Below are 57,671 nucleotides of genomic sequence, written 5' to 3' on the forward strand. Positions count from 1 at the left end.
GGCTCGGTGGCTCGGTGGCTCGGTGGCTCGGTGGCTCGGTGGCTCGGTGGCTCGGCGGCTCGGCGGCTCGGCAGCTCGGCAGCTCGGCAGGTCGACGGCTCGGTACCGAGGAAGCGGCGCGCGGCACGACGACCGCCGCCGCGCCGCTCAGATATCCAGCGGATCGACCTCGACGCTCCACCGCAGCACGCCCTTCAGCGCGCGCAGTTCCGGCTGCCATGCGCGCAGCGCGTGCTGCAACGCGGCCCGCGATGCGCTTTCGAGCAGCAGCTGCGCGCGGTGGACGTTCGCGACCTTCACGATCGTCATCGGCACCGCGTCGTACACGGTCACGCGATCGGCACCCGGCAGCCCCGGCAACGCAGCCGCGGCCTGCAGCAGGAACGCGAGCGCCGCGTCGAGCGTGCGCCCCTCGGCGCGCAGCAGCGCCTGGTAGACGAACGGCGGCAGGTGCGCGTCGCGGCGCTCGCCGAGCGTCGAATTCGCGAAGCCGACGTAATCCTGCCGGCCGAGCGCGTGATACAGCGCGTGACGCGGATAACGCGTCTGCACCAGCACCTCGCCCGGCAGCCCCGCGCGCCCCGCGCGGCCGCTCACCTGCATCAGCTGCGCGAACAGCCGCTCGCTCGCGCGGAAGTCGTGCGAGAACAGCGCGGTGTCGGCATTGAGCACGCCGACGAGCGACACGCGCTGGAAGTCGTGCCCCTTCGCGATCATCTGCGTGCCGACCAGGATGTCGACTTCACCGGCGTGCACATCCGAGAACAGCGCCTGCGCACTGCCCTTGCGCCGCGTGCTGTCCGCGTCGATCCGCAGGATCCGTGCGCCCGGCACGGCCTCGGCGAGCGCCTCCTCGATGCGCTGCGTGCCGCGCCCGAGCGGCGCGATGTCGACGTTCCCGCATTCCGGGCACGAACGCGGAATGCGCGCTTCCCAGCCGCAGTGATGGCAGCGCAACGCGTGCTCGGGTTTGTGCAGCACGACATAGGCGCTGCAGCGCGGGCAACCGGCGACCCAGCCACACGCGTCGCACGCAAGCTGCGGTGCGTAGCCGCGCCGGTTCAGGAACACGAGGCTCTGCTCGCCGCGCTCGAGCCGCGCCTTCAGCGCCGCGACGAGCGGCCCCGACAGCCCGCCCATCGACGCGCGCCCGCGCCGCCGCTCCTCTTCGAGATCGATCAGCCGCACGGTCGGCAGCGTCGCGTCGGCCACCGCGCGGCGCGACAGCGTGAGCCGCGTGTAGCGCCCCTGCTCGGCCTGCCACCAGGTCTCGAGCGACGGCGTCGCCGAACCGAGCACGACCGGAATACCGAGATGCTTCGCGCGCCACACCGCGAGATCGCGCGCCGAATAGCGCAGCCCTTCCTGCTGCTTGTACGCGGGCTCGTGCTCCTCGTCGACGACGATCAGCGCGAGCGTCGGCAGCGACGCGAGCACCGCGAGCCGCGTGCCGAGCACGATCCGCGCGCGGCCCGTATGTGCGGCGAGCCAGTTGCGCGCCCGTTCGCCTTCGGCGAGCCCGCTGTGCAGCGTGACGATCGCGTCGTCGGCGAGCGTGCCTGCGAAGCGCGCGCGAAACGCGGCCTCGAACTGCGGCGTCAGGTTGATTTCGGGCACGAGCACGAGCGCCTGCGCGTCGGGCCGCGCATCGAGCAGCGCGGCGAGCGCATGCAGATACACCTCGGTCTTGCCGCTGCCGGTCACGCCATGCAGCAGGAACGGCGCGAAGCCCTGCGCGGCGCGGATCGCGTCGAGCGCCTCGGCCTGCTGGTCGGTGAGCGCCGGCGGCACAGTTCGTCCACCGGTTGTCGACAGGTTATCCACAGCTTTGGGCACAGGCGCGTCGGCCCAGCCGATTTCCTCGATCGCGACCCAGCCGCGCGCCGCCCAGTCGTCGAGGGTGGCCGCCGCCTTCGGGTGCAATGCGCGCGCATCGGGCAGCGTCAGCGAATCGGTGTCGGCGAGTGCCTGCGCGAGCCGCCGCAGCGCGGCCCCGCGCGCGGGCAGTGCGTCGGGGAGCGCCGTGCGGCCGGCTTCGGTCAGCCGGTGACGCACTTCGGGCGCCAGCAGCCGCCCCCAGCGCTCCGCGTCGCGCAGCGCCTGCGGCAACGCCGGCAGCGCGACTTCACCGCGACCGCGCTGGTAGTAGTCGGCCGCGAAGGAGACGAGCGCAAGCCAGTCCGGCGCCAGCGGCGGCAGCTCGGTACAGATCGCGTCGATTGCCCGCAAGCGGGACGGCGGCACGTCGGTGTGAGTCGTCACTTCGCAGACGAGGCCGACGACCTGCCGCTTGCCGAACGGCACCTGCACCAGGGTGCCTGGCTCGGGCGCCGGCTGGACGTCGCAGCGGTAGTCGAACAGGGTGGCGAGCGGATGGTCGAGGGCGACCCGCAGGTAGGTGCCGTCCATCACCGCGCTCCGGCGGCAGCGCACAGCGCACGGACGACTTGCATCCGAGTCCGCATCACGGTGACGGACTTAAAGTAAAACTTCAGATTCGGCGCTAAGTTTTGGATTCGCATTAGGAATCGCCGTATACCCTGACCAGCCTGTGGATAACTTTGTTGAGAACTCCCCATCCAATCGCCGCAAAGCGCGCGGGGCCGTGCTTTCCGCTGTTTCCGGCCGCCGTGTGCCGCGCCCCGCGGAGCCTTATTCCATAAGGCTGCTATTCAAATTACCCAACCATAGCGAGACAATTCGACCGATGCAGGGCTCTACCGCGCTGCAACGTGGAAAATGTGCATAAGTCAAGTCTTGACAAGCGATGGATCGGCAACCGGGGCGGGGTTGCGCCCTGTTTAGCGCCGACAGCGAAACGCCGTCATCCCGCAGTGCAGCATGACAGCGCTTGCGCTCAGCCCGCCGCTCCGCTACGAATCTTGCGGCTGTGCGCGTGCACTTCGTCGACGAGTTCGGCGACGTGGTCGGGCGACGTGAACTGCGAGATGCCGTGGCCGAGGTTGAATACGTGGCCGGGATGATTGCCGTAGCTGTCGAGTACCGCGCGGGCCTGCTCGCGCACCGCGGCCGGCGGCGCAAACAGGATCGTCGGGTCGAGGTTGCCCTGCAGCGCAACGCGCCCCGCGACACGCTCGCGTGCGGCGCCGAGGTTGACCGTCCAGTCGAGCCCGACCGCGTCGACGCCGGTCGCCGCGATTTCCTCGAGCCACAGCCCGCCGCCCTTCGTGAACGTGATCACCGGCACGCGCTCGCCGTCGTGCTCGCGCTTCAGTTGCGCGACCACCCGGCGGATGTAGTCGAGCGAGAAGCGCTGGTATGCGCCGTCCGCCAGCGCGCCGCCCCACGTATCGAAGATCATCACGGCCTGCGCGCCGGCTTCGATCTGCGCGTTCAGGTATGCGGCCACGGCCTGCGCGTTCACGTCGAGGATGCGGTGCATCAGGTCGGGGCGCGAATACGCCATCGACTTCACCGTGCGGAAGTCGTCCGACCCGCCGCCTTCGACCATGTAGCACGCGAGCGTCCACGGGCTGCCCGAGAAGCCGATCAGCGGCACGCGCTGGCGGCCCTGGCCGTCGGTCAGCGCGCGGCGAATCTCGCGCACGGCGCCCGTCACGTAGCCGAGCGTTTCCTCGATGTCGGGCACCGCGAGCTTCGCGACATCGGCCTCGGTGCGCACCGGATGCGCGAACTTCGGCCCTTCGCCGACCTGGAAGTCGAGGCCGAGGCCCATCGCGTCGGGAATCGTCAGGATGTCCGAGAACAGGATCGCGGCGTCGAGCGGGAAGCGCTCGAGCGGCTGCAGCGTCACTTCGGTCGCGTAATCGGGATTCTTCGCAAGGCCGAGGAAGCTGCCGGCGCGCGCGCGCGTCGCGTTGTACTCGGGCAGGTAGCGGCCGGCCTGGCGCATCAGCCAGATCGGCGTGTAGTCGGTCGGCTCGCGCAGAAGCGCACGCAGGAAGGTGTCGTTGAGCAGGGTATGGGCCACGGTAGGAGCGACGATGCGAAGGCAAAGCGGCATTTTACCGGAGCGGGGCCGCACGGCTGCGTATGTCGATGCGATGGCGGCCATATGAAGCGCGCGATGGCTCCGTTATGATCGGACGCTGATATCGAACCGATCCACGGAGGAGACCGATGAAGACATTTGCCACGCGCGCCGCACTCGCCGCCGCCACCCTGCTTTGCTGCGCCGCCGCGCACGCGCAGGGTACGACCGCACCGTCGTCCGCGGCCGCGGCCGGCTCGCGGCTCGACGACGTGCTCGCACGCGGCACGCTGCGCGTGTGCACGACGGGCGACTACAAGCCGTATTCGTACTACCGGAGCGACAGCCGCTTCGAAGGCATCGACATCGACATGGCCGAGTCGCTCGCGAAATCGCTCGGCGTGAAGGCCGACTTCGTGAAGACGAGCTGGTCGAACCTCACCAACGACTTCGTCGCGAAGTGCGATATCGCGGTCGGCGGCGTATCGACGACGCTCGAGCGCCAGAAGCGCGTGTTCTTCACGCAGCCGTACGTGGTCGACGGCAAGACGCCGATCGTGCGCTGCGCGGACGCCGACAAGTACCAGACCGTCGCACAGATCGACCGACCCGAGACACGCGTGATCGTGAACCCGGGCGGCACCAACGAGCGCTTCGCGAAGCAGTTCTTCACGCACGCGAACCTGACCGTCTACCCTGACAACGTGACGATCTTCAAGCAGATCATCGCGGGCAAGGCGGACGTCATGGTGACGGACGCATCCGAGACGCTGCTGCAGCAAAAGCTGAATCCGGGCCTGTGCTCGGTGCATCCGGACAAGCCGTTCCAGTTCGGCGAAAAGGCGTACATGGTGCCGCGCGGCGACGTCGTGTTCCAGCAGTATGTCGACCAGTGGCTGCACCTCGCGCTGTCGACCGGCGAATACCAGGCGATCGCCGACAAGTGGCTGAAGTAAGCACGATCGCGGGCGGCAACGGCGGCCGATAGCAGACACGACCCCGCTATCGCAGCAGGCGAACGGGGCGCGGGCGGCACTATGGCCGTCCGCCGCCCCGTTACACACGGCGCGGGGGCTGAAGACGTAAAACCGCGAAAATTGGCCGAATAGCCGACTACCGCGCGCGCCGATCACGTTTCAAAATCTTTCTGACGAATGAATCGTCATATGCGATATGTGCCGCGCGATGCACATTCGGGCGTGTAAATCGGCCATTCACCGATGCTGATACGCATGAAAAACGCATTATGTGCAACCGCTGAAAACTCTGCGGAAAAGATGGGTAAATATGACCTTTTTCAGGACCCCGAAAACAGCAAAAAATCCCGGAAAGCCTTATCTGGCGGGCGTTACAACCTGAAACACTTTGTTACCGCGAGGGGTGAGCAATTCGCCCACAATGGCCTCAACGGTTTCAACACGGATGCGGTCTCGTGTGCCAAGTGTGAGCGGACGCGAAGCGCTGCGAGCCAGTCGGTCACGTACCGAAGCCCTTCCGAGGGGCATCCCTGTTGGAGTCGTTTCCGGCCCCCCGCCGGATCCGGTTTCATCTTTGGTCTCCTCGCGCTAACCCCGTAGCGTGTGGTTTTTAGCGGGCTAATAAGCCCGCTTTTTTTCGTCCATCGAAAATGCAAGGCCCGCAGGCCGCCGCGTTTTTCCTGCCGCCGGCCAACCGGCCTCTCACGCGGTCTTCTGCACGTCCAGCTTCAGTTCCTCGATCATCCGGTCGCGCATCACGAACTTCTGCACCTTGCCCGTCACCGTCATCGGCAGCTCGTCGACGAAGCGGATGTAGCGCGGAATCTTGTAGTGCGCGATCTGGCCGCTGCAGAACGCGCGCACGTCGTCCTCGGTCATCTGCTCGTCCGCGCGCAGCACGATCCACGCGCACAGCTCCTCGCCGTATTTCGGATCCGGCACGCCGAACACCTGCGCGCTCTGAATCTTCGGATGCCTGAACAGGAATTCCTCGATCTCGCGCGGATACACGTTCTCGCCACCGCGGATCACCATGTCCTTCAGCCGACCGACGATGTTGCAGTAGCCGTCCGCGTCGAGCGTCGCGAGGTCGCCCGTATGCATCCAGCCGTCGACCAGCACCTCGCGCGTCTTCGCGTCGTCGTCCCAATAGCCGAGCATCACCGAATAGCCCTTCGTGCACAGCTCGCCCGTCGCGCCGACCGGCACGATCTCGCCGTTCGGATCGACGATCTTCACCTCCAGGTGCGGCTGGATGCGCCCGACCGTCGTCGTGCGCTTCTCGAGCGGATCGTCGGTCGAGCTCTGGAACGACACGGGGCTCGTCTCCGTCATCCCGTACGCGATCGTGATCTCGCGCAAATGCATCTGCGACACGACGCGCTTCATCGTCTCGATCGGGCACGGCGAGCCGGCCATGATGCCGGTGCGCAGCGTCGACAGGTCGAACTTCGCGAAGTCCGGATGATCGAGTTCCGCGATGAACATCGTCGGCACGCCGTGCAGCGCGGTACAGCGTTCGTCGGCCACGGCCGCGAGCGTCGCGACCGGATCGAATGCCTCGCCGGGGAACACCATCGCCGCGCCCTTCGACACGCACGCGAGCACGGCCAGCACCATCCCGAAGCAGTGATACAACGGCACCGGGATGCAGAGCGAATCCTGTTCGGTGAAGCGCATCGCCGCCGCGATCGAGCGTGCGTTGTTGACGACGTTGCGGTGCGTGAGCGTCGCGCCCTTCGGGCTGCCGGTCGTGCCGCTCGTGAACTGGATGTTGATCGGCTCGGTGGCCACGAGCGTCGCGCCGATCGCGTCGAGCCGAGCGACATCGAGCGTGTCGCGGCCGCGCGCCATCACGTCCGCGAAGCGGAACATGCCGGCTGGCGCCGCCTCGCCCATCGAAACGATCGTTCGCAGGCTCGGCACGCGCGCCGCATGCAGGTCGCCCGGCGTCGCGCTCGCGAGCTCCGGCGCGATGGTCTGCAGCATCTCGACGTACGCGGACGTCTTGAAGCGCTCGGCCGCGATCACGGCCTTGCAGCCGACCTTGTTCAGCGCGTATTCGAGTTCCGCGAGCCGGTAGGCCGGGTTGATGTTGACGAGCACCGCGCCGATCCGCGCGGTCGCGAACTGCGTGAGCAGCCATTCGCTGCGGTTCGGCGACCAGATGCCGACGCAGTCGCCCTTCACGATCCCGAGCGCGGCGAGGCCCGCCGCGAGCACGTCGACCTCGTGTGCGAATTCGCGCCAGGTCCAGCGCACCTGCTGTTCGCGAAATACGACGGCCGGACGATCGGGAAAGCGGCCGGCCGTGTCGAGCAGGAACCGGCTGATCGTCGCTTCGGATAGCGGCACGTCGGTCGCGCCGCGCACGTACGACAGTCCGTTTTCGGGCGCGATCAGCGCCCCCTTGCCAAGGTCTGCTGCCATCGATGTCTCCGTCCGTTTTTGTCTGATCGGCCCGGCGCGCGGCTCGCGCGCTTGCCTGCTCCGCCACGATCGCGGCGGACTGCCTCTGCCCGGATGATGCCGCGCTCTGCTGACGACACTCTGACATCAAATCGCGGCGGGCGGATGAAATAGCACGACCGGACGGTACGATCCGGCCCGCAAAAAAACAGACGAAAACGACGGGCGAAAAAAAAGCAGCCCGAAGGCTGCTTTCTTTCGCGGGATACGCGCGCGCGGCTCAGTGCCGGCTGCGGATCTTCGCCAGACGCTGGATCGCTTCGAGCTGCGCCATCGCGGTCGCGAGCTCGGATTGCGCCTTTGCGAGGTCGAGGTCCGACTTCGCGTTCTGCAGCGTTTCCTCGGCACGCTTGCGCGCTTCCTCGGCTTTCGCCGCGTCGAGGTCCTTGCCGCGGATCGCGGTATCGGCGAGCACCGTCACGGCGCCCGGCTGCACTTCGAGAATGCCGCCTGCGACGAACACGAATTCGTCGTTGCCGCCCTCGACTTCGATGCGCACCGCACCCGGACGAATCCGGGTGATGAGCGGCGTGTGGCCCGGCAGAATGCCCAGCTCACCCGTTTCGCCCGGCAGCGCGACGAATTTCGCCTCGCCCGAGAAGATCTGCTCTTCCGCGCTGACGACGTCTACTTTGATGGTTGCCATATCGACTCCAATCTCATCCACGGGTTGAGCGTATTGCGGCCGGCGCGAGCAGCCGGAACAAAGTCATCGCTGACTGATTGCTCCGGCCGGCACACGCCGGCTTGCGACTCACTCAAGCCGTTACTGGATCTTCTTGGCCTTTTCGAAGGCTTCGTCGATCGTGCCGACCATGTAGAACGCCTGTTCCGGCAGGTGGTCGCACTCGCCGTCGACGATCATCTTGAAGCCACGGATCGTTTCCTTCAGCGGCACGTACTTGCCCGGCGAGCCCGTGAACACTTCAGCGACGTGGAACGGCTGCGACAGGAAACGCTGGATCTTACGCGCACGTGCGACCGACAGCTTGTCTTCCGGCGACAGTTCGTCCATGCCCAGAATCGCGATGATGTCGCGCAGTTCCTTGTAGCGCTGCAGCGTCTGCTGAACGCGACGGGTGATCGAGTAGTGCTCTTCACCGATCACGTTCGGGTCGATCTGGCGCGACGTCGAGTCGAGCGGGTCGACCGCCGGGTAGATACCCAGCGAAGCGATGTCACGCGACAGAACGACGGTTGCGTCCAGGTGGCCGAAGGTGGTTGCCGGCGACGGGTCGGTCAAGTCGTCCGCAGGGACGTACACGGCCTGGACCGACGTAATCGAGCCCTTCTTGGTCGACGTGATGCGCTCTTGCAGCTTGCCCATTTCTTCAGCGAGCGTCGGCTGATAGCCCACTGCCGACGGCATACGGCCGAGCAGTGCCGACACTTCGGTACCGGCCAGCGTGAAACGGTAGATGTTGTCGACGAAGAACAGCACGTCGAGGCCTTCGTCACGGAAGTGCTCGGCCATCGTCAGGCCGGTCAGCGCGACGCGCAGACGGTTGCCCGGCGGCTCGTTCATCTGGCCGTACACCAGCGCGACCTTGTCGAGAACGTTCGAGTCCTTCATTTCGTGGTAGAAGTCGTTCCCTTCACGGGTACGCTCGCCCACGCCCGCGAACACGGAGTAACCGCCGTGTTCCTTCGCGATGTTGTTGATGAGCTCCATCATGTTGACGGTCTTGCCCACGCCAGCACCGCCGAACAGGCCAACCTTGCCGCCCTTCGCGAACGGGCAGATCAGGTCGATGACCTTGATACCCGTTTCGAGCAGTTCGGTCGACGGCGACAGTTCGTCGAACGCCGGAGCCTTCTGGTGGATCGAACGCGTCGTTTCGCTTTCGATCGGGCCGGCTTCGTCGATCGGACGGCCGAGGACGTCCATGATACGACCGAGGGTCGGCTTGCCGACCGGAACCGAAATCGGCTTGCTCGTGTTCTTCACGGTCAGGCCGCGGCGCAGGCCGTCGGATGCACCCAGACAGATGGTACGGACCACGCCGTCGCCCAGCTGCTGCTGGACTTCGAGCGTCAGTTCCGAGCCATCGAGAATGAGCGCGTCGTAGATCTTCGGCATGCTGTCGCGCGGGAATTCCACGTCGATAACGGCGCCGATGCACTGTACGATCTTGCCTTCTACCAAAGCAGCAGTACTCATCGCTTTTCCTTTAAATACCTGATTCTTTACTCGCGCAAGGGCGCAGTTGTCGTCCGTGGCGCGCGCTTAAACAGCGGCTGCGCCGCCGACGATCTCCGACAGTTCTTTCGTAATCGCGGCCTGGCGGCTCTTGTTGTACACGAGCTGCAGTTCGCTGATCACCGTCTTCGCGTTGTCGGACGCGGCCTTCATCGCGACCATCCGCGCCGATTGCTCGGACGCCATGTTCTCCGCGACGGCCTGGTACACCAGTGCCTCGACGTAACGCACGAGCAGTTCGTCGACGACTGCCTGCGCGTCCGGCTCGTAGATGTAGTCCCACGACGTGGCCGGCGTACCGTCATCGGCTTCGAAGTGTTCCGACGACAGCGGCAGCAGCTGCTCGATCACGGCTTCCTGCTTCATCGTGTTGACGAAGCGCGTGTAAGCGATATAGACCGCCGACAGCTTGCCTTCCGAGTACAGATCGAGCTGCGTCTTCACGGCGCCGATCAGCTTGTCCAGATGCGGGGTGTCGCCGAGGTGCACGACCTGCGACATCACCTTCGCGCCGAAGCGGTTCAGGAACCCGAGGCCCTTGCCGCCGATCGCGGTGGCTTCGACCTTCTGGCCCTTCTCTTCCAGCTCCTTGAACTTCTGCACCGTCGCACGCAGCACGTTGGTGTTCAGACCGCCGCAAAGACCCTTGTCCGTCGTGACGAGGATGATGCCGGCCGTCTGCGCGCCGTCGTTTGCCACCATGAACGGGTGGCGGTACTCCGGGTTCGCACGGCTCATGTGCGCGGCGATGGCACGGACCTTGTCTGCATACGGACGAGCGGCGCGCATGCGTTCCTGCGCGCGACGCATCTTCGATGCAGCCACCATCTCCATCGCCTTCGTGATCTTGCGCGTGTTCTGCACGCTCTTGATCTTGCCGCGAATTTCCTTCATTCCAGCCATAGCTTGCTCCTTGACCGAAGCGGCGCGGGCGCATCAGCACCCGCGCGGCCTCAGTGTGTCACTCGCGGATCAATAGGCACCGGACTTCTTGAAGGATTCGATCGCCGAGCGCAGTGCGCCTTCGTCGTCCTTCGAGAGATCCTTGGTGTCTTCGATGCGCTTGATGAGGTCAGCGTGGCTGGTCTTCAGGTTGTCGCGCAGGCCCTTCTCGAACGACAGCACTTGCTTGACGTCGAGATCGTCGAGGTAGCCGTTGTTCGCGGCGTACAGCGACACGGCCAGTTCCCAGACCTGCAGCGGCTGGTACTGCGGCTGCTTCAGCAGTTCCGTCACGCGGCGGCCGCGCTCGAGCTGCTTGCGGGTCGCTTCGTCGAGGTCCGATGCGAACTGCGCGAATGCAGCCAGTTCACGGTACTGCGCGAGGTCGGTACGGATACCGCCCGACAGCTTCTTCACGACCTTCGTCTGAGCGGCGCCACCGACTCGCGACACCGACACGCCGGCGTTGATTGCCGGGCGGATGCCTGCGTTGAACAGGTCGGTTTCCAGGAAGATCTGGCCGTCGGTAATCGAGATCACGTTCGTCGGAACGAACGCGGTCACGTCGCCAGCCTGCGTTTCGATGACCGGCAGTGCCGTCAGCGAGCCGCTCTTGCCCTTCACTTCGCCGTTCGTGAACTTCTCGACGTACTCTTCCGACACGCGAGCAGCACGCTCGAGCAGACGCGAGTGCAGATAGAACACGTCGCCCGGGTATGCTTCACGGCCCGGCGGGCGGCGCAGCAGCAGCGAGATCTGACGGTATGCCCAAGCCTGCTTGGTCAAGTCGTCATAGATGATCAGCGCGTCTTGGCCGCGGTCGCGGAAGTATTCGCCCATCGTGCAGCCGGCGTACGGCGCGAGGTACTGCATCGCTGCCGAATCCGAAGCCGAAGCGGCGACGACGATCGTGTATTCCATCGCGCCCGTTTCTTCGAGCTTGCGAACCACGTTCATGATCGACGAAGCCTTCTGGCCGATCGCGACGTAGATACAGATCAGGTCCTTGCCCTTCTGGTTGATGATCGCGTCGAGCGCCACCGCGGTCTTGCCGCACTGACGGTCGCCGATGATCAGCTCACGCTGGCCACGGCCGATCGGCACCATCGCGTCGATCGACTTGATGCCCGTCTGCACCGGCTGCGACACCGACTTACGCCAGATCACGCCCGGGGCGATCTTTTCGATCGCGTCGGTCAGCTTCGCGTTGACCGGGCCCTTGCCGTCGATCGGGTTGCCGAGCGCATCGACCACGCGGCCGACGAGTTCCGGACCAACCGGGACTTCGAGAATGCGGCCCGTCGTCTTGACGATGTCGCCTTCCGAGATGTGTTCGTATTCGCCGAGAATCACCGCGCCGACCGAGTCGCGCTCGAGGTTCAGCGCGAGGCCGAACGTGTTGCCCGGAAACTCGAGCATTTCGCCCTGCATCACGTCCGACAGGCCGTGGATACGCACGATACCGTCGGTCACGGAGATCACGGTGCCCTGGTTGCGAACGTCTGCGCTCGCTTCAAGGCCCTGGATCCGGCTCTTGATCAGCTCGCTGATCTCAGAGGGATTGAGTTGCATTATTCGCTCCTGATAGTCAATTCTGTTGCGTGCCGGCGTGGCGCTCAGGCGGTCAAGGCAGCCTGCATCGATGCGAGGCGCGCGCGAACCGAGGTGTCGAGCACTTCGTCGCCGACCGTCACGCGCACGCCGCCGATCAGCGACGAATCGACTTCGACCGTCGGCTTCAGCTTGCGCTTGAACTTGCGTTCGAGGCCAGAGACGAGGCTTTCGAGATCCGCGCCGTTCAGCGGGAACGCGCTCACGATCTCGGCGTCGGCTGCACCTTCACGTTCGTTCTTGAGCGCCTCGAACTGCTCGGCAATTTCCGGCAGCAGCGCGATGCGATGATTGTCGACCAGCATCTGCACGAAGTTCTTCGCTTCGGCGCCGGCCGCGACCGGCGACTTCACCGCAGCAAGCAGCAACTCGGCTACTTGCGTGCGCGTCACCTTCGGGCTCGACGCGACCGACAGCACTTCCGGCAGACGCGCAACCTGGGCCAGCTCTTGCACGAGCGTGGACCAGGCGGCGATGTCACCTCCCTCGGCCACGCGGAACAGCGCTTCTGCGTAAGGGCGGGCGATGGTTGCAAGTTCGGCCATGATCAGAGCTCGGCTTTCAGTTGATTCAGCAGTTGGGCGTGGGCCGTTTGATCGACTTCGCGCTTCAGGATCTGCTCGGCGCCCTTCACGGCCAGCGCGGCGACTTCGCCACGCAGCGCTTCGCGCGCCTTCACGATTTGCTGTTCTGCTTCCGCTTTCGCCTGGGCGACGATGCGGGCGGCTTCAGCCTGGGCGTTGGCCTTGATTTCCTCGGCGACCGCCTGGGCACGCTTTTCAGCGTCGGCGATGCGCTGCTGGCCGTCGTTGCGGGCCTGCGCGAGTTCCTGGTCCACGCGCTTGTGCGCTGCGTCGAGTTCCGCCTTGCCCTTCTCCGCGGCTGCGAGGCCGTCGGCGATCTTCTTCGAACGTTCGTCGAGGGCGTTGATCAACGGCGGCCACACGAACTTCATCGTGAACCACGCGAGGACCAGGAACACGACCATTTGCGCAAACAGAGTTGCGTTGAGATTCACGGTGTTTCCTTATCTGCTATTCCGGAAAAATGAAACGGTAAGGCGCTCATCGAGTTGCATTCGATCAGCGCCCCAAGTCTCCGTTCCGCCCTGCGCCGGCTCACGCCGGTCGCATATTTCCGAGGAACCTTAGCCTGCGACGAGCTTCGACAGGAGCGGGTTCGCGAACGCGAACAGCATTGCGACACCAACGCCGATCAGGAATGCAGCGTCGATCAGGCCGGCCAGCAGGAACATCTTCGTTTGCAGCGGGTTGATGAGTTCCGGCTGACGTGCGCAGGCTTCGATGTACTTGCCACCCATCAGCGCGATACCGATACAGGCGCCGATTGCACCCAGGCCGATGATGATGCCGATACCGATGGCGGTCAGACCCTGGATGTTGGCGATGTAAGCTTGCATGATCACTCCTTTGTGAAAAGACTTGGAACTGAGATTTAAAAAACTAAAACGGAAACTCTTTTTTGCACGCCGCGCTTAGTGCTTGTCGTGCGCTTGGCCGAGATACACCAGCGTCAGCATCATGAAGATGAATGCCTGCAACAGAACAATCAGGATGTGGAAGATTGCCCAGACGCTACCCGCGATCACGTGACCAACGAAGCCGAGGAACGTTGCGTCGCCACCGAAGCTCCACATGCTGCCGAGCAGGGCGATCAACAGGAACAACAGCTCACCCGCGTACATGTTGCCGAACAGCCGCATGCCGAGGGAGACGGTCTTCGCGAGATATTCGACGATGTTGAGCGCGAGGTTAGGGATCCACAGCAGCGGGTGGGCACCGAACGGGGCCGACAGCAGCTCATGCACGAAGCCGCCCGCGCCCTTGATCTTGATGCTGTAGTAGATCATCAGGACGAACACGCCGAGCGCGATGCCGAGCGTGCCGTTCAGGTCGGCCGTCGGGACGATGCGATGGTGGGAAATCACGTCCGACAGACCGAGCAGGCCGATCACGCGGCCCGGCAGGTCGACGGGGAGGAAGTCGAGGGAGTTCATCAGCGCGACCCACACGAACACCGTGAGGGCGAGCGGAGCGATGAAGGTGCGGTTGCCGTGGACGATGGCCTTCGATTGATCCTCGACCATTTCGACGAGCATCTCGATCGCGCACTGGAAACGGCCCGGCACGCCCGACGTCGCCTTGCGGGCGGCCAGACGCAGCAGGAGGATCGTCACGATGCCGCACACGATCGACCAGAACAGCGTGTCGAGGTTCCAGACGTGGATGTCGAAAATCGACGTCTGATGCGAGGTGGAGAAATTCTGCAAGTGGTGCGCAATGTACTCGGACGGATCCGGACCGCGCGTGCCTTCGCTAGCTGCCATATCGTTAATGCCACCCAAATTGTCGAAAATCGTTTTGCCCCGTTCCGCAATACGCTATTGCCGTGATTGCGGGAACGGGCCGGTGCGATTCGTTGTCGAAACCGCACGCTGCTTGTTGCTTACCGCCAGGCCAGCGCGATCCAGTACGTCTTCAGCACGACGAGGTAGGTGACGAGGAGTGCCGGCCAGTGCACGCCGGCGTAGCCGTACGCCACTGCGGCGAACATCCCGATCGTCACGCCGAGCTTCAGGGCTTCGCCCATCACCCAGCTCATCACGGTGGCCGAGCCACCTGCCTTCAGTCGTGCCACGAACAACGCGCTTGGCACCCAGCCGATCGCTCCGCCCAGAAACGCGGATTGCGCAGCGGCGCCCGGCGACTTTGAAAACAGCCACCACGCCAGCGTTGCAACCAGGGACAAGACCACCTGCGCGATCACCACCTTGTAGGGGGTCACGCGCGACGGCTTGCTCACGTCCGGACCGAACAACCTCTCGGCTTCCGTCCGCGTGAGCGGAACGATGTTGTTATCTTGCTGCTCGGCATCCCAGTCGTCGTCGGACTCGCGCCGTTCGCCGGCCGCTGAAGCGGTGCGTTGCGCTCGGTGATCATCGTGCCTGTCGTTCGGCGCCTGACCCGCCATCGCAATCTTCCGCAAAATCCTTGAACCCGGCCCCTGCTTTCCGAAAGCTTTCAGGGGTGCCTAGCTAACAAATCCGGGCGATTGTAAGCGATAGTTGCAAGTGATTCAAGGCTTTAGACGCGACAAAAACCTACGTAAAACGACGCCTCATCATGTGAAAAACGCGCGAATCCACGACGTACGATGACAGTTGTAAGGTCGCTTTTTTGCACGGGTATTTCTTGCCCGAAAAAGTCCGGCGACGAGGCAATGACGTGGCATCGACGCCTGGTGCGGGCGACACCGGCGCGACGCGTTTGCAGCAGGAATTCCGCTGTGACGCGATCACGGAAAATGATCGGGCGCAGCGATGCGAAGGAGAGGAAATACTGTGACCACCGCGACGAGCACGATGCGCGAAATAGCTCGAACGCGAGCGCGTCGACGCCTGCAATCAGTTGTTGTGCCGCCACAGTCGATCGACTGTGGATCGCCGCACTTATCAACAGCCCCGGCTTCTCACCCACTGCGAATGCTGTGCCTCACCCCGCCAAGCTTGCAGCGCGCCTGCACCGCAGGCGGCCGCATCGCTTAACCGCGCACGAGCAACCACGCACCCAATGCCGCGCTCACGAGCGCGAACGGGATCGACACGAGGTGAAACGGCAGCCACATGCGCGGCTCCTTCGCGAGACGCACCGCGATCAGGTTCGCGAGCGAACCGATCGCGAAACCGAAACCGCCGACCGATACGCCGAACGCGAGCGCCCGCCAGTCGTGCGTGAATTCCGACAGCAGGATCGCCGCCGGCACGTTGCTGATGCCCTGTGACAGCACCGCGCCTGCCGCGAACACGCGCAGCGGCGAATCGAGGTGAGTCCGCGCGATCGCGTCGTGCACGACGGGCAGCGCGGCCGCGCTGCGCAGCACGACGAACATCAGCACGAAGATCAGCAGCAGCAGCCAGTCGATCTTCAGGACTGCATCACGTCTCGCCACCACCAGCGCGATCACGACGGCAATCAGGCCCGGCACGGGATGGTGCGCATCGGCGAGCAGCACGAACGCACCGAACAGCACCGCCGCGAGCAACGCATGCAGGCGCTGGACGGGGACGGCCTGAACGTCTCCCGACAGATCGAGCGGCTTCGCGCGAAACGCACACGCCGTCAGCACGAGCAGCAGCGCCATCAGCGCCAGCGCGAGCGGCCCGAGCGTGACGACGAAGCGGCCGAACGACACGCCGCTCAATTGCCACAGGAACAGGTTCTGGGGATTGCCGAGCGGTGTCGCGACGGACCCCGCATTGACGGCCAGCGCGACCACGATCACGAGCCGCCGGAAAGGCAGCGGCGTCAGCAGGCGCAGCGACACCATCAGCGGCACGACGACGAACAGCGCGACATCGTTGGTGAGCCACATCGCGAGCGCCGCCGCGAACACGACGAGCAGCATCGCCAGCCCGCGCTCGGAATGCACGTGATGCACGATGCGATGCGCGAGCCACATCAGGCACCCGGACAGCTCGAGCGCCTTGGTCAGCATCAGCAGACCCGCGAGCGTCGCGACGGTCTGCCAGTCGACGAGACCGGCCAATGTGGCAATTGGTTGCGGACGCAACCATTGAAGAATAATCAGTGCAAGCGCCAGTACCGCCAGCACCGGCTCCTGCATCAGCCATCCGAGCCATCGGCGCGGCGCTGCCGCGCCCATGTTCTCCGTCAATCGCACCTCGTTACTCTTCCGTCGCGACGTTGCCGCGAAGGCGCGCGAGAATGCCCTCGAGCGCGTCGAGGTTGCCGAAGTCGATCAGCACCTGCCCTCGCCCGCGGCGGCCGAGCTTGATCTTCACCGTCGACGCGAGCAGGTCGGACAACTCCTCCTCGAGACGGCGCGTGTCGCGGCCGCCGTCATCCTTCGCACGCGCCTTCACCGCCGGCGCTTCCTTCGTCGTGTGCGCGACCAGCTTCTCGGTCTCGCGCACCGACATGCGCTTGTTGACGACCTGATGCGCGAGCGTGATCTGCGTCGCGGCGTCGACCGCGAGCAGCGCACGCGCGTGCCCCATGTCGAGATCGCCGGCCAGCAGCATCGTCTGCACCGGCGAAGCAAGGTTCAGCAGGCGCAGCAGGTTCGATACCGCGCTGCGCGAACGGCCGACCGATTCGGCCGCCTGTTCGTGCGTGAAACCGAACTCGTCGAGCAAACGCTGGATGCCGTGCGCCTCTTCCAGCGGGTTCAGGTCCTCGCGCTGGATGTTCTCGATCAGCGCCATCGCCGCGGCGGCCTGATCGGACACGTCCTTCACGAGCACCGGCACTTCGTCGAGGCCAGCCAGGCGTGCCGCGCGGAAACGCCGCTCGCCTGCGATGATCTCGTATTTGTCAGACGAAATGGGCCGTACCAGGATCGGCTGCATCACGCCTTGCGCGCGAATGCTGGCCGCCAGCTCCTGCAGGCTGCCTTCGTCCATCCGCGTCCGCGGCTGGTACTTGCCGGCCTGCAGCTTGCCGAGCGCGAGCGTGTTCGGTGCCCCTTCGATCTTCACCGCTTCGGTGATGTCCGCACTGCCGCCGAGCAGCGCTTCGAGGCCACGTCCCAAGCCCTTCTTCTTTGGTACCGCGTTCATGTCTTTCTTCCTCGCTTCGCTCATGTCCGGATCACGACACCTCGAACGCGCGCACGCGATCGATCATCTCGGCACCGAACTGGAGATACGCCTGCGCACCGCGCGAATTGCGGTCGAACACGACGCCCGGCAACCCGTAACTCGGCGCTTCCGCGAGGCGCACGTTGCGCGGAATCACCGCGTCGAACACCTTGTCGCCGAAGTGCGCTTTCAGTTGATCGGAGACTTGCTGCTGCAGCGTGATGCGCGGATCGAACATCACGCGCAACAAGCCGATGATCTTCAGGTCGCGGTTCATGTTCGCGTGAACCTGCTTGATCGTGTTGACGAGATCCGACAACCCTTCCAGCGCGAAGTACTCGCACTGCATCGGGATCACGACGCCATGCGCCGCGCACAGCCCGTTCAGCGTCAGCAGCGACAGCGTCGGCGGGCAATCGATCAGCACGAAGTCGTAGTCGTCGGCCACATGCTCGAGCGCGGCCTTCAACCGACGCTCGCGGTTGTCGATGCTGATCAGTTCGATCTCGGCACCCGACAGCTCGCGGTTGGCCGGCAGCACGTCGTACGTGACACCCTCCGGACGCACGCGTGCGTCCGTCACCGAGACGCCGTCAACCAGCACTTCGTACACGGTCGACTCGCAGGCGGCCTTGTCGATCCCGCTGCCCATCGTCGCGTTGCCCTGCGGGTCGAGATCGATCAGCAGGACTCGTTGCTCCTGCGCTGCAAGGCTTGCGGCGAGATTGACCGATGTCGTCGTCTTGCCGACGCCCCCCTTCTGGTTCGCAACGCAGAAGATCTTTGCCATCGTTGGTGTGTTCCCTTTACCTTCAAACAAACAGCGCGCTACCGCGCGCCTTCAATTCGCCTCGTCGACGGTGACCTCGATCAGATGCCGTTCGGCATCGAGCATCGGTACCGCCAGCCGCATCGTCTGCTTTACGCGACTGCCTTCCGGCAGCCGTGCGATTTCGTCGTCCGGGTGGACACCCTTCATCGCCCAGATCGATCCGCCGGGCGCGACGAGATGTCGAGCAAGTTTAACGAAGTCGGATAGATCCGCGAAGGCGCGGGATACGATCATGTCGAATTTTTCCGGCACTTCGACACCCGGCTGCAGCGATTCGACCCGCCCGGTGACGACCGACAGGTTCGCGAGCTTCAGCTCCGCACGCATCTGAGTCTGGAATGCAGACTTCTTCTGCACGATATCGTTCAGCGTCACTTGCCAGTCCGGCCGGACGATCGCCAGCACGATACCGGGCAACCCGCCGCCCGAACCCACGTCGAGCACGCGCGCCGATGCACGGTCGCGCAGATGCGGAACGATGGAGAGTGAATCAAGAATGTGCTGGATCAGCATCTGCTTCGGGTCGCGGATCGCGGTCAGGTTGTAGACCGCGTTCCACTTGCCGAGCAGCGCGACGTAATCGAGCAGCTGGTTGCGTTGTGTATCCGTCAATGCGAGGTCGAGCGCGGCCGTGCCGTCGACGAGCATTTGTTCAAGTACGTCCCGATTAACCGCCGGCGCGCGACGCGCCGTCATTGTTGCGTCGGGACGGTGCCGTCCCCCTGCTCGGTCGCCTCTGCGGCAGTGCCATTACGACGGCCGAGGCCACGGCGCTTCAGGTGCACCATCAGCAGCGAGATCGCAGCCGGCGTGACGCCCGAGATCCGCGATGCCTGGCCGATCGTTTCCGGCCGGAACTCGTTGAGCTTCTGGCTCACTTCGAACGACAGGCCGCGCACCTCGCGATAGTCGATACCGTCCGGCAGGCGCGTGTTCTCGTTCGCATCGTTGCGCTCGATCTCGCTCGCCTGACGTTCGATATAGCCCTGATATTTGATACCGATCTCGACCTGCTCCTTGATCTGCTCGAGCAGCACCGGATCGTCGGCCAACGGCTCCGCCGGACCGCATTCGCCGCCCTTCAGGCCGCACACGCCGTCGTAGCTGATACCCGGGCGACGCAGCAGCTCCGCGAGGCTGTACTCGTGATCGATCGCCTTGCCGAGCAGCGCGGTCGCCTCTTCCGGCGGCAGCGTCTTCGGCGTGACCCATGTCGACTTCAGTCGTTCGGTTTCACGTGAAACAGCGTCGCGCTTCCGGCTGAATGCATCCCAGCGCACATCGTCGACCAGGCCCAGCTCGCGGCCGATCTCGGTCAGGCGCATGTCCGCATTGTCTTCACGCAGGCTCAGACGATACTCCGCACGGCTCGTGAACATCCGGTACGGCTCGGCCACACCACGCGTAACGAGGTCGTCGACCAGAACCCCAAGGTACGCCTGGTCGCGACGCGGGCACCATGCGTCCTTCTCCTGCACGTAACGGCCTGCGTTCAGACCGGCCAGCAGGCCTTGAGCGGCCGCTTCTTCATAGCCCGTCGTGCCGTTGATCTGGCCCGCAAAGAACAGCCCGTTGATCGCCTTCGTCTCGAGCGATGCCTTCAGCGCGCGCGGGTCGAAGTAGTCGTATTCGATCGCATAGCCGGGGCGCAGGATGTGCGCATTCTCGAGGCCGCGCATCGAGTGCACGAGTTCGAGCTGCACGTCGAACGGCAGGCTCGTCGAAATCCCGTTCGGATAGAACTCGTTGGTCGTCAGCCCTTCCGGCTCGAGGAAGATCTGGTGCGATTCCTTCGACGCGAACCGGTGGATCTTGTCCTCGATCGACGGGCAGTAACGCGGGCCGACACCTTCGATCACGCCTGTATACATGGGCGACCGGTCGAGGCCGCCGCGAATGATGTCGTGCGTGCGCTCGTTCGTATGCGTGACCCAGCACGGCAACTGCTGCGGGTGTTGCTCCGCACGGCCCAGGAACGAGAACACCGGGATCGGATCGAGGTCGCCCGGCTGCTCGTCCAGCTTCGAAAAGTCGATCGAGCGGCCGTCGATACGCGGCGGCGTACCGGTCTTCAGGCGGCCCTGCGGCAGCTTCAGTTCCTTCAGACGCGCCGACAGCGACACGGCCGCCGGATCGCCCGCGCGACCGCCCGTGTAATTGTTCAGGCCGACGTGGATCTTGCCGTCGAGGAAGGTACCCGCCGTCAGCACCACCGCACGTGCGCGGAATCGGATGCCGATCTGCGTGACGGCGCCCACCACGCGGTCGCCTTCGACCATCAGATCGTCGACGGCCTGCTGGAACAGCCACAGGTTCGGCTGGTTCTCGAGCCGATGGCGGATCGCAGCCTTGTACAGGATACGGTCGGCCTGCGCACGCGTCGCGCGCACGGCCGGGCCTTTCGACGAATTCAGGATCCGGAACTGAATACCGCTCTCGTCCGTCGCAGCGGCCATCGCGCCGCCGAGCGCATCGACTTCCTTGACCAGATGGCCCTTGCCAATACCGCCGATCGACGGATTGCAGCTCATCTGCCCGAGCGTTTCGATGTTATGGGTCAGCAGCAGCGTCTTCGCACCCATACGGGCCGATGCCAACGCGGCCTCCGTGCCGGCGTGCCCGCCGCCGACGACGATGACGTCAAATTCTGTGGGAAAAAGCATGGTGGATTCCGCGCGCAGGACTGCGCACGAACCTATCTGAGAAATGTATGGGCCGAATTATAGCGGGTTCGCTTTTCACCCGAAGGCCGTCCGAATGGTAGGGACCGTTCATTTAGCCGGTTTTTTTTCGGCCGATCGGCCGAGCTGTGCCGCCTAGCCGGCCTTGGCGGCGCTGGCGCGACCTCACCGCACATCGCCAAGCTGTGCAAAACCGAGGACCCGGTAGCGGCTCGTGAACCGACATCACCGTGACATCACAGTATTTCCGGTCAATCGCCCGGCACTTATCCCCTGTGGCGACCGACCACCGTCAACGCTCATTCCCTGTGCAACCCGACGCGATGAGCCCGCACTCTCGTCACAGTGCTTCCGCTGGTTGCTCCGGCACTTATCCCCACACTCGATTCACCGTCACGTCGCCCTCCCCCGAAACAAAAACGGCGTGTTTCACGTGAAACACGCCGCCCGTTTCCCGCCCACCGCCTCACCCATCAAGCCGTTTTCTTCGCAAGCCCCAGATACGTTTCGATTACCTGCGGATTCTGTGCCAACTCGGCAGCCGGCCCTTCCAGCGCAAACTCGCCAGTCTCCAGCACATAGCCGTAGTCCGAGATCTGTAGCGCGGCCCGCGCGTTCTGCTCGATCAGCAGCGTCGCGACGCCCGTGCCACGCAACGCGCTGATGATATGAAAAATCTCTTTCACGATCAGCGGCGCCAGCCCGAGGCTCGGCTCGTCCAGCATCAGCAGGTCGGGCTTACCCATCAGCGCGCGGCCCACCGCAAGCATCTGCCGTTCGCCGCCCGACAGCGTGCCGGCCGCCTGCTTGCGCCGCTCCTTGAGCCGCGGAAACAGCGCGAACACATGATCGAGCTGGTCGAGGAAGTTCGACTCACCCGCGACCTTGCGGCGATACGCGCCCAGCACGAGGTTGTCCTCGACGGTCATCGTGCTGAACAGCTCGCGCTTTTCCGGCACAAGGCACATCCCGCGCGCGACGCGCTGCTCGACGGGCAATGCGCCTACGTCGTTACCGCGGTAAACGATCGCGCCCGACGCGTGCCCGGTCACCGGCAACGCGCCCATGATCGCGTTCAGCAGCGTCGACTTGCCGGCTCCGTTCGGGCCGATCACGCTGACGATCTGCCCTGCGCCGACCTTGATCGCCGCACCGTGCAGCGCCTCGACCTTTCCGTACCGCACCGCCAGCCCGCGTACCTCGAGAATCGGCATCGTCGTGTCCGTCATCACTCCACCCCGCCCAGATACGCTTCGAGCACCGCCGGATCCTGCTGCACGTCCTGCGGCAGCCCTTCCGCGATCCGCGTGCCGAATTCCATCACCACCAGCCGGTCGGTGAGGTTCATCACGAAATCCATGTCATGTTCCACGAGCAACACGCTCATCCCTTCGGCCTTCAGGCGCCGCAGCAAGTCCGCGAGCTGCTGCTTCTCCTGGTAGCGCAGCCCGGCCGCCGGCTCGTCGAGCAGCAGCAGCGTCGGATCGCAGCACAGCGCGCGCGCGATTTCGAGAATCCGCTGCTGGCCAAGCGCGAGGCTGCCCGCTTCGTCGTACATGTGCTTCTCCAGCCCGACGCGGCGGATCTGTCGTGCCGCTTCAGCCAGCAGCTGCGCTTCCTCATGTGCATTGAGCCGCGCGATGCTGCGCCAGACGCCCGTATGGCCGCGCAAATGCGCGCCGATCGCGACGTTCTCGAGCACCGTCATCGTCGGCAGTAGCTTCACGTGCTGGAACGTCCGGCCGATCCCGCGGCGGACGATCTGGCGCGACGTGAGCCCGTTGATCCGCTCGCCGCGGAACGTGATCGTGCCGCCGGTCGGCTGCAGCACGCCGGTCACGAGGTTGAACGTGGTCGACTTGCCCGCGCCGTTCGGGCCGATCAGGCCGACGATCTGCCCCGCTTTCACGTCGAAACTGACGTCGTTGACGGCCACCAGCCCGCCGAACTGCTTGCGCGCGTTGTCGACCACGAGCAGCGGCTCGCCCGCCACCGGCTTCGCGCGCTGCGGCAGCGGGTCGGCATGGTCGGGCACATGTGCGCGCGGCCCGCGTGGAAACAGCTTCGCGACGAACGGCCATACGCCCTGGCGCGCGTACTGCAGCAACAGCACCATCAGCACGCCGAACACGATGATCTCGAAGTTGCCTTCCGAGCCGAGCAGCTTCGGCAACAGCGTCTGCAGGTAGTCCTGCAGCACGGTGAGGATCGCCGCACCGAGCACCGCGCCCCATACGTGCGACACGCCCCCGACCACGGCCATGAACAGGAATTCGATCCCGTGGTTCAGGCCGAACGGGGTCGGGTTCACCGCGCGCTGCAGGTGCGCGTACAGGAAGCCCGATACCGCGGCGAGCACGGCCGCGTAGGTGAAGATCACGACGCGCATCCACGCGGTGTTCACGCCCATCGCTTCGGCCATCACGCCGCCGCCCCGCAGCGCGCGGATCGCGCGGCCGGGCCGGCTGTTGAGCAGGTTCTGCACCGACACGATCGCGGCCAGCACGACGGCCCAGATCAGGAAGTACAGGCTGCGGCCGCTGCCGAGCTCGATGCCGAACAGGTTCAGTGCCGGAATCCCGTTGATCCCGTCGTACTTGCCGAGCAGCTCGAGGTTGCCGAACAGATAGAACAGCGCGAGCCCCCAAGCGATCGTGCCGAGCGGCAGGAAATGCCCGGACAGGCGCATCGTGACCGCGCCCAGTACCAGCGCGACGAGCGCCGTCAGCACGACGCCGACGATCAGCGCGAGCCACGGCGACACGCCGTATCGCGTGGTCAGGAATGCGGTCGCATACGCGCCGATGCCGACGAACGCGGCCTGCCCGAAGCTCGTCATCCCGCCGACGCCCGTCAGCAGCACGAGCCCGATCGCGACGATCGCGTAGAGGCCGATGTAGTTCAGCAGCGTGATCCAGTATTCGGGCACCTCCAGCGCGCCGGGCAGCACCGGCAGCGCGAACAGCACCACGAGAAACACCCAGAAGGTCTTGTTGCGTACCATCGTCTTCATCGCGTTACTCCTCTTCCTCTTCCGCATGCGGCGCCGCGAAACTGCGCCACAGCAGCACCGGGATGATCAGCGTGAACACGATCACTTCCTTGTACGCGCTCGCCCAGAACGACGAATACGATTCGAGCACGCCGACCAGCAGCGAGCCGGCGGCCGCGAGCGGATAACTGACCAGCCCGCCGATGATCGCGCCCACGAAACCCTTCAGGCCGATCAGGAAGCCGGAGTCGTAATAGATCGTCGTCAACGGACCGACGAGGATGCCGGACAGCACACCGAGCCCGGCCGCCAGCGTGAATGCGAGCCGCCCTGCTTCGGTCGTGCCGATGCCGACCAGCCGCGCGCCGAGCCGGTTCACCGACGTCGCGCGCAGCGCCTTGCCGGCGATCGTGCGGCCGAAGTACACGTAGAGCGCGCCGATCAGCACCAGCGCGGTCACGACCACGAGGATGCTCTGCACCGACACCGTCATGCTGCCGACCGACAGCGACGCATCCGCGAAGCCGTTGGTACGCGAGCCTTCTGCGCCGAACATCACGAGCCCGAGGCCGACCATCGCGAAATGGACGGCGACCGACACGATCAGCAACAGCAGCGTCGTGCCTTCGGCGATCGGCTGATAGACGAGCCGGTAGACGAACGGCCCCATCGGCACGACGATCGCGAGCGTCAACGCGATCTGCGCAAGCATAGGCAGCGGCTGCGCGGCAAAGCTGCGCGTGATCGCGAACACCGCGAGCGGCAGCAGCACGTAGCGGCTGCCGAGCGTCGCAAGCGTGCGGCCGAGTTGATGGCGGCGTTCGCGATGGCGGACCAGGCCGCCGACTTCCAGCAGGAAGCACGCGATGCCCATCACGAACAGCAGCCAGCAGGTGGCGGGAAATTTCTGCGCCTGCAACGCCGCAAGCGTGAGCGCACCGTAGGCGACGAATTCGCCCTGGGGAATGAAGATCACCCGCGTGACGGAAAACACCAGCACGAGCGCCAGCGACAGCAATGCATAAATGGCGCCGGTCGTGATGCCGTCTTGCGCGAGGATCGCCGCAATCGAGAGATCCATACGTTTCGTGTATCGAGAATGCTGCGGAGAAACGGCGACGGGAACGGCCCGCGCGCGGACGGCAAGACCGGCGGTCAGGCGTCGCGTTGCGGGCTTCCCGGCATTCCATGCGGCGCGAGCACGGATCGCCGCGCCGCCGACGGCGCGCACGGCACCGTTCGCGCCGCGCCCGCCGGTTTCACGTGGTGCTTACTCGGCCTGCAGCTTCCACTTGCCGTCGACGATCTGCACCATCACGCGCGCCCGCGTGTCGAAGCCGTTGTGATCGGTCGCCGTCGTGTTGATCACGCCGTGCGACACGGGCAGGTCCTTCACGCTCTCGAGCGATGCGCGCAGCGCCTCGCGGAACGCCTCGGTGCCCGGCTGGCCCTTCTTCAGCGCATCGGGAATCGCACGCTGCAGCAGCAGGCCCGCATCCCATGCATGGCCGCCGAAGGTCGCCAGCGAACCGGCCCCGTACGCCTTTTCGTATGCGGCCTTGTAGCCGAGCGCCGGCTTCTTCACCGGATTCGAATCGGGCAGCTGGTCGGTCACGAGCACCGGGCCGGCCGGCAGGATCTCCCCTTCGCAATCCTTGCCGCACACGCGCAGGAAGTCGTTGTTCGCGACGCCGTGCGTCTGGTACACCTTGCCCTTGTAGCCGCGCTCCTTCAGCGTCTTGGCCGGCAGCGCGGCCGGCGTGCCCGAACCGGCGATCAGCACCGCGTCCGGATTCGAGCCCAACAGCTTCAGCACCTGCCCCATCACCGACGCGTCGGTGCGGTTGAAACGCTCGTTCGACACGAGCTTCAGGCCGTTCTTCTCGGCCGCCGCGCTGAACGTCTTGTACCAGCTGTCGCCGTACGCATCGGCGAAGCCGATGAAGCCGACCGTCTTCACGCCATGCTTCGCCATGTAGCCGGCGATCGCGTCGGCCATCAGCTGGTCGTTCTGCGGCACCTTGAACATCCATGCGCGCTTCGCGTCCATCGGCGAGATGATCTGCGCGCTCGCCGCGAGCGAGATCGTCGGCGTCTTGCCCTGCGACACCGGATCGAGCATCGCGAGCGAGTTCGGCGTGACGGACGAGCCGATGATCGCGTCGACGTGATCCTCGTCGATCAGCTTGCGCACGTTCTGCACCGCGCGGCTCGTGTCGGACGCATCGTCGAGCACGATGTACTGGACACTCTTGCCCGCGATTTCCTTCGGCAGCAGCGCGATCGTGTTCTTTTCCGGAATCCCGAGCGAGGCGGCCGGCCCGGTGGCCGACAGCGTCACGCCGATCTTCACCTGCGCCGACGCCGTGGCCGCCGCACCCACGAGGCCCGCGGCAAGCAGAACCTCCATCCATCGATTCATCTTCATTTACGTTGTCTCCAAACGCTGCTCGAAAAATCCGTGGGTCGCTCGGGCGGCTCCCGGCCCTCAAACAAGTTAATAAATTAACTATCTCGCCGTACCGCGTCTACGCTCGTTTTCCCGTGAAACGCCGGCGTCGCAATCGAGCCCCGGCGATCGCACGCACGCACGCGCCGCGGCGCGTTCCGAAACGGTCGTTCGACCGCCACGATGCGCGGCAGCAATGTCGCCAGGATGAAGGGAACGGAGAAACGCAGCGTTGCGCGAGACGCGATCGATGCGAATGCAACGATCGCGGGAAGGTCGGCCGGCCGAGCCTGGTTCGGCTCCGCAAGCGCGCGGCACACGATCGGAAAACCGGCGGTTCATGCGCATCCGAACGACGCGTCGGATGCGAACGCAACGACCGGAGAAGCCGCCGTGCCGGGCAATCGCTCCAGAACGCGCATACCGTCCGCAGGACGGCTCGTGAAAGCCCGGGCATACCGATGCACCGCCGCCCCCGAACGAGCGGCGCCAGCCGCCCGTCGCACCCCGATCCATCGTCCCGCGCTTCTCATCCAACCGCACTCCCTCTTCTGCATTTTGCTTGTAGGAGAACTGCCGAGTATTTTCCCGACCGCACGGTCGGCGAAAGCTGAGTGTAACGGACGCTTTTTGCGCACGCCAACCGGGTAAGCCCGGACGGCATGCGCGTGGCTGCGCGCCAGCGGCGATCGACCGGCAGGAGTGGACGAAAACGGGGGGACGGGATGAAACGCGAGCGATGCGAGATGAGGTGAGGCAGAAACGGGCGGGAAACGCGGCGCCACTCGCCTGCACCATCAATGGAAATTCGCGCACACAAATGAAAAAGCGCTGTTGGATTCCGTCCAACAGCGCTTTGGGGTCCGGGCACTTTGTGCCTCGATTGTCTCCTCGTTCTCCACCTGCAAATTCGTTTCGCGGTGCATCAGAACTGAAACGAAGATTAAAGGACCTTTCACTCTGCGACAACTTAGCATTTACCCCTATGGTGCATCGCCGCACGAAAATGGGGCACCAGCCTTGCCGCGCGGCACCGTCCCGAGGCCGCCGCGACGCCCTTCCCGGCCGCGCCGGATGGTGCTTCGCATCAACGCGTCGCCACGCCGCGGCGCGCTGCAATCAGGACGGCCTGAGCGTCTTGACCCGTGCGACCATCTCGCCGACGATCCCGCGCCGGAACGCAAGCACGCATGCGATGAAGATCAGCCCGGTGACGATCGTCGCCGATTCGCCGAGCGAGTGGAACCAGCCGATGCCCGTCATCGACGCGAGCCATTCGCCGATGTCGCCGAGCCGGTCCTCCAGCGCGACGATCAGCGCCGCGCCGAGCAGCGGCCCGAACAGCGTGCCCATCCCGCCGACGAGCGTCATCAGCACGACGAGGCCCGACATCGTCCAGTACGCGTCGGACAGCGTCTCGAAGCCGAGCACCAGCACCTTCAGCGAACCGGCCAGCCCCGCGAGCCCGGCCGACAGGATGAACGCGAGCAGCTTGAAACGGTCGGTGTCGTAGCCGAGCGAGATCGCGCGCGCCTCGTTTTCCTTGATCGCGACGAGCACCTGGCCGAACGGCGAGTGCACGATGCGCACGATGAACGCGCACGCCGCGACGATCACCGCGAGCACGACGTAGTAGAGCGCGACGTCGTTGGACAGGTCGACGACCCCGAACAGATGCCCGCGCGGCACGCCCTGCAGGCCGTCCTCGCCGTGCGTGAACGGCGCCTGCAGGTAGATGAAATAGACCATCTGCGCGAACGCGAGCGTGATCATCGCAAAGTAGATGCCCTGCCGGCGGATCGCGAACAGGCCGACGACGAGCCCGAGCAGCGTCGCGGCGAAGGTGCCGACGAGCACGCCGAGCTCCGGCGTGAAGCCGAGCGTCTGGATCGTATAGCCGGTCGCGTAGCCGGCGGTCGCGAGGAACATCGCATGGCCGAACGACAGCAGCCCCGTATAGCCGATCAGCAGGTTGAACGCGGCCGCGAACAGCGCGAACGTGAGCACCTTCATCACGAACACCGGATACGCGCCGATGAAGGGGGCTGCGAGCAGTGCGGCGAGCAGCACGCCGTAGAGCACTTTTCTCTGCATCATTTTTCCTTGCCGAACAGGCCAGCCGGGCGGATCAGCAGCACGATCGCCATGATCACGAACACCACCGTGGCCGACGCTTCCGGATAGAACACGCGCGTGAAGCCCTCGATCACGCCGAGCATCAGCCCGGTGATGATCGAGCCGAGGATCGAGCCCATCCCGCCGATCACGACCACCGCGAACACGGTGATGATCATCGGCTGGCCCATCAGCGGCGACACCTGGATCACCGGCGCCGCGAGCACGCCCGCGAATGCCGCGAGCGCGACGCCGAAGCCGTAGGTGAGCGTGATCATCATCGGCACGTTCACGCCGAACGCCTCGACGAGCTTCGGGTTCTCGGTGCCCGCGCGCAGATAGGCGCCCAGGCGCGTCTTCTCGATCACGAACCAGGTCGCGAGACACACCGCGAGCGACGCGACGACCACCCACGCGCGGTAGTTCGGCAGGAACATGAAGCCGAGATTGGTCGCGCCGGACAGCTGCGACGGCACGTCGTACGGCTGGCCGGACGACCCGTAGATCGAGCGGAACACGCCTTCGACGACGAGCGTGAGGCCGAACGTGAGCAGCAGCCCGTACAGGTGATCGAGCTTGTACAGCCAGCGCAGCATCGAGCGCTCGACCAGGATCCCGAACGCGCCGACGATCAGCGGCGCTAGCGCGAGCATCGCCCAGTACGGCAACCCGAAATACGACAGCCCCATCCACGCGAGCATCGCGCCCAGCATGAACAGCGCGCCGTGCGCGAAGTTGATCACGTTGAGCAGCCCGAAGATCACCGCCAGCCCGAGGCTCAGGATCGCGTAGAACGAGCCGTTGACGAGCCCGAGCAGCAACTGGCTCAGCATCGCCGGCAACGGAATGCCAAAGATTTCCATCGACTTAGCCGTCCGAATGAGTTTCGTTGCGTGCGCAACCGTCATGCCGTCGTGCACGCGGGCGGTGCAGCGGCCACATCGCTGCGGCCGCGCCCGCGCTTACTTCCATGCCGCGCAGCGCGTCTCCTGCTTGGTCGTGAACGCCTGCTCGCCCGGAATCGTCGCGAGCACCTTGTAGTAGTCCCACGGCTCCTTCGATTCCGACGGCTTCTTCACTTCCATCAGGTACATGTCGTGAATCATGCTGCCGTCCTGGCGGATGTAGCCCTTCGCGTAGAAGTCGTTGATCTTGGCCTTCTTCAGCTCGGCCATCACCTTGTCGGAGTCGGTCGTGCCGGCCGCCTGGACCGCCTTCAGGTAGGTCGTCACCGACGAGTAGTCGGCCGCCTGCAGGCTCGACGGCATCTTCTTCATCTTGCCGAAGTAGCGCTGCGCCCACTGGCGCGCCGTCGCGTCGCGGTTCCAGTACCAGCTGTCGGTCAGCACGAGGCCCTGCGTCGTCTCGAGGCCGAGGCTGTGCACGTCGTTGATGAACATCAGCAGCGCGGCGATCTTCATCGTCTTCGTGATGCCGAACTCCTTCGCGGCCTTGATCGAGTTGATCGTGTCGCCGCCCGCGTTCGCGAGGCCGAGGATCTGCGCCTTGGACGACTGCGCCTGCAGCAGGAACGACGAGAAGTCCGACGCCGACAGCGGGTGCCGCACCGTGCCGAGCACCTGGCCGCCGCTCGCCTTCACGACGTCCGACGTGTTCTTCTCGAGCGCCTTGCCGAATGCGTAGTCGGCGGTCAGGAAGAACCAGCTCTTGCCGCCCTGCTTCACCACCGCCGAGCCGGTGCCCTTCGCGAGTGCCATCGTGTCGTATGCGTAGTGGACCGTGTACGGCGTGCACTGCTCGTTGGTCAGCGTGTCGGCGCCCGCGCCGATGTTGATGTAGACCTTCTTCTTCTCGGCCGCGACCTGGTTCATCGACAGCGCGGTCGCGGAGTTCGTGCCGCCGACCAGCAGGTCGAGCCCGCCGCGGTCCATCCATTCGCGCGCCTTCGACGCGGCGATGTCCGCCTTGTTCTGGTGATCGGCATAGACGACCTCGATCGGCTTGCCGAGCACCTTGCCGCCGAAGTCGGCGACCGCCATCCGGATCGCCTCGAGGCCGCCCTGCCCGTCGATGTCCGCGTACAGCCCCGACATGTCGGTGATGAAGCCGATCTTCACGCTATCCGCGGCGTGTGCGGCGCCGGCGGTGAACGCTGCGGTCGCGACCGCCAGACACGCGTGTGCGAGGGTCTTCATTTTCATTGACGTCTCCTGTTGTTCTGATGCGTTGTGGTTGTTCGTAGGCCGCCACGGCTAGCGGCAAGGGAAACGGGGCGGCGTCACACCCCGAGCAGGTCGTGAAGGATCGGCATCTTGCCTTCCAGTTCGGATGAGCGGAAATGCTCGACGATGCGGCCATGTTCCATCACGTAGAAGCGGTCGGCGAGCGGCGCGGCGAAGCGGAAATTCTGTTCGACCATCACGACCGTGTAGCCGCGCGCCTTCAGCGCGACGATCATGCGCGCGAGCGCCTGCACGATCACCGGCGCGAGGCCTTCGGAAATTTCATCGAGCAGCAGCAGGTTCGCGCCGGTGCGCAGGATCCGCGCCACCGCGAGCATCTGCTGCTCGCCGCCGGACAGCCGCGTGCCCTGGCTCTGCCGGCGCGACGCGAGGTTCGGGAACATCGTGTAGATCTCGTCGAGCGACATCGCGTGCTCGCGCGGGCCGATCGGCGGCGGCAGCATCAGGTTCTCCTCGCACGACAGGCTCGAGAAGATTCCGCGCTCCTCCGGGCAATAGCCGACGCCGAAATGCGCGATGCGGTGCGTCGCGAGGCCGATCGTCTCGTTGCCCGAAACCTTGATCGAGCCGCTGCGGCGGCCGGTGAGGCCCATGATCGCGCGCAGCGTCGTGGTGCGGCCCGCGCCGTTGCGGCCGAGCAGCGTGACGACCTCGCCGCGATGAACGCTCAGGTCGACACCGTGCAATATGTGGGATTCCCCGTACCAGGCCTCGAGGCCCGTGATCTCCAGCGCGGGCGTGCCGCTCTCGACGCCGCTCAATTCGCGTTCCTCCCGTTCGCTGTGCTTCATGCGTGCGCCCCCGCGAGCGCCGCATCGGCGCTGCCCATGTAGGCCTCGATCACCAGCGGATTCTTCGACACTTCCGCATACGAGCCCTCGGCCAGCACTTCGCCGCGTTGCAGGACGGTGATCGTGTCGGAGATGCCCGCGATCACGTTCATGTTGTGCTCGACCATCAGGATCGTGCGGCCGCTCGCCACCTTCTTGATCAGCGCGGTCACGCGATCGACGTCCTCGTGGCCCATCCCTTGCGTGGGCTCGTCGAGCAGCATCAGTTCGGGTTCCATCGCGAGCGTCGTCGCGATCTCGAGCGCGCGCTTGCGGCCGTATGCGAGTTCGACCGTCGGCACGTGCGCGAAATCGGTGAGGCCGACCTGCGTGAGGAGATCCATCGCGCGATCGTCGAGGCGCCGCAACGTGCGCTCGCTGCGCCAGAAGTGGAATTCAGTCCCGAGCGCGCGCTGCAGACCGATGCGCACGTTCTGCAACGCGGTCAGGTGCGGGAATACCGCCGAGATCTGGAAGGAACGAATGATGCCGCGCCGCGCGACCTGCGCGGGCCGCTCGTCGGTGATGTCGATGCCGTTGAAGACGATCTGGCCGGCCGTCGGTGTCAGGAACTTGGTCAGCAGGTTGAAGCAGGTGGTCTTGCCCGCGCCGTTCGGTCCGATCAACGCATGGATCGCGCCGCGCCGCACACGCAGGTTGACACCGTTCACGGCGGTGAAGCCCCTGAATTCCTTCGTCAGTCCGCGTGTTTCGAGAATCGTGTCGCCGAGAATCATGTTCCCTTCCGTACGAAGTCAGGCGAAGCACCGGGAGGATTCGCGCAAGCGACCGCGAACAAGTCCGCGGATCAGCGGGCTGCCCCCGGGGCGCCGTATTACGCCTCGAGGGTGGTCTCCCGCGCCGACGCGTATGCACACTGCGCAACATTGTCGCGCCGTTGGTGCAGTGCAATCATCGGGATTTGCACTTATAGGGCGGGCTGCCATATCGGGCGCGGCTGAGCGAGAATTTTCGACGCGCTATTTTGACGCGCGCATCATCGAGGTGCGCATGCTCGCATCGGACGTGCCTGATTGAACGCATGCATGTGACGCTGCGCGTCATGTCGTCGCGCAAAAAAAAGCCGCGTGACATAAGCGATAAGCGGGTGCGCGAAGCAATTGCCGTGCGCATCGCCGGCCCGTGTCATTGTGATGCTCGCGCGTCACCTTTGCTTCGCATAGCGAAACAGCGGGCGCTCGGATGACAGCCCGCTGTCGCGCGTGTCAGCGTGGCGTCACGCAGCCGTCATCGTCGCGTCCATTCGCACCTGCGTCGCGTCGTGCGCCGCGCGTCGATCGGCGCGAATCATGTCGCTTGCGCGCTCGGCGATCATCAGCGTCGGCGAATTCGTGTTGCCCGACGTGATGAACGGCATCACCGATGCGTCGACGATCCGCAGCCCGGCGATGCCGCGCACGCGCAGCCGGCTGTCGACGACGGCACGCGCGTCGTCCGCGCGCCCCATCCGGCACGTACCGACCGGATGGAAGATCGTCGTGCCGACCGCGCCCGCCGCTTCGATCAGTTCGGCTTCGGTCCGGTATCGCTCGCCCGGCAGGATCTCCTCCGGACGGTAGCGCGCGAGCGCCGGCGCGGATGCGATGCGGCGCGTGAGGCGCAGCGCGTTCGCGGCGACCTGGCGATCGTGGTCGGTCGACAGATAGTTCGGTGCGATCGACGGCGCCACGCCGGCATCGGGGCTCGCGATATGCACGCTGCCGCGCGAACTCGGCCGCAGATGGCAGACGGACGCCGTAAAGGCGTTGAAGCTGTGCAGCGGCTCGCCGAAGCGCTCGAGCGACAGCGGCTGCACGTGATATTCGAGATCGGGGCGCGTGAGCGCGGGATCGTCGGGATCGGATTTTGCGAACGCGCCGAGCTGGGACGGCGCCATCGACATCGGCCCGCGTTGCAGCAGCGCGTATTCGGCACCGATCATCAGCTTGCCCCACCAGTGCGCGGACAGCGTGTTCAACGTGCGCACGCCTTCGACGCGAAATGCCATCCGCAGCTGCAGGTGATCCTGCAGGTTCTCGCCGACGCCCGGCAGGTCCTGCACGACGTCGATGCCGAGCGCCTGCAGCCGTGCGCCCGCACCGATGCCCGACAGTTCGAGCAGCTGCGGCGAATTCACCGCGCCGGCGGTCAGCAGCACTTCGGCGCGTGCGTGCGCGACGTAGTCGGTGCCGCCGCCGCGATATTCGACGCCGACCGCGCGCCGCCCGTCGAAGATCACGCGCTGCGCATGCGCGCCGGTTATCACGGTCAGGTTCGGGCGCGTCATCGCGGGGCGCAGGAACGCTTTCGACGTATTCCAGCGCACGCCGCGCTTCTGGTTCACCTCGAAATAGCCGACCCCGCTGTTGTCGCCGCGGTTGAAATCGTCGGTCGCCGGGATGCCCGTCTGCTGCGCGGCCTGCGCGAACGATTCGAGGATCTCCCAGCGCAGCCGCTGCTTCTCGACGCGCCAGTAGCCGCCTGCGCCGTGTGCGTCGCTCGCACCCGCGTGGTGGTCCTCGCTGCGCTTGAAGATCGGCAGCACGCTGTCCCACGACCAGCCCGCGTCGCCGGTTTCCTGCGCCCAGCTGTCGTAATCCTCGCGCTGGCCGCGCATGTAGATCATCCCGTTGATCGACGAGCAGCCGCCGAGCACGCGACCGCGCGGATACGACAGTGCGCGGCCGTTGAGCGCCGCCTCCGGCTGTGTCTTGTACAGCCAGTCCGTGCGTGGATTGCCGATGCAGTACAGATAGCCGACCGGGATGTGGATCCAGTGATAGTCGTCCTTGCCGCCCGCTTCGAGCAGCAGCACGCGGATCTCGGGATCCTCGGTCAGGCGGTTCGCGAGCACGCAGCCTGCGGTGCCCGCGCCGACGATCACGTAATCGAATTCGCCCTCGAGCGTGCGTTGAGTCGTCACGACTTGTCTCCTGTCGACCCGAGTTAGCGCTTCAGCGCTTACTCGGGTCCCATGGCGTGGTTGGATGGAGTTGGCGCTTCAGCGCTTACTCCATCCCCACGGCGGTCGACTCGAGTTAGCGCTTTAGCGCTTACTCGGGTCCCATGCTTTGCGGTCGACCCGAGTTGGCGCTTTAGCGCTTACTCGTGCCCCGTGCTTTGCGGTCGACCCGAGTTAGCACTTCATCGCTTACTCGTGCCCCATGCAAAGCGCATTGTTGTGTCCCGCGCGGCGCAATCCCGCGCGTCGTTTTCAGCATAGTGCGTCGCAGGCGACGCGATCGATGAAGCGTACTCCGCCTGCCATCCGCCGATCCAATGAGTTATGCTGAACTGCGTTATAAGCTGCGCTCATATCACGACGATGGATCTCACCCTGCTCCGTGCGTTCGCGACGGTCGCCCGCGAAGGCAACCTGACGCGCGCCGCCGTGCAGTTGCACCTGACGCAGCCGGCCGTCAGCCTGCAGATCAAGCATCTGCAGGAAACGCTCGGCGTCACGCTGTTCACGCGCACGTCGCGCGGGCTCGCGCTCACACGCGACGGCCAGACGCTGCTGCCGCATGCGGAGCGCGCGCTGGCCGCAGCCGCCGACGTGCAGCGCGCCGCTGCCGCGCTGCGGCACGAGGTGCGCGGCCGGTTGCGGATCGGCACGATCCTCGACCCCGGTTTCCTGCGGCTCGGCGGCTTCCTGCGCGCGCTGGTCGAAACCCATCCGCAGATAGAAACCGCGCTGCGGCACGGGATGTCCGGCTGGGTGCTCGAGCAGGTGCGCGCGCGGGCGCTCGACGTCGGCTACTACATCGGCCGGCCCGGCGAGGACGAGCCGCGCGACGACACGCTGTTCCACACGGTCACGCTCACGCGTTTCCAGTACCGCGTGCTCGCGCCGGCCGGCTGGAAGGAGCGCGTGCAGCGCGCGCACGACTGGCGCGCGCTCGCCGCGCTGCCGTGGATCTGGACGCCGCCGGCGTCCGCCCATCACCGGCTGCTGTCGCGGCTGTTCGCGGCGGCCGGCGCGCAGCCGGTGAAGGTCGCCGAGGTCGACCAGGAGCAGTCGATGCTCGATCTCGTGAAATCGGGGATCGGGTTGACGCTCGCGCGGGACTCGACCGCGCTGGCCGAAGCGCACGCGCACGCGCTGACGATCGTCGAACGCGTGACGGTGCCGACCGAGCTGACTTTCGTGGCGCTCGTCGAACGGCGCGACGAACCGGCAATCGCGGCCGCGCTGCGACTGATCGAGACGCAGTGGGCGATATGAGCGTGGCTGATGTCGGTGTGACAGGTCGTGCAGTGGACTTTTGCGGCTGACTTGCGGATCTTGCGGATCTTTCAAATCGCCAACTCGCCCGCGCATGACCGGCGAAATCACATACGAGTCCCAATCGCCCGCTCCGCGTCGCGTTGCCGCGCGCCAGTCGCTCGTCACGCCACCATCGCAGGCTTTTTGCTAGATTGTCCGTTCGCACACCGCGAGACCCCTGATTGAAGGAGACCCGCATGGCCCGCAACATCGAGATCAAAGCCCGCGCCCGCGAATTCGACCAGCTGCGCGAACGCGCCGCGACGCTCGCAACCGAAGCACCGCTCTTCTACCGCCAGCAGGATTTCTTCTACGACGTGCCGCGCGGCCGGCTGAAGCTGCGCCGCTTCGAAGACGGCACGCCGGCCGAACTGATCTTCTACCAGCGCGACGATCGCGACGGTCCGAAAGCGTCGTACTACACGCGCAGCCCGGTCACGAACCCGGACGCGATGCACTCGCTGCTCGCGACTGCGCTGACCACGCGCGGCATCGTGACGAAGGAACGGCACGTGTACCTCGTCGGCCGCACGCGGATCCACCTCGACCGCGTCGACGGCCTCGGCGACTTCATCGAACTGGAAGTGGTGCTCGGCCCCGACGACGACGAAGCCGGGGGCGAAGCCGAGGCGCATGACGTGTTCGAGAAGCTCGGCGTGGCGCACGAGGATCTCGTCGCGGTCGCGTACGTCGACCTGCTGAACGCCGACGCGCAATCCGCAGCGGCCTGATCGAGCCCTATCCGCGGCGCCGCCTTGCGCCCCGCCGCCAGCCCTGCCGCCGCGTCACGCGGCGCCGGGCGCCAGGTGCGCGAGCGGCAGCGCGCCATTGCGCTTGAACGTCGTCAGTACGATGTTCGAGCGCACGCTGTCGACGCCCGGCACGCGCATCAGCTTCTTCATCACGAACTGCGACAGCGCGTTGAGATCCGGCGCGACGATCCGCAGCAGATAGTCGGCATCGCCAACCACTGCATGGCATTCGAGCACCTCGGGCAGCACGTCGATCTGCTGCTGGAACTGCTCGATGATCGAATCGCCGTGGTGCTTGAGCTTCAGGCTCGTGAACGCGGTGACGCCGAGCCCGAGCTTTTCGGGGCGCAACATCACGCGATAGCCTTCGATCACGCCGGCCGCCTCGAGCCGCTGCAGCCGCCGGCCGATCTGCGACGGCGACAGCGGCACCTCCTCGCCGAGCTGCTGGTGCGTCGCGCGGCCGAAGCGCTGCAGCACGTCGAGAAGCGCGAGATCGAAGTGATCGAGTTCCAGCATGAGCATTCTCCGCATTAATTCCTGTTTTGATGCGCGATTATCGCATCATCAAGCGAATCAACGCCATCTTTGCGCCCATTCCGCATGTCCCCCGCTCTACACTTGCATGGTTCCCATCACAGCGTGCAGAGCCTCACCATGTCCACCGTCGTCACCGCAAAACTGCAGGAGCAGTTCGATGCGGGCCTCGAAACCCGCGCCGATTTCACCATCGACCAGCCGCTCGAACGTTACGGCCAGGTCGACCACGCGGTGTGGCAGCAGCTCTATGCGCGCCAGTCGGCGCTGCTGCGCGGTCGCGCGTGCGACGCGTTCGTCGCCGGGCTCGGGAAGATCGACCTGCCGGCCGATCGCGTGCCGTCGTTCGCCGACGTGAACCGCCAGCTGAAGCCGGCCACCGGCTGGGAAATCGTCGCGGTGCCGGGCCTCGTGCCCGATCGCGTGTTCTTCGAGCACCTCGCGAACCGGCGGTTTCCGGTCACCTGGTGGATGCGCCGCCCGGACCAGCTCGACTACCTGCAGGAACCCGACTGCTTCCACGACCTGTTCGGCCACGTGCCGTTGCTGATCGAGCCGGTGTTCGCCGACTACATGCAGGCCTACGGCCGCACCGCGCTCGCGGTCGCGGACGACGAAGCGGCGCTCGCGCGGCTGGCGCGCCTCTACTGGTATACGGTGGAATTCGGCCTGATCCGCGACCCGCAGGGCACGAACGGGCTGTCGATCTACGGCGCCGGGATCGTGTCGAGCAAGGGCGAGAGCCTCTACAGTCTCGAAAGCGCGGCGCCGAACCGGCTCGGTTTCGACCTCGAGCGCGTGATGCGCACGCGGTACCGGATCGACACGTTCCAGAAGACCTACTTCGTAATCGACGATTTCGCGCAGCTGTTCGCGCTGGCCGACGTCGACGGCCGCGCGCTGGCCGACCGGCTGGCCGCGCAGCCCGAATTCGCGGCCGGCGCGGTATGCGATGGCGATCTCGTGCTGCATCGCGGCACGGGAGAAGGCTGGCCGGACGACGCGGACGCGTAAGGCCGCGGCCCGCGCCGGCGTGATTCGTGCACCGGCGCCGGCCTTCCGATGCCCGCCTTCCGATGCCCGTCGCCAGATGGCCGTCCCCGGATGCCCGTCACCGAATGCTCTTCACCGGATGCCCGTCGCCCAACTATGAAACAATGACCGGTACCGGCTTTGCCGCGTGGCCTTTGCTCGCGTGCGGGCGCCGTTACCGAACGAGGTGCAACATGATCCACAAGCTCACATCAGAAGAACGCAAGACCCGGCTCGAAGGCCTGCCGCACTGGACGGCCGTGCCGGGCCGCGACGCGATCCAGCGCAGCCTGCGCTTCGCCGATTTCAACGAGGCCTTCGGCTTCATGACGCGCGTCGCGATCAAGGCGCAGGAAATGAACCACCATCCGGAATGGTTCAACGTATACAACCGCGTCGACGTGACGCTGTCGACCCACGATGCGGACGGCCTGACCGAGCGCGACATCGCGCTCGCGACGTTCATCGACCAGGTGTGCGCACATACCCAACCGGCCGCCTGAGGTCGTCCTCTACCGCCGCGCGTCTTTCGACGCGCGGCGCGTCAACTTTTCATTTCGATGAACGTTTTCTAGGATGTACTCAGCGAAAGCCTTCAACTTTCCAAGCCATCCTTAAGGCGCACGTAAGTCTCGTACGCTTTCCGCGCCCTGGGGTCCAAACCTTCCAGTTGCAGCGCGCTTGCGCGCTGTACAATCAGCAGCGCATACGGCTTGGAGAGCGCGCTGGCCTCTTCGCAGAGTTTGAGTTCGTCGCCGCTCGACGGCGAGCGGGCGCGCCAGAAATTGATCGCGGCTTCGAGGTCGTGGATCGAAATATCGGACATGATTGGATTTAATCGTTCGCTGGCCGCCATGCTTGATGTCAGGCGATGCGGCGCCCCTGTGGAAACGGCGTCGTGCTGTCCGCGTGCCTGAACCGCCAACCCATTGTACTTGAGCGAACTTCATGCGACTCCTTCTGATCGAAGACGACCGCCCCATCGCACGCGGTATCCAGAGCAGCCTCGAGCAGGCTGGCTTCACCGTCGACATGGTGCATGACGGCATCTTTGCCGAACAGGCGCTGGCACAGAACCGCCACGAACTCGTGATCCTCGACCTCGGCCTGCCGGGCATCGACGGGATGACGCTGCTCACGCGTTTCCGCCAGACCAACCGCCACACGCCGGTCATCGTGCTGACCGCGCGCGACGAACTGAACGACCGGATCCAGGGCCTGAACTCCGGCGCCGACGACTACATGCTCAAGCCGTTCGAGCCGGCCGAGCTCGAAGCGCGCATCCGCGCGGTGATGCGCCGCAGCGGCCCGCACAGCGACATGCCGCGTCCGGAAGTGTCGCTCGGCGGCGTCCGCCTGTCGGGCGTCGATCGCCGCATCTTCAACGACGACAAGCCGCTCGAACTGTCGCCGCGCGAATTCGCGGTGCTGGAAATGCTGCTGCTGCGTCACGGCCGCGTCGTCAGCAAGGCCCAGCTGCAGGATCACCTCACGCACTTCGGCGGCGATCTCGGCGACACCGCAATCGAAGTCTACGTGCATCGCGTGCGCAAGAAACTCGAGCAGTGCCGCGTCGAAATCGTCACGGTGCGCGGCTTCGGCTATCTGCTGCAGGAAATCCGCCAGACCGCGAGCGTCTGAGCGGCGCCGCACGCCCGCCGGCCGCGTGCCGCCGGCGAGCCGCCCTGCCCGCGTCGCCGTCCGGCGCACGTCCGCGCCGCTCCCCGTGAGCGGCGCTTATCCATTTGCCCGTCGAAATGTCTTCTGATCCGGCTGTGACCACCAGCCTGCGCCGCTCGCTGCTCCGGCGCCTCGCCGCGCCGCTGTCGATGCTCGCGCTGATGAGCGGCCTGATCGCCTACTGGCTCGCGTGGCAATACACGCAACACGTGATCGACCGCTCGCTCGCCGACCTCGCGACCGCCATCTCCAAACAGATCCAGATCGCCGGCCCCGACGCGCCGTTCACGGTGCCGCCGCTCGCGCAGGCGATGTTCTCCGATCCGGCCGAGGCGCTGATCTACCGGATCAGCGACGGCGAGCAGGAACTCGCCGGCGATCCGAAACTGCCGCTGCGGGGCATCAACGTGCGCCGCATGCATCACGCGTACGTGTTCGAGGCCGAGTACGACAACCGCGCGGTGCGGGTCGCGCAGGTGCGCGTCGAGGAAGTCGACGGCGGCCGGCCGATGGTGGTCGAGGTCGCGCAGCCGGTGCGGCACCGTTACCGGATCGCGGCCGAATTCCTCGTCGCGATCATGATGCCGCTGCTGCTGCTGCTGCTCGCGGGCTGGGGCATCGTGTGGCGCGTCGTGAACCAGCAGCTCGGCCCGCTCACGCATCTCGCCGATTCGCTGAACCGGCAGACCCACACGTCGCTGGAGCCGGTCGACGAAACCGACGTGCCGCTCGAGATCCGGCCGCTGACGAGCGCGATGAACGCGCTGCTCGGCCGCCTGAAGACCGCGCTCGACGCGCAGCGCAAGTTCATCGCCGATGCCGCGCACCAGCTGCGCACGCCGCTCACGGCCGTGAAGCTGCATGCCGAGCAGGCCGCCGTCGCACGCGACTCGCAGCAGACCTATGCCGCGGTGCGCGAACTGCGCGCGGCCGCCGACCGCGCGGTGCGGCTGTCGAACCAGCTGCTGTCGCTCGCACGCGCGGAGCCGGGCGAACAGGCCGCGCGTTTCGTCGACGTCGACCTGGCCGCGATGGCGTTCGAGACGGGTGCCGAATGGGTGCCGCGCGCGCTCGCGTCGCATGTCGACCTCGGCTTCCAGCGCAGCGACGATCCCGGCGAAGACGAAACGCTGAACGTGCGCGGCAACCCCGTGCTGCTGCGCGAGGTGATCGCGAACCTGCTCGACAATGCGTTGAAATACGTGCCGCTCGCCCGGCCGCACGGGGCGCGGATCACGGTGAACGTCGCGCGCGGCGCGCTCGAGACCGGCGAAGCGGCCGCCGAGATCGTCGTCGAGGACAACGGCCCGGGCGTCCCGGCCAATCAGCAGGCCGACCTGTTCAAGCGCTTCTTCCGTGGCGACGCGCAAAGCGGCAACGGCGTCGAGACGGGCGCCGGGCTCGGGCTCGCGATCGTGCACGACATCATCGCGATGCACGGCGGCACGGTGTCGTACGAGGATGCATCGGAAGGCGGTTCGCGCTTCGTGGTGCGGGTGCCGCTCGCCAAGCGCACCGGGAAGCCGGCGAGCGAGACGCCGGCCGCCGCGCCGACGCACTGAGGCACGCGCGGCGAACCCTCATCAGGCTGGATGGACGGCCGAGTGGCGGCCATCCGGCGGTGAAGCAGCCGCGCGATGCGCGGCCTCACCGGTCACTTCTTCTTTTTCTTGTCCTTCGCGCCGGACTCGGACTTGCCGTCCTTCCTGTCCTTCTTCTTTTTCTTCTTGCCGTCGTCGTCCGGCGTGGCGAGCAGCGTGCCGCGGCATGCGGTCGCGCCGCAATGGCACGCGTATTCCCGCTTGAGTTTCTTCGTCAGCTTCTCGTCGATCACCAGGCCGTAGTCGTAGAACAGCTCTTCTTCCGGCCCGATGTCGCGCAGTGCGTGGATGAACACGCGGCCCTTGATCTCCTCGGCCTCGCAGTTCGGCGCGCACGAATGGTTGATCCAGCGCGCGCTGTTGCCGTCGATCTTGCCGTCGATCACCCCGCCCTCTTCCAGTGCGAAGTAGAACGTATGGTTCGGCTCGTTCGGGTCGTGCGGATGGCGGCGCAGCGCTTCCTTCCACGAAATTCGCTCGCCCTTGTATTCCACTACGCGTTCGCCGGCCTTGATCGGCTCCACCGCGAACACGCCCTTGCCGTGAACTCCCGAGCGGCGTACCGCGATCCTGCGTGAACTCATCGAACGAATCCTTTGAAGACGACTTGAATGGAAGACGGCCGCGCTGTCGTTTTGCGCGGCCCTGCGTCGCGCAAAACGAAAACGCGGCACCGGTCGGTGCCGCGTCGGGACATGCGGCGAATCACCCGCATCCTACACGTTCAAGATTGCTTCGCTCAACATCGCGCGCAATATTGCGCGCATGACGCTCAGCGCTGGCCGAATGCGATGTCGCCGAACAACGCCTTGTGCTCGCGCGGCTGCGAACGCCAGTACTGCGGCGGCGCCGACACCTGCGCGCCGAGCTCGGCAGCCGCATGCCACGGCCAGCGCGGGTCGTACAGCATCGCGCGCGCCATCGCGACGAAATCGGCGTCGCCCGACTCGATCAGCCGGTTCGCATGCGCGGGATCGTTGATCAGGCCGACCGCGATCGTCGGCATCCCGACCGCCCGCTTCACCGCCTGCGCGAACGGCACCTGGTAACCGGGCGACAGCGGAATCTTCTGCAGCGGCGACACGCCGCCGGACGACACGTCGATCCAGTCGCAGCCGCGCTGCTTCAGCTCGTGCGCAAACGCGATCGTGTCCTCGAGTTCCCAGCCGCCCTCGACCCAGTCGGTCGCCGACACGCGCACGCCGACCGGCCGGTCCGCCGGAAACGCCGCGCGCACGATCTCGAAGATCTCGAGCGGAAAGCGCATCCGGTTTTCGCGCGAGCCGCCGTATTCGTCGGTACGCTGGTTCGCAAGCGGCGACAGGAACTGATGCAGCAGGTAGCCGTGCGCCGCATGCACCTCGATCGCATCGATGCCGAGGCGCGCGGCACGCTTCGCGCTGGCGGCGAACGCGTCGCGGATCCGGTTCAGGCCGGCCGCGTCGAGCGCGAGCGGCGGCGTCTCGCCGTCCTTGTGCGGCAGGGCCGACGGCGCATGCGGCAGCCAGCCGCCATCGGCGACGGACACGAGCTGGCCGCCCTTCCACGGCACCTCGCTCGACGCCTTGCGCCCCGCGTGCGACAGCTGCATCGCGACGCGGACCGGCGAATGTTTGCGGATCGCCGCCAGCACGGGCTTGAGCGCTGCTTCGGTCGCGTCGTCCCACAAACCGAGGTCGCCGGCCGTGATGCGCCCGTCGGGTTCGACCGCGGTCGCTTCGATGCAGAGCAGGCCCGCGCCGGACAGCGCGAGATGGCCCAGGTGAATCATGTGCCAGTCGGTCGCCTCGCCGCGCTCGGCCGAGTACTGGCACATCGGGGAGATCACGATCCGGTTCGGAACGGTCACGCCGCGCAGCGTGAACGGGGAAAACAGCGCAGTCATGGAGGCCGCTCGCCAGGAAAGGGAAACAGCGGACGAGCGTAGCATGCGGGCTCGAAGCCTGCTGGCGGCCGGTTCGGCAGTAAGCGGATGGTCAGGTAGCGCCGGCGTACCGCCGGCAGCGATGCCGCGCGCACACGGCATGCAGCGGTGCGCCGGCCGGCAAGGCCTGCGGGCCGGTCACACGCGGTGCCGCTCGCTCGGGATCAAAGCCCGACGCTGTCGAGCCACTCCGCGAACATGCGTCGCGCGGCCGCCTCCAGCGCGGGACCGTGCTGCACGGTGTCGGCGCGCAGCTGGCGTGCGTCGATGCCCGGTGTTGACGCGATTTCGCCGGCGTTGCCGATCAGCCACGGTTCGAAGCGGTCGGCACGGATTTCGGGATGGCATTGCAGCGCCAGCACGTGCTGCCCCCACGCGAACGCCTGGTGGCGGCAGGCCGGTGTCGAGGCCAGATGGATCGCGCCGCCCGGCAGGTCGAACGTATCGCCGTGCCAGTGCAGCATCGAGGTCGCCGCGCCGTCGAGATGGCGCAGAGGCGACGCGCGGCCCGCGTCGGTGAGCGTCAGCGGCGCCCAGCCGAGTTCCTTCTGCGCAGCCGGATAGACGCGCGCACCGAGCGCGCGGGCGATGAACTGCGCGCCAAGGCAGATGCCGAGGATCGGCAGCCCGGCGTCGATGCGCTGGCGCACGAGCGCCGTGAGCGGCGCGATCGACGGATACTGCGCGTCTTCGTACACGCTGAGTGGCCCGCCGAGCATCACGAGCAGCGCCGGCTTGAGCGCGTCGAGCACCTCGACGCGCGACGCGCCGACGTCGACGTAGCGCACCCGCCGCCCGCGCGCCCCGAGCACCTGCTCGAAGCTGCCGAGGTCCTCGAAATGCACGTGGCGGATCGCCACCACTTCAGCGTTCATCATCGGCCTCCCGGTCGATCGACGGACGTCAGCCGGCGAACACCTTCCAGGTCTTCTTTTGCGTTGCCGCGTCGGCTTCTTCGTGCACCGAACAGTCGAGACGCAGATCGCTGTCGGCCATCGACAGGTCGAGCGCCGCGCAGTGATGCACGGTCTTCTTCGACTGCTTGCCCGGCTGGAAATGCGTGCACGTCAGGCACATGCGCTGCGGCGGCGTCGCGCCGGCCACCTGCAGTTCGCGCAGCGTCTTCAGCAGCGCGCGGTACAGCGCGCCCTGCTCGTCCGCGCCGAGCTTGCCGACCGCCTTCGTCAGGAATTCCGGCCATTGCAGCGCCTTCTTCGCCGCGGTACGGCCGCGGGCCGACAGGCGCACGGCAAGCGCGCGGCCGTCGTCCAGCGCGCGGCGCTTCTCGACGAGCCCCTTCGTCTCGAGCGTGCTGACCGCATCGCTGGTGGTCGCAGCCGTGAGCTGCGTCTCGCGCGCGATCTCGCCGAGCCGCATCGGGCCCTTGCGTTGCAGCAGCAGCACGAGGATCTCGCCCTGCGTCGGCGTGAGGCCCGCGCCTTCCGCCCAATCCCATGCCTGGCTTCGCATGGCCGTACTCAACCGCAGCAAGCTGTGGGTCACACGTCCCGAAGCCTGATTCCCGTAAACGCCTTCGCTCATAGTCTTTTCGCTTTGCCGCCGCCCGGATTGCCGAGCAGCCGTAGTGTGGAGATCGAATGTCTATCTCAAAACAGACGCTCATCGAGGAGCGTCGACACGGCCGTCGCGAGGCACACGCGGCGGTCGCGTTCGCGGCGACCGGTGAGACACAGGTCATTCCGGTGTCCGCAAAGCCGACATTCTAAGCGAGAGCGGAAAATCGCACAGCTAAGTTATCCCCTTCATTCTGTGGAAAATCGCTGGATAACCGGATTTTTTCGTTGTGCCGGCAATCCCTGCCGGCCTCACGGCGCAACGCGCAAACATTTTCCTGTTCGAATCGGCCATCGTGCGGCTGGTGGCGATCCACCGGGTTATCCATACCGCAGTGCGTTGACTTTGCAGCGGAATATCCAGTTATCCACAGATTTTCAGGAGGACTGGCGACGCGGAACGCCCGAATCGGCGTCGACCGGCATTCAGCGAATCGCCGCGCGGTCGAGCCTGTAATCTGCAAAACATTTTTTCATTCACGCCAGCGCAGGCACTGCTGGCGGACCGTCTCGTTCAGCGATTTTTCCTGTTTGAAAACGGTTCTCAACCACGATGCGTCATTCACGCGCGCCTTCGCGAGCGCACCGATCTCGTCGAGTGCCGCGCGCGAGCCGAGCGCGGCCGCATGCGGCGCGATCCGGTCGAGCGTGTCGAGGATGTCTTCCGCGATCGTGCGACGCTCACCTGTCTGAGGATTGACGCAGGTGCCCTCGAGCCCGAAGCGGCAGGCTTCGAAACGGTTGAATGTGTAGACGAGATAGTCGTCCTCCGACAGCTTCAGCGGCCGGTCGGTCAGCAGGTAACGCGCGAGCGTCTGGATGTAGCACGCGATCGCGGCCGCGCGGTCGACCGACAGCGGCGTGTCCATCACGCGCACCTCGATCGTCCCGTAGCCGGGCTTCGGCCGGATGTCCCAGTAAAAGTCCTTCATCGAGTTGACGACGCCCGTGTTGACCATCTTCGTGAAGTACTCCTCGAAGCTGTCCCAGGTCAGCACGAACGGCGCGCGGCCCGACAGCGGGAACGCGAACACCGAATTCAGGCGCGCCGAATGGAAGCCGGTGTCGACGTTCTGCACGAACGGCGACGACGCGGACAGCGCGATGAAGTGCGGAATGAAGCGCGACATCGAGTGCAGCAGGAACAGCGCGCTGTCCGGATCGGGACAGCCGATGTGCACGTGCTGGCCGAACACGGTGAACTGCTTCGCGAGATAGCCGTACAGCTCGGAGATGTACTGGAAGCGCGGCGCGTCGTAGATCTGTCGGTCGCTCCATTGCTGGAACGCGTGCGTGCCGCCGCCGGCGAGCCCGACGTTGAGCTGGTCGGCCGCCTTCACCAGCACGTCGCGGATCGCGTGCAGCTCGGAGACCGCCTGCTCGTGCGAATGGCAGATGCCGGTCGACAGCTCGATCATGCTCTCGGTGATTTCAGGCGTGATGTTGCCGGGGAAGGTCTCGCCCTGGATCAGGCGCATCAGGTCGGATGCAGCCTTGGTGAGGTCGTAGTTGTGCGTGTTGACGACCTGGATCTCCAGTTCGACGCCGAACGTGAACGGTTCGGAATTGACGAAGGTTTCGAGTGCCATGGCAGGTTCCGGAATCAGTTTCTGTCGCTGCGTTCGCTGACCGCCGACAGGCAGCGGTAGACGACGAACGGGCTGACGAGCTGCAGGATCACGATCGTGCACATCACGATCGCGCGCAGGTGCGGGTCGAAATTCGGATAGAGCTGGTAGGTGTCGTCGACGAGCAGGTACGACAGCGCGGACATCGGTGTCAGCGCGATGCCGAGCGCGACGCCCTGCTTCATCCCGAGCCCGCTCGGCTTCGCGAACGCGACGACGCCGGCGAGCTTGGCGGCGAGCCGCGTGACGATCAGCGCGATCGCGAGCAGGCCGCCGAGCGCGATGTCGCCCCACGTGAACGACGTGAGCGTCAGCACGAACAGGATCACCGTCAGCAGCCAGCCGGCCGTGCCGAAATGCTCGGGCCACAGCTGCGGCCGCGCTTCGAGGTTCTTCACGATGATGCCGGCGAGCAGCAGCGTGAGCAGTGTCGACAGCTTCAGCGCCTGCGCGACCGCGATCGCGAGCATCACGAGCCCGAACAGCGCGACGAACGAATGCTCGTCGCGCATCGTCGCGGTCATGTGACGGAACAGGTAATTGCACGCCCGCGCGACCAGGTACGCGACGATGAACGAACCGGCGATCAGGTAGGCGGGTTGCAGGATCGTCGCGAAAACGTTCCCGTACGCTTCCTGGTGGAGCCAGCTCGTGACGAGCTTGGTCAGCACGATCGCGTACACGCTGTTCAGCGCGGTCAGCGTGATGAGGCGCTGCGACACCTGCCCTTCCGCGCGCAGCTCGGTCTTGAGCTGGATCACCATCGACGGCGACGTCGCGATTGCGATCGCCGACAACACGAGCGCGACCATGCCCGACACGCCGAGCGCGAGCATCACGAACAGCACGAGCACGAACGTCAGCGTCGCCTCGGCCAGGCTCGACGCAATGAGCCACGGATTGCGGCGGATCCATTTCAGGTCGAGGCGGCTGCCGAGCTCGAACAGCAGCAGGCCGAGCGCGACGTCGATCAGCAGCCGCGAGGTTTCGTCGGTGCTCGCGTCGATCACGCCGAATCCGAACGAACCGGCGATGAGACCGATCACCGCATACCCGGTGATGCGCGGCAGCCGCCATGCGCGATAGCACAGCTCGCCACACAGACCGGCCGCGAACAACGCGAGCCCGGCCCAGAACACGGCATCCGGCGCGAGCGGCCAATTGGGCAGGAATGAGAACGCCGACTTCATCGTGGTGACTTCTCCTTTGGAAGCAATCGCCAGCGGCGCGGGGTCAAGCGTCAGAAATGAGATGCGCGCCGGCTGGGTATCGCCCCGAGTGTGAATGTTGTGGTCGACGACGGCGGGACATGGGATCCGCCTCTTTCCGCCATCCGGCGGAACTGTCGTTCAGGCTGCCGATCTGGATTGTCGGCCTGGTGTGTGAACGGACTGCGCAGTCTCGATGATTCAGATTCGAAATCGAGCCGACCGTTCCATTGAAGCATGTCCGGCGCTTGGCCGAACGAACGCGAAGGAAACCGATTGTGCCACAGCTTTTTCGCTCCGGAACCGATTGAATCGACTCGCGGCGCTGTGAGGCGCCACAGGTCTTTGGTTTCAATGGTTTACTTGTATATATACGTAGTAGAAGTTAACAAGGCGCTCACAGTTCTGTGGATAACTTCGGTTTACGCAACAAGATCAAGGCGTTGGCGCGGCCATAAGTCGTTGCACAGGCTGTTTGCTCACAGAGGTTTGAGTTGGGCAACTTTCGGGCCGTTTCACAGCTGTGCCGAGTTGCCCAGTTTACGTCCACTGTGATTGCACACGAAGTGCGTGCGGATTTCGCGCGGTTATCCACAGCGTCGCGTGGATAACCTTGCGCGAAAAAATCGAAGGACTGTGAGGATTCGGCTGACGAGATCAGCCGATCTGGCGGCCGCGCAGCGCGCGGATCAGGAACCGGGCCGGGTCGACGGCATCGGCGAGTTCGCGCTCGAGCGGCAGCGGCTCGCCTTCCAGTTGCGACGCGATCAGTTCGGCGCCGAGCGCGGCCCACACGAGGCCGCGGGAACCGTAGCCGAATGCGCCGTACAGGCCCGCGGTGCGCGGCAGGTCGCGCGCCCTCGCACCGCTCAGCGCGCGTGCGTTCGCGACGGCCTGCGCTTCGTCGGCGAGCGGGCCGATCACCGGCACGCGGTCGGCGACGACCCAGCGAAACGCGACGCGCCCGCGCAGCGTATCGACGTCCGGCAACTCGCCGATCAGGCCGGGCAGCAGATGCCGGACGCGCTCGATATTTTCGATATGCCCGGCGCCGCGCATCGCCGGATCGAGGTCGTCGGGTTCGAACGTCGCGCCGATCAGCAGCGTGCCGTCGTCGAGCGGTACCGCATAGCCGTCGCCGATCGCGGGGCACGGCAGCGGTGCCGTGCTGCCGGGCGGCAGCAGCGTGAGCTGGCCGCGCACCGGCTGCAGCGCGACGTGCCGCAGTCCCGCGAGACGCACGGCGTCGCCGGCGTTCGCGAGCACGACGACCGGCGCCTCGGCGAGCGTCGCGCCTGCCGCGTCGACGGCGCGCCACGTGTCGCCATCGCGCTCGAGTCGCGCGACTTCGGTGCCGGCGAGCAGTGTCACGCGTTCACCGGCCGCCGCGACTTGTGCGGCGCAGACCCCGGCCGGCCAGACGGCGCCGCCGTGCGGAAACAGCAGGCCGCCATGTGCGACCGGCAGGTTCAGATGCGCGCGCGCGGCGTCCGTGTCGAGCAGCGACACGTAGTCGGACGGTGCGCCGAGCGCGTCGAACGCATCGCGCATCCGCACGAAATCGTCGGCCGATTCCGCGAGATGGATCATTCCGCGCGTGCTGCGCGCGAACGCATGGCCCGCATGCTCGAGCGCGCGCCAGCGCGTCAGTGCATGCAGGAAACCGCTGCGCGTGAGGCGGCTCGCGACGTTGTCGTCGCGCGTCATCAGTGGATGGAATACGCCGGCCGGATTGCCCGATGCGTCGCTCGCGATCCGCGCGTGCCGCTCGATCAGCGTGACGTTCCAGCCGCGCGCGGCGAGCCGTTCGACGACCGCGCAGCCGGCCAGCCCCGCGCCGATCACGATCGCGTCGCGCGCGGCAACCGGCAACGCGCGCGGCGGTTCGTGCCGGCGCATCCGCCAGCGCGGTGCGTATTCGCCCGCGAGCATCGCGAACTTGCCGGCCAGCCCGGCCATCTTGCGATACGTGAAACCCGCTTCGAGGAGCGCTTGTTTCACCACGCCCGCGCTCGAATAAGTCGCAAAGGTCGCCTTCTCGGCGGCGATACGTGCGAGCGCGCGGAACACGTCGGCCGACCAGAGATCCGGGTTTTTCGCGGGCGCGAAACCGTCCAGATAGAACGCATCGGCGCGGGCGACCAGTTTCGGCAGCATCTCGCACGCGTCGCCCAGCGCGAGCGTGAGCACGACCCGGCCAGCGTCGAATTCGAGGCGATGAAAACCGGGAACGAGCATCGGCCACGCATCGGCGAGCATTTCTGCTTCCGTCGATATCGTTGTATTCGCAACCATATGGGACAGTGCCCGGCGCAGGTCATCGCGCGAAAAGGGATGCTTCTCGAACGACACGAAATGCAGCCGTTCGCAGCGCGCGGGATCGTCGCGCCAGGCGGCCCAGGTCGCGAGGAAGTTGACGCCCGCGCCGAACCCCGTCTCGACGATCGTGAACGTGCGCCGGCCTTGCCAGCGCCCGGGCAGCGCGTTGCCCGCGATGAACACGTAGTTCGCCTGCGCGAGCGCGCCCGCGACGTTGTGATAGATGTCGCCGTACGCGGGCGAGATGAGGGTGCCGTCGTCGCGGAACGCGAGCGTGGCGGGAACGAGTCGGTCGGGCATGCGAAACAAAAAACGTGGCAGCCAAGCCTGGCAAGGGATTGCGCGGAGGCGTCCGGCGGGTCGTTGGCAAAAACCAACGGCGTTGCGCGGCGGCGGACCCGGCTGCGTATCCCGTCCGGTTGGCGCAGGTCAAAAAACGGGCAATCGACGATTCATTCGGCGAAATACCGATGAAAATCTTTGAAACCCTTGTCGTTATTGGGTTTGCGCTGCGCTATCATAGCAACGCCGTACCGCGGGGTGGCCTTCCGGCAAACCGGACGGCACGTCGCGCGGGCCAGGATTCGGCGCTGTGCCGTCGAAGTCTGACTCTCGACGGCACGGTTCGCGCACGTATAATCGGCGCGTTCGCGCTGTTCGTGTCAAACCTAACCTGAAAAAGGAACCTTAATGAACAAACAGGAACTGATCGACGCCGTCGCCGCCCAAACGGGCGCCAGCAAGGCTCAAACCGGCGAAACGCTGGACACGCTGCTCGAAGTCATCAAGAAGGCCGTGTCGAAGGGTGATGCGGTTCAGCTGATCGGCTTCGGCAGCTTCGGTTCGGGCAAGCGCGCAGCACGTACGGGCCGCAACCCGAAGACCGGCGAAACCATCAAGATCCCGGCAGCCAAGACGGTCAAGTTCACGGCTGGCAAGGCGTTCAAGGACGCCGTCAACAAGCGTTAATCCAGCGCCTGTTCCAGGAAAAAAACCCGCCGTTCGGCGGGTTTTTTGTTGGGCGCGCGCGGCATTTTCGCCACAGTTCGCGCCACTCTTGCAAGATTTAACGGTTGCCTTTCGCAGGCTGTTTTTACCGCGTATTACGCGTGCACGATCTGCGTGTCGCCGGGATCGTCGTCGTCGTGCGCATCGACATCCCACACCGGGAACGGATCGTCGAACGCGCTCCATTGCGCCGCACCGAGCGCGAATTCCGCGTCGGTGAGCAGGCATGCGTCGAGTTTTGCGCGCCATGCGTCGGCATCGAGCCCGATACCGATCAGCACCAGTTCCTGGCGGCGATCGCCGACCGAGCGATCATCGAGGTCGCCCTGCCACTCCGTGCGAATTTCGGCGAGCAACTCGTCGTCGTCCGGCCATTCCGCGCGATCCTGCGCGGCCCACCAGAGGCCCGCCGGGCCATGCCGGCATACGCCGCCCGCCTGCGACAGCGAGCCCGCGATGTCGTTGCGCGTCGCGAGCCAGAAGAAGCCCTTGCTGCGCAGCACGCCCGGCCACTCCTGATGCAGCAGCGCCCAGAGCCGTGCCGGATGAAACGGCCGGCGCGCGCGGTAAACAAAATTGCCGATGCCGAATTCGTCGGCTTCGCCATGCACGTGCGCATGATGCGGATCGTGGCACTCGGGATCGTCGCAATGCGTGTGATCGTGATCGAGCGACGCGAGCCATCCCGGCGCGTTCGCGGCCTCGTCGAAATCGAAGCGGCCGGTGTTCAGCACTTCCTCGAGCGGCACGTTGCCGAACGTCGACACGACCTGGTGCGCGCGCGGGTTGAGCCGCGCGAGGATGTGCTGCAGACGCGCGAGTTCTTCCGCGCCGACGAGGTCGGTCTTGTTGATCACGAGCACGTCGCAGAACTCGATCTGCTCGATCAGCAGCTCGACGAGCGTGCGATCGTCTTCGTCCGATGCGGCGATGCCGCGCGTCGCGAGCGCGTCGTCGGAACCGTAGTCGCGCAGGAAATTGTAGGCGTCGACCACGGTGACGAGCGTGTCGAGCCGCGCGACGTTCGACAGCGATGCGCCGTCGTCGTCGACGAACGTGAAGGTTTCGGCGATCGGCATCGGCTCCGCGATGCCGGTCGATTCGATCACGATCGCGTCGAAGCGGCCATCCGCCGCGAGATTGCGGATCTCGACGAGCAGGTCGTCGCGCAGCGTGCAGCAGATGCAGCCGTTCGACATCTCGACCAGGCGTTCCTCGACATGCGACAGCGCCTGCGCATCGCGTACGAGCGACGCATCGATGTTGACCGCCGCGAGATCGTTGACGATCACGGCGACTTTCAGGCCTGCGCGGTTCGCGAGGATGTGATTGAGCAGCGTGGTCTTGCCGGCGCCGAGGAAACCGGACAGCACGGTGACGGGCAACGGCTGGTTCATTGCCGGATTCATAACGATTTGCACCAACGGAAAAAAGGGAAAAGCGGCCGCGGCGCCCTGACGGGGCGCGATCGGCCCGGAGCCGGTCGCCCGGGCCGGTCGAAACCGCGGCGTGAGATCCGCATTGTGCATCAAACGCGCGCCGGCCGAGCGGCACGGCGTCGGCAAGCGCCGCGGCGCGGCGTCACTGCTCGGGCGGCATCAGCTTCCACTGCGTCAGGATCCCGGCGATCTGCCGCGCATACTTGTCGCGCAGCGACGGCGTTTCCGAATGATAGGCGCCGACGGCCTGCCATGTGTTGCCGTAGCGATTCATCTTCTGGCGCAGGTGCCACGCGGCGATGTAGACGTTCTTGCACGGCTGCATCAGCGTGTCGCGGCCGATGCCGTAGCGCGACAGCGCCGCCAGGTGGATCGAATTGATCTGCATCAGGCCGTAGTCGACCGAGCCGTTCGTATTCTTGTTCAGCGCGTCGGGCCGGTTGTGCGACTCCTGCCACGCGATCGCGCGCAGGATCAGCGGATTGACCTTCTGGTAGCGGGCGGCCTCGTCGAAACAATCCGCGCGTGCGCTTCCGCAGGCGAACCACACGCCGGCGGCGATCAACGCGATCGAAGCGAACCGTCTGTTCATGGTGCGGAAAACGAAAGAAATGGGCGCAAGGATCGGGAAAACCCGTGTCCGTTATTCGTGCGACTGGAAACGTGCCGCCCGTATCATACCGAGAGTCCGTCACGTGGCGGCATGCGAACGACGGCTGCCCGTTTATACCGCATTTTCGTGTCGATTCATCGCAAAAACGACGGCGATGAACGGCACGCCGGGGCGGCGCCGAAATCTTACATATTGCATACGGTGCGCCGGATACATGTCGTATGTGAGACAGTCCTCGGCTCAATGTGATATTCCGGACATGAAAAGCTGCTAATGTCGCCTCTTTCGGACCTGGATCCCAGCACTACCGCCGGAAGTGGCCTGAGCCGGCATCGACCCATTCATCCATGACAAGAAATCGCTTCGTTATGCGGCGCATCGCGACGACCCTGATCGTCGCCGGCATCATCGTCTCGCAGGCCGCCTACGCTCAGGTCACGCTCAATTTCGTGAATGCGGACATCGACCAGGTCGCCAAGGCGATCGGTGCCGCAACCGGCAAGACCATCATCGTCGACCCCCGCGTGAAGGGGCAGCTCAATCTCGTGGCCGAACGGCCGGTGCCGGAAGACCAGGCGCTGAAGACGCTGCAGTCGGCGCTGCGCATGCAGGGCTTCGCGCTCGTGCAGGATCACGGGGTGCTGAAGGTCGTGCCGGAAGCCGACGCGAAGCTGCAGGGCGTGCCGACCTATGTCGGCAATGCGCCGCAGGCGCGCGGTGACCAGGTCATCACGCAGGTGTTCGAGCTGCGCAACGAATCGGCGAACAACCTGCTGCCGGTGCTGCGGCCGCTGATCTCGCCGAACAACACGGTCACCGCCTACCCGGCGAACAATACGATCGTCGTCACCGACTACGCGGACAACGTGCGCCGCATCGCGCAGATCATCTCGGGCGTCGACAGCGCCGCGGGCGCGCAGGTCCAGGTCGTGCCGCTGCGCAATGCGAACGCGATCGACCTCGCCGCGCAGCTGCAGAAGATGCTCGACCCGGGCGCGATCGGCAACAGCGACGCGACGCTGAAGGTGTCGGTCACCGCCGACCCGCGCACCAACTCGCTGATGCTGCGCGCGTCCAGCGCGTCGCGCCTCGCGGCCGCGAAGCGCCTCGTGCAGCAGCTCGACGCGCCGAGCGCGGTGCCCGGCAACATGCATGTCGTGCCGCTGCGCAACGCCGATGCGGTGAAGCTCGCGAAGACGCTGCGCGGGATGCTTGGCAAGAGCAGCAGCGACAGCGGCTCGTCGGCGTCGTCCAACGATGCGAACAGCTTCAACCAGAGCGGCGGCTCGTCGTCGAGCGGCAACTTCTCGACCGGCACGTCGGGCACCCCGCCGCTGCCGTCGGGCGGCCTGGGCGGTTCGTCTTCGTCGTCGTACGGCGGTGGTTCGTCCAGCGGCGGCGGTCTCGGCACGGGCGGCCTGCTCGGCGGCGACAAGGACAAGAGCGGCGACGACAACCAGCCGGGCGGGATGATCCAGGCCGACGCGGCCACCAACTCGCTGATCATCACCGCGTCCGATCCCGTTTACCGCAACCTGCGCTCGGTGATCGACCAGCTCGACGCACGGCGTGCGCAGGTCTATATCGAAGCGCTGATCGTCGAGCTGAACTCGAATACGTCCGGCAACCTCGGCATCCAGTGGCAGATCGCCCAGGGCCAGTTTCTCGGCGGCACGAACTTCAGCGCCCCCGGTACGCCCAGCGGCAACATCCTCGGGGTGTCGGGCGCGGTTGCCGCCGGTGGTACGGCGGGGCTTGGCGCGCTGGGGCAGACGCTCCTGCCGGGCCTGAACGTCGGCTGGCTGCACAACATGTTCGGCGTGCAGGGCCTTGGCGCGCTGCTGAATTATTTCGCGGGCGTGAGCGACGCGAACGTGCTGTCGACGCCGAACCTCATCACGCTCGACAACGAAGAGGCGAAGATCGTCGTCGGCCAGAACGTGCCGATTCCGACGGGGTCGTATTCGAACCTGACGAGCGGCAACACGAACAACGCATTCAATACCTACGATCGCCGCGATGTCGGCCTCACGCTGCACGTGAAGCCGCAGATCACCGACGGCGGCATCCTGAAGCTGCAGCTCTACACCGAGGATTCGGCGGTCGTCACCAGCACGTTGACCGCCACGACCGGCCCGACCTTCACCAAGCGCTCGATCCAGTCGACGATCCTGGCGGACAACGGCGAAATCATCGTGCTCGGCGGCCTGATGCAGGACAACTACAACGTGTCGAACAGCAAGGTGCCGCTGCTGGGCGACATCCCGTGGATCGGCCAGCTGTTCCGCTCGGAATCGAAGAACCGACAGAAGACCAACCTGATGGTGTTCCTGCGCCCGGTGATCATCACCGACCGGCAGACCGCGCAGGCGGTGTCGGCGAACCGCTACGACTATATCCAGGGCGTCACGGGCTCGTATAAGTCTGACAACAACGTCATGCGTGACAAGGACGATCCGACCGTTCCGCCGATGCCGCTCGGCCCGAGCGAAGGCGGCTCGGCACTGAACCTGTTCGACCTGACGAAGATTCGCCGCCAGCAGCAGGGCCCGCAGCCGGCGCAGCAGGCGCAACCGGCCGTCCAGCCGCAAGCCGTGCCGCAGCAGCAGATGCAGCAACAGCCGCTGACGGTGCCGTCGGGAGCCTCGCAGTGACCGACGTGCTCGCGTCCTCCGCCCACGACGGCGCGCCGGGCGAACGGCAGCCGCCGTCGCCGCTCGCCGCGCGCCTGTTGCCGTACGGCTTTGCGAAGAGCGGCCAGGTGCTGATCGCGCACCAGCTCGACGACACGCTCGAGGTGTGGATCAGCGAACGCACGAACGATGCGGCGCTCGCCGAAATCGCGCGCAACTTCGGCTCGATCTCCGTGCATCGCGTGCCGGCCGACGAGCTCGCGCAGGCGATCAACCAGGCCTACGCGCGCCAGGACGGCAGCGCGGCGCAGATCGTCGGCGAGGTCGAAGGCGAAGTCGACCTGTCGCGGCTGATGCAGGACATCCCCGAAGTCGAGGATCTGCTCGAATCGGAAGACGATGCGCCGATCATCCGGATGATCAACGCGCTGCTCACGCAAGCGGCGCGCGAACAGGCATCGGACATCCACATCGAGCCGTTCGAGAATGCATCGGTCGTGCGCTTTCGCGTCGACGGCACGCTGCGCGACGTCGTGCGCCCGAAGAAGGCGCTGCACGGCGCGCTGATCTCGCGGATCAAGATCATGGCGCAGCTCGACATCGCCGAGAAACGCCTGCCGCAGGACGGCCGCATCACGCTGCGCGTCGGCGGCCGGCCGGTCGACGTGCGGGTGTCGACGCTGCCGACCGGGCACGGCGAGCGCGCGGTGCTGCGTCTGCTGGAAAAGGATGCGCAGCGCCTGAACCTCGAAGCGCTCGGGATGGGCCGCGACACGCTCGTCCAGTTCGACAAGCTGATCGCGCGACCGCACGGCATCGTGCTCGTCACGGGCCCGACGGGCTCGGGCAAGACGACGACGCTGTATGCGTCGATGTCGCGGCTCGAAACGGCGACGACCAACATCATGACCGTCGAGGACCCGATCGAATACGACCTGTCCGGCATCGGCCAGACGCAGGTGAACGAGCGGATCGGGATGACCTTCGCCCGCGCGCTGCGTTCGATCCTGCGCCAGGATCCGGACGTGATCATGATCGGCGAAATCCGCGACCTCGAAACCGCGCAGATCGCGGTGCAGGCGTCGCTCACGGGCCACCTCGTGCTCGCGACGCTGCACACCAACGATGCGGCGTCCGCCGTCACGCGCCTGACCGACATGGGCGTCGAGCCGTATCTGCTCGCGTCGTCGCTGCTCGGCGTGCTCGCGCAGCGCCTGGTGCGGCAGCTGTGCCCGGTCTGCAAGGAAGAGCGGCAGGAGGAAGGCCGCACCGTGTGGCATCCGGTCGGCTGCGACAAGTGCGGGCATTCGGGCTACACGGGCCGGCGCGGCGTATACGAACTGCTGGTGGTCGACGATTCGATCCGTACGCTGATCCACCGCAACGCGGCCGATGCGGAGATTCTCGCCGCGGGCCGCGCGGAAGGGATGCGCACGCTGCGCGACGACGCCGAGCGTTGGCTCGCGGCCGGTGCGACGTCGCTCGAGGAAGTGCTGCGCGTGACGGGAGGCGCATAGCGCGATGTCGGCATTCCGTTTCGAAGCAATCGATTCGGCCGGGCGCGCGCAGAAGGGCGTGATCG

At 65.7% G+C, this 57,671-nt stretch carries 51 protein-coding genes (1 of these 51 running past the window's edge); 12 read left to right on the forward strand and 39 right to left on the reverse strand.

From position 1 onward, the window contains the following. Positions 1-147: 147 nt before the first annotated feature. Together DID98_RS23120 and hemE are read right to left on the reverse strand one after the other, a co-directional pair. Positions 148-2,409 (reverse strand): primosomal protein N', encoded by a 2,262-nt coding sequence (locus DID98_RS23120; protein WP_124571488.1) that lies wholly within the window; start codon positions 2,407-2,409, stop codon positions 148-150. A 448-nt stretch (positions 2,410-2,857) separates the two neighbouring features. Further along, the gene (gene hemE, locus DID98_RS23125) at positions 2,858-3,952 is read right to left on the reverse strand and encodes a uroporphyrinogen decarboxylase (protein ID WP_311767941.1); all 1,095 of its coding nucleotides are present in this window, start codon (positions 3,950-3,952) and stop codon (positions 2,858-2,860) included. A gap of 149 nt (positions 3,953-4,101) precedes the next feature. Here hemE and DID98_RS23130 point away from each other — a divergent pair, with 149 nt between their 5' ends. Beyond that, on the forward strand, positions 4,102-4,908 hold the full coding sequence (locus DID98_RS23130; protein ID WP_124486824.1) for a transporter substrate-binding domain-containing protein: 807 nt from the start codon (positions 4,102-4,104) through the stop codon (positions 4,906-4,908). A gap of 723 nt (positions 4,909-5,631) precedes the next feature. Here DID98_RS23130 and DID98_RS23140 read toward each other — a convergent pair. From DID98_RS23140 to DID98_RS23260, 26 genes are all read right to left on the reverse strand, one after another. Then, positions 5,632-7,359: an AMP-binding protein gene (locus tag DID98_RS23140; protein ID WP_124571490.1), complete on the reverse strand. Its 1,728-nt coding sequence runs from the start codon at positions 7,357-7,359 to the stop codon at positions 5,632-5,634. Positions 7,360-7,618: 259 nt separating this feature from the next. Beyond that, positions 7,619-8,044, reverse strand: a complete 426-nt coding sequence (locus DID98_RS23145) for a F0F1 ATP synthase subunit epsilon (RefSeq protein WP_006477288.1) — start codon at positions 8,042-8,044, stop codon at positions 7,619-7,621. Between the two features lie 120 nt (positions 8,045-8,164). After that, positions 8,165-9,559, reverse strand: coding sequence for a F0F1 ATP synthase subunit beta (atpD, locus tag DID98_RS23150; protein WP_044845237.1), 1,395 nt, complete (start codon positions 9,557-9,559; stop codon positions 8,165-8,167). A gap of 66 nt (positions 9,560-9,625) precedes the next feature. Then, complete coding sequence (gene atpG / locus DID98_RS23155) at positions 9,626-10,501, reverse strand: F0F1 ATP synthase subunit gamma (protein WP_034209645.1); 876 nt, start codon at positions 10,499-10,501, stop codon at positions 9,626-9,628. Positions 10,502-10,570: 69 nt separating this feature from the next. After that, positions 10,571-12,112 (reverse strand): F0F1 ATP synthase subunit alpha, encoded by a 1,542-nt coding sequence (atpA, locus tag DID98_RS23160; RefSeq protein ID WP_014895499.1) that lies wholly within the window; start codon positions 12,110-12,112, stop codon positions 10,571-10,573. A gap of 44 nt (positions 12,113-12,156) precedes the next feature. Continuing rightward, positions 12,157-12,696, reverse strand: a complete 540-nt coding sequence (locus DID98_RS23165; RefSeq protein ID WP_014895498.1) for a F0F1 ATP synthase subunit delta — start codon at positions 12,694-12,696, stop codon at positions 12,157-12,159. Positions 12,697-12,698: 2 nt separating this feature from the next. Then, a complete protein-coding gene (locus DID98_RS23170; protein ID WP_006477283.1) occupies positions 12,699-13,169 on the reverse strand; it encodes a F0F1 ATP synthase subunit B in 471 nt (156 codons plus the stop codon). 129 nt (positions 13,170-13,298) lie between these two features. Continuing rightward, entirely contained in the window at positions 13,299-13,571 is a 273-nt protein-coding gene (gene atpE, locus DID98_RS23175; RefSeq protein ID WP_021160442.1) for a F0F1 ATP synthase subunit C, read from the reverse strand. Positions 13,572-13,646: 75 nt separating this feature from the next. After that, the gene (gene atpB / locus DID98_RS23180) at positions 13,647-14,498 is read right to left on the reverse strand and encodes a F0F1 ATP synthase subunit A (protein ID WP_039351439.1); all 852 of its coding nucleotides are present in this window, start codon (positions 14,496-14,498) and stop codon (positions 13,647-13,649) included. A 119-nt stretch (positions 14,499-14,617) separates the two neighbouring features. Continuing rightward, complete coding sequence (locus DID98_RS23185) at positions 14,618-15,142, reverse strand: ATP synthase subunit I (protein ID WP_124571491.1); 525 nt, start codon at positions 15,140-15,142, stop codon at positions 14,618-14,620. A 113-nt stretch (positions 15,143-15,255) separates the two neighbouring features. Continuing rightward, on the reverse strand, positions 15,256-15,648 hold the full coding sequence (locus DID98_RS35915; RefSeq protein ID WP_185640887.1) for a hypothetical protein: 393 nt from the start codon (positions 15,646-15,648) through the stop codon (positions 15,256-15,258). A 64-nt stretch (positions 15,649-15,712) separates the two neighbouring features. Continuing rightward, positions 15,713-16,834, reverse strand: a complete 1,122-nt coding sequence (locus DID98_RS23190) for an SLC13 family permease (RefSeq protein ID WP_124486888.1) — start codon at positions 16,832-16,834, stop codon at positions 15,713-15,715. Positions 16,835-16,856: 22 nt separating this feature from the next. Next, positions 16,857-17,750, reverse strand: a complete 894-nt coding sequence (locus DID98_RS23195) for a ParB/RepB/Spo0J family partition protein (RefSeq protein WP_006482728.1) — start codon at positions 17,748-17,750, stop codon at positions 16,857-16,859. Positions 17,751-17,781: 31 nt separating this feature from the next. Beyond that, positions 17,782-18,561, reverse strand: coding sequence for a ParA family protein (locus DID98_RS23200; protein WP_044845234.1), 780 nt, complete (start codon positions 18,559-18,561; stop codon positions 17,782-17,784). A 51-nt stretch (positions 18,562-18,612) separates the two neighbouring features. After that, a complete protein-coding gene (gene rsmG, locus DID98_RS23205) occupies positions 18,613-19,299 on the reverse strand; it encodes a 16S rRNA (guanine(527)-N(7))-methyltransferase RsmG (protein ID WP_124571492.1) in 687 nt (228 codons plus the stop codon). Beyond that, a complete protein-coding gene (gene mnmG / locus DID98_RS23210) occupies positions 19,296-21,266 on the reverse strand; it encodes a tRNA uridine-5-carboxymethylaminomethyl(34) synthesis enzyme MnmG (protein WP_044845232.1) in 1,971 nt (656 codons plus the stop codon). The genes rsmG and mnmG overlap by 4 nt, the downstream gene beginning before the upstream one ends. Before the next feature lie 491 nt (positions 21,267-21,757). Next, positions 21,758-22,513, reverse strand: coding sequence for an ABC transporter ATP-binding protein (locus DID98_RS23215; RefSeq protein WP_044845231.1), 756 nt, complete (start codon positions 22,511-22,513; stop codon positions 21,758-21,760). After that, entirely contained in the window at positions 22,513-24,297 is a 1,785-nt protein-coding gene (locus DID98_RS23220) for an ATP-binding cassette domain-containing protein (RefSeq protein WP_124571493.1), read from the reverse strand. Before DID98_RS23220 ends, DID98_RS23215 begins: the two co-directional genes overlap by 1 nt. Before the next feature lie 4 nt (positions 24,298-24,301). Further along, positions 24,302-25,357, reverse strand: a complete 1,056-nt coding sequence (locus DID98_RS23225; protein ID WP_124520445.1) for a branched-chain amino acid ABC transporter permease — start codon at positions 25,355-25,357, stop codon at positions 24,302-24,304. A 189-nt stretch (positions 25,358-25,546) separates the two neighbouring features. Beyond that, complete coding sequence (locus tag DID98_RS23230; protein WP_044845229.1) at positions 25,547-26,704, reverse strand: ABC transporter substrate-binding protein; 1,158 nt, start codon at positions 26,702-26,704, stop codon at positions 25,547-25,549. 1,140 nt (positions 26,705-27,844) lie between these two features. Next, positions 27,845-28,819 carry a branched-chain amino acid ABC transporter permease gene (locus DID98_RS23235; protein WP_044845249.1) on the reverse strand — a complete coding sequence of 325 codons (975 nt, stop codon included), beginning with the start codon at positions 28,817-28,819 and terminating at the stop codon, positions 27,845-27,847. Beyond that, the gene (locus DID98_RS23240) at positions 28,819-29,703 is read right to left on the reverse strand and encodes a branched-chain amino acid ABC transporter permease (RefSeq protein WP_124571494.1); all 885 of its coding nucleotides are present in this window, start codon (positions 29,701-29,703) and stop codon (positions 28,819-28,821) included. The genes DID98_RS23235 and DID98_RS23240 overlap by 1 nt, the downstream gene beginning before the upstream one ends. A gap of 99 nt (positions 29,704-29,802) precedes the next feature. Continuing rightward, positions 29,803-31,002: an ABC transporter substrate-binding protein gene (locus tag DID98_RS23245; protein ID WP_044845227.1), complete on the reverse strand. Its 1,200-nt coding sequence runs from the start codon at positions 31,000-31,002 to the stop codon at positions 29,803-29,805. A gap of 77 nt (positions 31,003-31,079) precedes the next feature. Beyond that, on the reverse strand, positions 31,080-31,835 hold the full coding sequence (locus DID98_RS23250) for an ABC transporter ATP-binding protein (RefSeq protein WP_124486816.1): 756 nt from the start codon (positions 31,833-31,835) through the stop codon (positions 31,080-31,082). Then, a complete protein-coding gene (locus tag DID98_RS23255) occupies positions 31,832-32,611 on the reverse strand; it encodes an ABC transporter ATP-binding protein (protein WP_040142748.1) in 780 nt (259 codons plus the stop codon). Before DID98_RS23255 ends, DID98_RS23250 begins: the two co-directional genes overlap by 4 nt. Positions 32,612-33,111: 500 nt before the next feature. Further along, positions 33,112-34,797, reverse strand: a complete 1,686-nt coding sequence (locus DID98_RS23260) for a GMC family oxidoreductase (RefSeq protein ID WP_124571495.1) — start codon at positions 34,795-34,797, stop codon at positions 33,112-33,114. Between the two features lie 402 nt (positions 34,798-35,199). Between DID98_RS23260 and DID98_RS23270 the strand changes: the two genes are divergently transcribed. Both DID98_RS23270 and DID98_RS23275 read left to right on the forward strand, forming a co-directional pair. Beyond that, positions 35,200-36,099 (forward strand): LysR family transcriptional regulator, encoded by a 900-nt coding sequence (locus DID98_RS23270; protein WP_044845224.1) that lies wholly within the window; start codon positions 35,200-35,202, stop codon positions 36,097-36,099. Between the two features lie 239 nt (positions 36,100-36,338). Continuing rightward, the gene (locus tag DID98_RS23275; RefSeq protein ID WP_124571496.1) at positions 36,339-36,872 is read left to right on the forward strand and encodes a class IV adenylate cyclase; all 534 of its coding nucleotides are present in this window, start codon (positions 36,339-36,341) and stop codon (positions 36,870-36,872) included. 54 nt (positions 36,873-36,926) lie between these two features. On the opposite strand, the gene DID98_RS23280 is transcribed toward DID98_RS23275, so the two are convergent. After that, a complete protein-coding gene (locus tag DID98_RS23280) occupies positions 36,927-37,412 on the reverse strand; it encodes an Lrp/AsnC family transcriptional regulator (RefSeq protein WP_006408082.1) in 486 nt (161 codons plus the stop codon). 138 nt (positions 37,413-37,550) lie between these two features. Between DID98_RS23280 and phhA the strand changes: the two genes are divergently transcribed. Then, entirely contained in the window at positions 37,551-38,444 is an 894-nt protein-coding gene (gene phhA, locus DID98_RS23285) for a phenylalanine 4-monooxygenase (RefSeq protein ID WP_044845222.1), read from the forward strand. 212 nt (positions 38,445-38,656) lie between these two features. Beyond that, a complete protein-coding gene (locus DID98_RS23290; RefSeq protein WP_044845221.1) occupies positions 38,657-38,965 on the forward strand; it encodes a 4a-hydroxytetrahydrobiopterin dehydratase in 309 nt (102 codons plus the stop codon). Between the two features lie 92 nt (positions 38,966-39,057). Here the strand turns inward: DID98_RS23290 and DID98_RS23295 are convergent, their stop codons facing one another. Further along, positions 39,058-39,288, reverse strand: a complete 231-nt coding sequence (locus DID98_RS23295; RefSeq protein WP_044845220.1) for a DUF3717 domain-containing protein — start codon at positions 39,286-39,288, stop codon at positions 39,058-39,060. Positions 39,289-39,410: 122 nt separating this feature from the next. Between DID98_RS23295 and DID98_RS23300 the strand changes: the two genes are divergently transcribed. Both DID98_RS23300 and DID98_RS23305 read left to right on the forward strand, forming a co-directional pair. Next, on the forward strand, positions 39,411-40,103 hold the full coding sequence (locus tag DID98_RS23300; RefSeq protein WP_006401494.1) for a response regulator transcription factor: 693 nt from the start codon (positions 39,411-39,413) through the stop codon (positions 40,101-40,103). 116 nt (positions 40,104-40,219) lie between these two features. Continuing rightward, positions 40,220-41,704 carry a sensor histidine kinase gene (locus DID98_RS23305; protein ID WP_124571497.1) on the forward strand — a complete coding sequence of 495 codons (1,485 nt, stop codon included), beginning with the start codon at positions 40,220-40,222 and terminating at the stop codon, positions 41,702-41,704. Between the two features lie 92 nt (positions 41,705-41,796). Here the strand turns inward: DID98_RS23305 and DID98_RS23310 are convergent, their stop codons facing one another. The 7 genes from DID98_RS23310 to mnmC form a co-directional block, all read right to left on the reverse strand. Next, positions 41,797-42,327 (reverse strand): SET domain-containing protein, encoded by a 531-nt coding sequence (locus tag DID98_RS23310; RefSeq protein ID WP_124486811.1) that lies wholly within the window; start codon positions 42,325-42,327, stop codon positions 41,797-41,799. Between the two features lie 188 nt (positions 42,328-42,515). Then, positions 42,516-43,628 (reverse strand): NADH:flavin oxidoreductase/NADH oxidase, encoded by a 1,113-nt coding sequence (locus DID98_RS23315; protein WP_124571498.1) that lies wholly within the window; start codon positions 43,626-43,628, stop codon positions 42,516-42,518. A 203-nt stretch (positions 43,629-43,831) separates the two neighbouring features. Continuing rightward, positions 43,832-44,542 carry a glutamine amidotransferase gene (locus tag DID98_RS23320; protein WP_124520510.1) on the reverse strand — a complete coding sequence of 237 codons (711 nt, stop codon included), beginning with the start codon at positions 44,540-44,542 and terminating at the stop codon, positions 43,832-43,834. A 28-nt stretch (positions 44,543-44,570) separates the two neighbouring features. Then, complete coding sequence (locus DID98_RS23325) at positions 44,571-45,209, reverse strand: MarR family winged helix-turn-helix transcriptional regulator (RefSeq protein WP_044845216.1); 639 nt, start codon at positions 45,207-45,209, stop codon at positions 44,571-44,573. A gap of 505 nt (positions 45,210-45,714) precedes the next feature. Further along, entirely contained in the window at positions 45,715-46,830 is a 1,116-nt protein-coding gene (locus DID98_RS23330) for a YbdK family carboxylate-amine ligase (RefSeq protein WP_006490006.1), read from the reverse strand. A 14-nt stretch (positions 46,831-46,844) separates the two neighbouring features. After that, a complete protein-coding gene (locus DID98_RS23335) occupies positions 46,845-48,059 on the reverse strand; it encodes a cation:proton antiporter (RefSeq protein WP_044845215.1) in 1,215 nt (404 codons plus the stop codon). A 675-nt stretch (positions 48,060-48,734) separates the two neighbouring features. After that, a complete protein-coding gene (gene mnmC, locus DID98_RS23350; protein ID WP_124571499.1) occupies positions 48,735-50,696 on the reverse strand; it encodes a bifunctional tRNA (5-methylaminomethyl-2-thiouridine)(34)-methyltransferase MnmD/FAD-dependent 5-carboxymethylaminomethyl-2-thiouridine(34) oxidoreductase MnmC in 1,962 nt (653 codons plus the stop codon). Between the two features lie 14 nt (positions 50,697-50,710). Between mnmC and DID98_RS23355 the strand changes: the two genes are divergently transcribed. Both DID98_RS23355 and DID98_RS23360 read left to right on the forward strand, forming a co-directional pair. After that, positions 50,711-51,073, forward strand: a complete 363-nt coding sequence (locus tag DID98_RS23355; RefSeq protein WP_124486807.1) for a hypothetical protein — start codon at positions 50,711-50,713, stop codon at positions 51,071-51,073. Positions 51,074-51,086: 13 nt separating this feature from the next. Next, positions 51,087-51,365 (forward strand): HU family DNA-binding protein, encoded by a 279-nt coding sequence (locus tag DID98_RS23360; RefSeq protein ID WP_006401505.1) that lies wholly within the window; start codon positions 51,087-51,089, stop codon positions 51,363-51,365. Between the two features lie 134 nt (positions 51,366-51,499). Here the strand turns inward: DID98_RS23360 and DID98_RS23365 are convergent, their stop codons facing one another. Further along, positions 51,500-52,813, reverse strand: coding sequence for a GTP-binding protein (locus tag DID98_RS23365; protein ID WP_124571500.1), 1,314 nt, complete (start codon positions 52,811-52,813; stop codon positions 51,500-51,502). Between the two features lie 172 nt (positions 52,814-52,985). Continuing rightward, on the reverse strand, positions 52,986-53,435 hold the full coding sequence (locus DID98_RS23370; RefSeq protein WP_124571501.1) for a lytic transglycosylase domain-containing protein: 450 nt from the start codon (positions 53,433-53,435) through the stop codon (positions 52,986-52,988). 368 nt (positions 53,436-53,803) lie between these two features. On the opposite strand from DID98_RS23370, the gene gspD reads away from it, so the two are divergent. The 3 genes in view from gspD to gspF are tightly spaced (at most 4 nt apart) and all read left to right on the forward strand, a layout consistent with a single transcriptional unit that may run on beyond the window. Beyond that, positions 53,804-56,110 carry a type II secretion system secretin GspD gene (gspD, locus tag DID98_RS23375; RefSeq protein ID WP_124571502.1) on the forward strand — a complete coding sequence of 769 codons (2,307 nt, stop codon included), beginning with the start codon at positions 53,804-53,806 and terminating at the stop codon, positions 56,108-56,110. Next, complete coding sequence (gene gspE / locus DID98_RS23380; protein WP_124486804.1) at positions 56,107-57,606, forward strand: type II secretion system ATPase GspE; 1,500 nt, start codon at positions 56,107-56,109, stop codon at positions 57,604-57,606. Before gspD ends, gspE begins: the two co-directional genes overlap by 4 nt. Positions 57,607-57,610: 4 nt before the next feature. Continuing rightward, positions 57,611-57,671 carry the beginning of a type II secretion system inner membrane protein GspF gene (gene gspF / locus DID98_RS23385; RefSeq protein ID WP_124571503.1) on the forward strand. Its footprint extends 1,157 nt past the window's final position, so the window shows 61 of its 1,218 coding nt (coding positions 1-61); it begins with the start codon at positions 57,611-57,613; its stop codon lies off the right edge, out of view.

Origin of the sequence: Burkholderia sp. Bp8984 (assembly GCF_003853755.1) — a bacterium.
GTDB lineage: Bacteria > Pseudomonadota > Gammaproteobacteria > Burkholderiales > Burkholderiaceae > Burkholderia.

Bases quoted from the DNA above. Each gene is read 5' to 3' on its own strand.
- DID98_RS23120 (WP_124571488.1), bottom strand. From the start codon at position 2,409: ATGGACGGCACCTACCTGCGGGTCGCCCTCGACCATCCGCTCGCCACC.
- DID98_RS23130 (WP_124486824.1), top strand. From the start codon at position 4,102: ATGAAGACATTTGCCACGCGCGCCGCACTCGCCGCCGCCACCCTGCTT.
- DID98_RS23140 (WP_124571490.1), bottom strand. From the start codon at position 7,359: ATGGCAGCAGACCTTGGCAAGGGGGCGCTGATCGCGCCCGAAAACGGA.
- DID98_RS23145 (WP_006477288.1), bottom strand. From the start codon at position 8,044: ATGGCAACCATCAAAGTAGACGTCGTCAGCGCGGAAGAGCAGATCTTC.
- atpD (WP_044845237.1), bottom strand. From the start codon at position 9,559: ATGAGTACTGCTGCTTTGGTAGAAGGCAAGATCGTACAGTGCATCGGC.
- atpG (WP_034209645.1), bottom strand. From the start codon at position 10,501: ATGGCTGGAATGAAGGAAATTCGCGGCAAGATCAAGAGCGTGCAGAAC.
- atpA (WP_014895499.1), bottom strand. From the start codon at position 12,112: ATGCAACTCAATCCCTCTGAGATCAGCGAGCTGATCAAGAGCCGGATC.
- DID98_RS23165 (WP_014895498.1), bottom strand. From the start codon at position 12,696: ATGGCCGAACTTGCAACCATCGCCCGCCCTTACGCAGAAGCGCTGTTC.
- atpE (WP_021160442.1), bottom strand. From the start codon at position 13,571: ATGCAAGCTTACATCGCCAACATCCAGGGTCTGACCGCCATCGGTATC.
- atpB (WP_039351439.1), bottom strand. From the start codon at position 14,498: ATGGCAGCTAGCGAAGGCACGCGCGGTCCGGATCCGTCCGAGTACATT.
- DID98_RS23185 (WP_124571491.1), bottom strand. From the start codon at position 15,142: ATGGCGGGTCAGGCGCCGAACGACAGGCACGATGATCACCGAGCGCAA.
- DID98_RS23190 (WP_124486888.1), bottom strand. From the start codon at position 16,834: ATGGGCGCGGCAGCGCCGCGCCGATGGCTCGGATGGCTGATGCAGGAG.
- DID98_RS23195 (WP_006482728.1), bottom strand. From the start codon at position 17,750: ATGAACGCGGTACCAAAGAAGAAGGGCTTGGGACGTGGCCTCGAAGCG.
- DID98_RS23200 (WP_044845234.1), bottom strand. From the start codon at position 18,561: ATGGCAAAGATCTTCTGCGTTGCGAACCAGAAGGGGGGCGTCGGCAAG.
- rsmG (WP_124571492.1), bottom strand. From the start codon at position 19,299: ATGACGGCGCGTCGCGCGCCGGCGGTTAATCGGGACGTACTTGAACAA.
- mnmG (WP_044845232.1), bottom strand. From the start codon at position 21,266: ATGCTTTTTCCCACAGAATTTGACGTCATCGTCGTCGGCGGCGGGCAC.
- DID98_RS23215 (WP_044845231.1), bottom strand. From the start codon at position 22,513: ATGACGGACACGACGATGCCGATTCTCGAGGTACGCGGGCTGGCGGTG.
- DID98_RS23220 (WP_124571493.1), bottom strand. From the start codon at position 24,297: ATGAAGACGATGGTACGCAACAAGACCTTCTGGGTGTTTCTCGTGGTG.
- DID98_RS23225 (WP_124520445.1), bottom strand. From the start codon at position 25,357: ATGGATCTCTCGATTGCGGCGATCCTCGCGCAAGACGGCATCACGACC.
- DID98_RS23230 (WP_044845229.1), bottom strand. From the start codon at position 26,704: ATGAAGATGAATCGATGGATGGAGGTTCTGCTTGCCGCGGGCCTCGTG.
- DID98_RS23235 (WP_044845249.1), bottom strand. From the start codon at position 28,819: ATGCAGAGAAAAGTGCTCTACGGCGTGCTGCTCGCCGCACTGCTCGCA.
- DID98_RS23240 (WP_124571494.1), bottom strand. From the start codon at position 29,703: ATGGAAATCTTTGGCATTCCGTTGCCGGCGATGCTGAGCCAGTTGCTG.
- DID98_RS23245 (WP_044845227.1), bottom strand. From the start codon at position 31,002: ATGAAAATGAAGACCCTCGCACACGCGTGTCTGGCGGTCGCGACCGCA.
- DID98_RS23250 (WP_124486816.1), bottom strand. From the start codon at position 31,835: ATGAAGCACAGCGAACGGGAGGAACGCGAATTGAGCGGCGTCGAGAGC.
- DID98_RS23255 (WP_040142748.1), bottom strand. From the start codon at position 32,611: ATGATTCTCGGCGACACGATTCTCGAAACACGCGGACTGACGAAGGAA.
- DID98_RS23270 (WP_044845224.1), top strand. From the start codon at position 35,200: ATGGATCTCACCCTGCTCCGTGCGTTCGCGACGGTCGCCCGCGAAGGC.
- DID98_RS23275 (WP_124571496.1), top strand. From the start codon at position 36,339: ATGGCCCGCAACATCGAGATCAAAGCCCGCGCCCGCGAATTCGACCAG.
- DID98_RS23280 (WP_006408082.1), bottom strand. From the start codon at position 37,412: ATGCTGGAACTCGATCACTTCGATCTCGCGCTTCTCGACGTGCTGCAG.
- phhA (WP_044845222.1), top strand. From the start codon at position 37,551: ATGTCCACCGTCGTCACCGCAAAACTGCAGGAGCAGTTCGATGCGGGC.
- DID98_RS23290 (WP_044845221.1), top strand. From the start codon at position 38,657: ATGATCCACAAGCTCACATCAGAAGAACGCAAGACCCGGCTCGAAGGC.
- DID98_RS23295 (WP_044845220.1), bottom strand. From the start codon at position 39,288: ATGTCCGATATTTCGATCCACGACCTCGAAGCCGCGATCAATTTCTGG.
- DID98_RS23300 (WP_006401494.1), top strand. From the start codon at position 39,411: ATGCGACTCCTTCTGATCGAAGACGACCGCCCCATCGCACGCGGTATC.
- DID98_RS23305 (WP_124571497.1), top strand. From the start codon at position 40,220: ATGTCTTCTGATCCGGCTGTGACCACCAGCCTGCGCCGCTCGCTGCTC.
- DID98_RS23310 (WP_124486811.1), bottom strand. From the start codon at position 42,327: ATGAGTTCACGCAGGATCGCGGTACGCCGCTCGGGAGTTCACGGCAAG.
- DID98_RS23315 (WP_124571498.1), bottom strand. From the start codon at position 43,628: ATGACTGCGCTGTTTTCCCCGTTCACGCTGCGCGGCGTGACCGTTCCG.
- DID98_RS23320 (WP_124520510.1), bottom strand. From the start codon at position 44,542: ATGAACGCTGAAGTGGTGGCGATCCGCCACGTGCATTTCGAGGACCTC.
- DID98_RS23325 (WP_044845216.1), bottom strand. From the start codon at position 45,209: ATGAGCGAAGGCGTTTACGGGAATCAGGCTTCGGGACGTGTGACCCAC.
- DID98_RS23330 (WP_006490006.1), bottom strand. From the start codon at position 46,830: ATGGCACTCGAAACCTTCGTCAATTCCGAACCGTTCACGTTCGGCGTC.
- DID98_RS23335 (WP_044845215.1), bottom strand. From the start codon at position 48,059: ATGAAGTCGGCGTTCTCATTCCTGCCCAATTGGCCGCTCGCGCCGGAT.
- mnmC (WP_124571499.1), bottom strand. From the start codon at position 50,696: ATGCCCGACCGACTCGTTCCCGCCACGCTCGCGTTCCGCGACGACGGC.
- DID98_RS23360 (WP_006401505.1), top strand. From the start codon at position 51,087: ATGAACAAACAGGAACTGATCGACGCCGTCGCCGCCCAAACGGGCGCC.
- DID98_RS23365 (WP_124571500.1), bottom strand. From the start codon at position 52,813: ATGAATCCGGCAATGAACCAGCCGTTGCCCGTCACCGTGCTGTCCGGT.
- DID98_RS23370 (WP_124571501.1), bottom strand. From the start codon at position 53,435: ATGAACAGACGGTTCGCTTCGATCGCGTTGATCGCCGCCGGCGTGTGG.
- gspD (WP_124571502.1), top strand. From the start codon at position 53,804: ATGACAAGAAATCGCTTCGTTATGCGGCGCATCGCGACGACCCTGATC.